Annotated in this window: 53 protein-coding genes and 2 pseudogenes (1 of these 55 only partly in view); 41 read left to right on the top strand and 14 right to left on the bottom strand. The window is 64.5% G+C overall.

Annotated features, from left to right (window positions below):
• Positions 1-103: 103 nt before the first annotated feature.
• Together JQ573_RS19110 and JQ573_RS19105 are read left to right on the top strand one after the other, a co-directional pair.
• Positions 104-583: a hypothetical protein gene (locus JQ573_RS19110; RefSeq protein ID WP_212314143.1), complete on the top strand. Its 480-nt coding sequence runs from the start codon at positions 104-106 to the stop codon at positions 581-583.
• A gap of 12 nt (positions 584-595) precedes the next feature.
• Entirely contained in the window at positions 596-1,498 is a 903-nt protein-coding gene (locus JQ573_RS19105) for a CoA ester lyase (RefSeq protein ID WP_249131926.1), read from the top strand.
• Between the two features lie 14 nt (positions 1,499-1,512).
• Here JQ573_RS19105 and JQ573_RS19100 read toward each other — a convergent pair whose 3' ends face one another.
• Entirely contained in the window at positions 1,513-2,727 is a 1,215-nt protein-coding gene (locus JQ573_RS19100; protein ID WP_212314141.1) for an EAL domain-containing protein, read from the bottom strand.
• 168 nt (positions 2,728-2,895) lie between these two features.
• Between JQ573_RS19100 and JQ573_RS19095 the strand changes: the two genes are divergently transcribed.
• On the top strand, positions 2,896-3,159 hold the full coding sequence (locus tag JQ573_RS19095) for a hypothetical protein (RefSeq protein ID WP_212314379.1): 264 nt from the start codon (positions 2,896-2,898) through the stop codon (positions 3,157-3,159).
• Positions 3,160-3,235: 76 nt separating this feature from the next.
• Here JQ573_RS19095 and JQ573_RS19090 read toward each other — a convergent pair.
• Positions 3,236-3,705 (bottom strand): annotated as a pseudogene (locus JQ573_RS19090) (hypothetical protein); the annotation flags it as partial.
• Between the two features lie 147 nt (positions 3,706-3,852).
• On the opposite strand from JQ573_RS19090, the gene JQ573_RS19085 reads away from it, so the two are divergent.
• The 4 genes from JQ573_RS19085 to JQ573_RS19070 all read left to right on the top strand — a co-directional run bounded on the left by JQ573_RS19085 (position 3,853) and on the right by JQ573_RS19070 (position 8,367).
• Complete coding sequence (locus tag JQ573_RS19085; RefSeq protein WP_212314139.1) at positions 3,853-4,800, top strand: TAXI family TRAP transporter solute-binding subunit; 948 nt, start codon at positions 3,853-3,855, stop codon at positions 4,798-4,800.
• Positions 4,801-4,981: 181 nt separating this feature from the next.
• A complete protein-coding gene (locus JQ573_RS19080) occupies positions 4,982-7,090 on the top strand; it encodes a TRAP transporter permease (protein WP_212314137.1) in 2,109 nt (702 codons plus the stop codon).
• Positions 7,051-7,464 carry a DUF1850 domain-containing protein gene (locus tag JQ573_RS19075; RefSeq protein ID WP_212314135.1) on the top strand — a complete coding sequence of 138 codons (414 nt, stop codon included), beginning with the start codon at positions 7,051-7,053 and terminating at the stop codon, positions 7,462-7,464. Before JQ573_RS19080 ends, JQ573_RS19075 begins: the two co-directional genes overlap by 40 nt.
• Before the next feature lie 96 nt (positions 7,465-7,560).
• Positions 7,561-8,367 (top strand): SDR family NAD(P)-dependent oxidoreductase, encoded by an 807-nt coding sequence (locus JQ573_RS19070; protein ID WP_212314133.1) that lies wholly within the window; start codon positions 7,561-7,563, stop codon positions 8,365-8,367.
• 16 nt (positions 8,368-8,383) lie between these two features.
• Here the strand turns inward: JQ573_RS19070 and JQ573_RS19065 are convergent, their stop codons facing one another.
• A complete protein-coding gene (locus JQ573_RS19065) occupies positions 8,384-9,928 on the bottom strand; it encodes a sodium:proton antiporter (protein WP_212314131.1) in 1,545 nt (514 codons plus the stop codon).
• Positions 9,929-10,075: 147 nt separating this feature from the next.
• Between JQ573_RS19065 and JQ573_RS19060 the strand changes: the two genes are divergently transcribed.
• The 4 genes from JQ573_RS19060 to JQ573_RS19045 all read left to right on the top strand — a co-directional run bounded on the left by JQ573_RS19060 (position 10,076) and on the right by JQ573_RS19045 (position 14,771).
• Positions 10,076-10,858, top strand: coding sequence for a hypothetical protein (locus tag JQ573_RS19060; protein WP_212314128.1), 783 nt, complete (start codon positions 10,076-10,078; stop codon positions 10,856-10,858).
• 123 nt (positions 10,859-10,981) lie between these two features.
• Positions 10,982-12,892 carry a propionyl-CoA synthetase gene (locus JQ573_RS19055; protein WP_212314126.1) on the top strand — a complete coding sequence of 637 codons (1,911 nt, stop codon included), beginning with the start codon at positions 10,982-10,984 and terminating at the stop codon, positions 12,890-12,892.
• A 288-nt stretch (positions 12,893-13,180) separates the two neighbouring features.
• On the top strand, positions 13,181-13,453 hold the full coding sequence (locus JQ573_RS19050) for a hypothetical protein (RefSeq protein WP_194458312.1): 273 nt from the start codon (positions 13,181-13,183) through the stop codon (positions 13,451-13,453).
• 202 nt (positions 13,454-13,655) lie between these two features.
• Positions 13,656-14,771, top strand: a complete 1,116-nt coding sequence (locus JQ573_RS19045) for an acyltransferase (protein WP_212314120.1) — start codon at positions 13,656-13,658, stop codon at positions 14,769-14,771.
• 120 nt (positions 14,772-14,891) lie between these two features.
• Here the strand turns inward: JQ573_RS19045 and JQ573_RS19040 are convergent, their stop codons facing one another.
• A complete protein-coding gene (locus tag JQ573_RS19040; protein WP_050405544.1) occupies positions 14,892-15,587 on the bottom strand; it encodes a DUF1013 domain-containing protein in 696 nt (231 codons plus the stop codon).
• 229 nt (positions 15,588-15,816) lie between these two features.
• Here JQ573_RS19040 and ispH point away from each other — a divergent pair, with 229 nt between their 5' ends.
• Genes ispH through rnhA form a run of 3 tightly spaced genes read left to right on the top strand, consistent with a single transcriptional unit; the run spans position 15,817 to position 18,226 of the window.
• On the top strand, positions 15,817-16,791 hold the full coding sequence (ispH, locus tag JQ573_RS19035) for a 4-hydroxy-3-methylbut-2-enyl diphosphate reductase (RefSeq protein ID WP_092118785.1): 975 nt from the start codon (positions 15,817-15,819) through the stop codon (positions 16,789-16,791).
• Between the two features lie 5 nt (positions 16,792-16,796).
• Positions 16,797-17,777: a homoserine kinase gene (locus tag JQ573_RS19030; RefSeq protein ID WP_212314119.1), complete on the top strand. Its 981-nt coding sequence runs from the start codon at positions 16,797-16,799 to the stop codon at positions 17,775-17,777.
• Positions 17,765-18,226: a ribonuclease HI gene (gene rnhA / locus JQ573_RS19025; RefSeq protein WP_171947839.1), complete on the top strand. Its 462-nt coding sequence runs from the start codon at positions 17,765-17,767 to the stop codon at positions 18,224-18,226. The genes JQ573_RS19030 and rnhA overlap by 13 nt, the downstream gene beginning before the upstream one ends.
• Before the next feature lie 278 nt (positions 18,227-18,504).
• On the opposite strand, the gene JQ573_RS19020 is transcribed toward rnhA, so the two are convergent.
• From JQ573_RS19020 to JQ573_RS18995, 6 genes and pseudogenes are all read right to left on the bottom strand, one after another.
• Complete coding sequence (locus tag JQ573_RS19020; RefSeq protein WP_050419364.1) at positions 18,505-18,990, bottom strand: peroxiredoxin; 486 nt, start codon at positions 18,988-18,990, stop codon at positions 18,505-18,507.
• A gap of 116 nt (positions 18,991-19,106) precedes the next feature.
• Positions 19,107-19,655: pseudogene (locus JQ573_RS19015) on the bottom strand (DUF924 family protein); the annotation flags it as partial.
• Positions 19,656-19,682: 27 nt separating this feature from the next.
• Positions 19,683-21,365: a long-chain fatty acid--CoA ligase gene (locus JQ573_RS19010; RefSeq protein WP_212314118.1), complete on the bottom strand. Its 1,683-nt coding sequence runs from the start codon at positions 21,363-21,365 to the stop codon at positions 19,683-19,685.
• A gap of 175 nt (positions 21,366-21,540) precedes the next feature.
• Entirely contained in the window at positions 21,541-22,917 is a 1,377-nt protein-coding gene (locus JQ573_RS19005) for a D-alanyl-D-alanine carboxypeptidase family protein (RefSeq protein ID WP_249131997.1), read from the bottom strand.
• Positions 22,918-23,168: 251 nt separating this feature from the next.
• The gene (locus JQ573_RS19000) at positions 23,169-24,947 is read right to left on the bottom strand and encodes a glucan ABC transporter ATP-binding protein/ permease (protein WP_212314116.1); all 1,779 of its coding nucleotides are present in this window, start codon (positions 24,945-24,947) and stop codon (positions 23,169-23,171) included.
• A gap of 139 nt (positions 24,948-25,086) precedes the next feature.
• Positions 25,087-26,097, bottom strand: a complete 1,011-nt coding sequence (locus JQ573_RS18995; RefSeq protein ID WP_312011538.1) for an ABC transporter substrate-binding protein — start codon at positions 26,095-26,097, stop codon at positions 25,087-25,089.
• A 322-nt stretch (positions 26,098-26,419) separates the two neighbouring features.
• Here JQ573_RS18995 and JQ573_RS18990 point away from each other — a divergent pair, with 322 nt between their 5' ends.
• The 7 genes from JQ573_RS18990 to JQ573_RS18960 all read left to right on the top strand — a co-directional run bounded on the left by JQ573_RS18990 (position 26,420) and on the right by JQ573_RS18960 (position 32,916).
• Positions 26,420-26,860, top strand: coding sequence for a hypothetical protein (locus JQ573_RS18990; protein WP_212314109.1), 441 nt, complete (start codon positions 26,420-26,422; stop codon positions 26,858-26,860).
• A 123-nt stretch (positions 26,861-26,983) separates the two neighbouring features.
• A complete protein-coding gene (hisE, locus tag JQ573_RS18985) occupies positions 26,984-27,385 on the top strand; it encodes a phosphoribosyl-ATP diphosphatase (protein WP_173643796.1) in 402 nt (133 codons plus the stop codon).
• 63 nt (positions 27,386-27,448) lie between these two features.
• The gene (locus JQ573_RS18980) at positions 27,449-28,030 is read left to right on the top strand and encodes a YqaA family protein (protein WP_212314108.1); all 582 of its coding nucleotides are present in this window, start codon (positions 27,449-27,451) and stop codon (positions 28,028-28,030) included.
• Positions 28,031-28,154: 124 nt separating this feature from the next.
• Complete coding sequence (locus JQ573_RS18975; RefSeq protein ID WP_212314356.1) at positions 28,155-28,655, top strand: hypothetical protein; 501 nt, start codon at positions 28,155-28,157, stop codon at positions 28,653-28,655.
• 171 nt (positions 28,656-28,826) lie between these two features.
• Complete coding sequence (locus JQ573_RS18970; RefSeq protein ID WP_212314107.1) at positions 28,827-29,798, top strand: nitronate monooxygenase family protein; 972 nt, start codon at positions 28,827-28,829, stop codon at positions 29,796-29,798.
• Positions 29,798-30,571, top strand: a complete 774-nt coding sequence (locus tag JQ573_RS18965; protein ID WP_212314106.1) for a thioesterase family protein — start codon at positions 29,798-29,800, stop codon at positions 30,569-30,571. The genes JQ573_RS18970 and JQ573_RS18965 overlap by 1 nt, the downstream gene beginning before the upstream one ends.
• A 236-nt stretch (positions 30,572-30,807) precedes the next feature.
• Positions 30,808-32,916: a hybrid sensor histidine kinase/response regulator gene (locus JQ573_RS18960; protein WP_212314104.1), complete on the top strand. Its 2,109-nt coding sequence runs from the start codon at positions 30,808-30,810 to the stop codon at positions 32,914-32,916.
• Between the two features lie 146 nt (positions 32,917-33,062).
• On the opposite strand, the gene JQ573_RS18955 is transcribed toward JQ573_RS18960, so the two are convergent.
• The gene (locus JQ573_RS18955) at positions 33,063-34,625 is read right to left on the bottom strand and encodes an AMP-binding protein (RefSeq protein WP_212314103.1); all 1,563 of its coding nucleotides are present in this window, start codon (positions 34,623-34,625) and stop codon (positions 33,063-33,065) included.
• Between the two features lie 66 nt (positions 34,626-34,691).
• Between JQ573_RS18955 and JQ573_RS18950 the strand changes: the two genes are divergently transcribed.
• The 3 genes from JQ573_RS18950 to JQ573_RS18940 all read left to right on the top strand — a co-directional run bounded on the left by JQ573_RS18950 (position 34,692) and on the right by JQ573_RS18940 (position 36,908).
• Positions 34,692-35,690 carry an NAD(P)H-dependent flavin oxidoreductase gene (locus JQ573_RS18950; RefSeq protein WP_409334654.1) on the top strand — a complete coding sequence of 333 codons (999 nt, stop codon included), beginning with the start codon at positions 34,692-34,694 and terminating at the stop codon, positions 35,688-35,690.
• A 114-nt stretch (positions 35,691-35,804) separates the two neighbouring features.
• Positions 35,805-36,062, top strand: coding sequence for a hypothetical protein (locus JQ573_RS18945; RefSeq protein WP_212314100.1), 258 nt, complete (start codon positions 35,805-35,807; stop codon positions 36,060-36,062).
• A 108-nt stretch (positions 36,063-36,170) separates the two neighbouring features.
• Complete coding sequence (locus JQ573_RS18940; protein ID WP_212314099.1) at positions 36,171-36,908, top strand: hypothetical protein; 738 nt, start codon at positions 36,171-36,173, stop codon at positions 36,906-36,908.
• Between the two features lie 39 nt (positions 36,909-36,947).
• Here the strand turns inward: JQ573_RS18940 and JQ573_RS18935 are convergent, their stop codons facing one another.
• Positions 36,948-38,372, bottom strand: coding sequence for a toll/interleukin-1 receptor domain-containing protein (locus JQ573_RS18935; RefSeq protein WP_212314098.1), 1,425 nt, complete (start codon positions 38,370-38,372; stop codon positions 36,948-36,950).
• Between the two features lie 398 nt (positions 38,373-38,770).
• Between JQ573_RS18935 and JQ573_RS18930 the strand changes: the two genes are divergently transcribed.
• From JQ573_RS18930 to JQ573_RS18920, 3 genes are read left to right on the top strand one after another with little or no spacing between them, the layout of a single operon-like run.
• Positions 38,771-39,910, top strand: coding sequence for a patatin-like phospholipase family protein (locus JQ573_RS18930; protein ID WP_212314097.1), 1,140 nt, complete (start codon positions 38,771-38,773; stop codon positions 39,908-39,910).
• Positions 39,910-40,608 (top strand): hypothetical protein, encoded by a 699-nt coding sequence (locus tag JQ573_RS18925; protein WP_249131925.1) that lies wholly within the window; start codon positions 39,910-39,912, stop codon positions 40,606-40,608. The genes JQ573_RS18930 and JQ573_RS18925 overlap by 1 nt, the downstream gene beginning before the upstream one ends.
• Positions 40,609-40,620: 12 nt before the next feature.
• Complete coding sequence (locus tag JQ573_RS18920; protein WP_212314096.1) at positions 40,621-41,961, top strand: TRAFs-binding domain-containing protein; 1,341 nt, start codon at positions 40,621-40,623, stop codon at positions 41,959-41,961.
• 23 nt (positions 41,962-41,984) lie between these two features.
• Here the strand turns inward: JQ573_RS18920 and JQ573_RS18915 are convergent, their stop codons facing one another.
• Complete coding sequence (locus JQ573_RS18915) at positions 41,985-42,650, bottom strand: O-methyltransferase (protein ID WP_212314095.1); 666 nt, start codon at positions 42,648-42,650, stop codon at positions 41,985-41,987.
• A gap of 92 nt (positions 42,651-42,742) precedes the next feature.
• On the opposite strand from JQ573_RS18915, the gene JQ573_RS18910 reads away from it, so the two are divergent.
• The gene (locus JQ573_RS18910) at positions 42,743-43,375 is read left to right on the top strand and encodes a TetR family transcriptional regulator (protein ID WP_212314093.1); all 633 of its coding nucleotides are present in this window, start codon (positions 42,743-42,745) and stop codon (positions 43,373-43,375) included.
• Positions 43,376-43,670: 295 nt separating this feature from the next.
• On the opposite strand, the gene JQ573_RS18905 is transcribed toward JQ573_RS18910, so the two are convergent.
• A complete protein-coding gene (locus JQ573_RS18905) occupies positions 43,671-43,922 on the bottom strand; it encodes a hypothetical protein (RefSeq protein WP_097673702.1) in 252 nt (83 codons plus the stop codon).
• 517 nt (positions 43,923-44,439) lie between these two features.
• Here JQ573_RS18905 and JQ573_RS18900 point away from each other — a divergent pair.
• From JQ573_RS18900 to ptsP, 13 genes are all read left to right on the top strand, one after another.
• On the top strand, positions 44,440-44,904 hold the full coding sequence (locus JQ573_RS18900; protein ID WP_212314091.1) for a RidA family protein: 465 nt from the start codon (positions 44,440-44,442) through the stop codon (positions 44,902-44,904).
• A gap of 267 nt (positions 44,905-45,171) precedes the next feature.
• The gene (locus tag JQ573_RS18895) at positions 45,172-47,139 is read left to right on the top strand and encodes a thiamine pyrophosphate-binding protein (RefSeq protein WP_212314090.1); all 1,968 of its coding nucleotides are present in this window, start codon (positions 45,172-45,174) and stop codon (positions 47,137-47,139) included.
• Positions 47,140-47,152: 13 nt separating this feature from the next.
• Complete coding sequence (locus JQ573_RS18890) at positions 47,153-47,539, top strand: c-type cytochrome (protein WP_212314088.1); 387 nt, start codon at positions 47,153-47,155, stop codon at positions 47,537-47,539.
• Between the two features lie 580 nt (positions 47,540-48,119).
• Positions 48,120-49,478, top strand: coding sequence for an ABC transporter substrate-binding protein (locus JQ573_RS18885; protein WP_212314086.1), 1,359 nt, complete (start codon positions 48,120-48,122; stop codon positions 49,476-49,478).
• A gap of 75 nt (positions 49,479-49,553) precedes the next feature.
• Positions 49,554-50,528 carry a carbohydrate ABC transporter permease gene (locus JQ573_RS18880; RefSeq protein ID WP_212314084.1) on the top strand — a complete coding sequence of 325 codons (975 nt, stop codon included), beginning with the start codon at positions 49,554-49,556 and terminating at the stop codon, positions 50,526-50,528.
• On the top strand, positions 50,525-51,487 hold the full coding sequence (locus tag JQ573_RS18875) for a carbohydrate ABC transporter permease (protein ID WP_212314082.1): 963 nt from the start codon (positions 50,525-50,527) through the stop codon (positions 51,485-51,487). The genes JQ573_RS18880 and JQ573_RS18875 overlap by 4 nt, the downstream gene beginning before the upstream one ends.
• The gene (locus JQ573_RS18870) at positions 51,484-51,699 is read left to right on the top strand and encodes a hypothetical protein (RefSeq protein WP_212314080.1); all 216 of its coding nucleotides are present in this window, start codon (positions 51,484-51,486) and stop codon (positions 51,697-51,699) included. The genes JQ573_RS18875 and JQ573_RS18870 overlap by 4 nt, the downstream gene beginning before the upstream one ends.
• A 4-nt stretch (positions 51,700-51,703) precedes the next feature.
• Complete coding sequence (locus JQ573_RS18865) at positions 51,704-52,801, top strand: ABC transporter ATP-binding protein (protein WP_212314078.1); 1,098 nt, start codon at positions 51,704-51,706, stop codon at positions 52,799-52,801.
• Entirely contained in the window at positions 52,794-53,819 is a 1,026-nt protein-coding gene (locus tag JQ573_RS18860) for an ABC transporter ATP-binding protein (RefSeq protein ID WP_212314076.1), read from the top strand. Before JQ573_RS18865 ends, JQ573_RS18860 begins: the two co-directional genes overlap by 8 nt.
• Positions 53,820-53,840: 21 nt before the next feature.
• A complete protein-coding gene (dhaL, locus tag JQ573_RS18855; protein ID WP_092118690.1) occupies positions 53,841-54,464 on the top strand; it encodes a dihydroxyacetone kinase subunit DhaL in 624 nt (207 codons plus the stop codon).
• Entirely contained in the window at positions 54,461-54,853 is a 393-nt protein-coding gene (dhaM, locus tag JQ573_RS18850) for a dihydroxyacetone kinase phosphoryl donor subunit DhaM (protein WP_092118687.1), read from the top strand. The genes dhaL and dhaM overlap by 4 nt, the downstream gene beginning before the upstream one ends.
• A gap of 31 nt (positions 54,854-54,884) precedes the next feature.
• Positions 54,885-55,187 (top strand): HPr family phosphocarrier protein, encoded by a 303-nt coding sequence (locus tag JQ573_RS18845; protein ID WP_371821719.1) that lies wholly within the window; start codon positions 54,885-54,887, stop codon positions 55,185-55,187.
• A 1-nt stretch (position 55,188) separates the two neighbouring features.
• Positions 55,189-55,620: the beginning of a phosphoenolpyruvate--protein phosphotransferase gene (ptsP, locus tag JQ573_RS18840; RefSeq protein WP_212314075.1), read on the top strand. Its footprint extends 1,188 nt past the window's final position; only the first 432 of its 1,620 coding nucleotides appear in the window; its start codon is at positions 55,189-55,191; its stop codon lies beyond the right edge, outside the window.

Here is a 55,620-nt window from a genome sequence, read left to right as displayed (position 1 = left end):
CATCAGCGACTTTGTGATTTCCCGCATCAAGCTTGGCGACTATCTTCGCGTTACCGTTTACAAACGCTTCGATTGCCGGAAACACTACCTGGGGATGATCGGGATGAACCACGTCATGAAGATCGGTATCGGTGTCGCTCTGTCGTTCATGGCGCTGGCGTCAGTCGCGCAGGCGGACCAGTTCAAGCTCTCCAACAACCAGCGGATCTCCTGCAGCCGCGGCCTGTCGGCCGGCAAGCTCAACACGTCGACCTGTAAGTCCTATGCCTATCTGTTCAACGCCAAGACCTCCGAATATTTCCGCTGCCAGGTCTCGCTGGCGCTGACGCGGGACAACAAGGAAGTCATCAACGTGCAGGCCGACGGCGGCTGCACCAAGAAGCCGCGCATCTTCGAGACCGATGGCAATTACACGTTCGACGCCACCGAGACCGAGCCGCCGAACACCAATTCGTTCTTCGGTCCGGGCGGCTATGCGATCTGGGCAAGCGATACCAACACCCAGAAGATCCGCGGCTGCATCACCATCTCGTCCGGTCTCGGCTCCGACATCTCGAAATGCCTCGACATGACGTTTCAGTGACGGCTGTGCGTGATGCGCAAGCTGCGCCCGGCCCCGCTGTGCCGCTCCTGGCTGTTTCTCGAAGGCGCCAACGAGGCGGTCCTGCAAGGCGCGGCCGCCAGCGGCGCCGACGTGCTGATCCACGAGCTCGAGGACTTCACCCCGCCGCCGCTGCGCCCGAAGGCGCGGGCGCTGGCGGCCGAGCTCTACGCGGCCTGGCGCAACCACGGCGTGGTGGTCGCGGTCCGCGTCAATCCGTTGGACCAGGACGGCATGGACGATCTTGCCGCCGTGATGCGCGGCCATCCTGACATCGTCGCGCTGCCGAAGGTCGCCGAGCCGCACCATGTCGCAAGACTCGACGAGGCGGTGACACGGTTCGAGCGCGACTATGGCATCGCCGAGGGATCAACGTCGCTGTTGCCGAACATCGAGTTTGCGCGCGGCCTGGTGCAGACCGGCGCCATCGCCGGCGCGAGCCGGCGCACCATCGGCTGCCTGATGGCCTCCGAGGACCTCGCCGCCGATCTTGGTGCCGAGCGCGGCAGCGATGGCCTGGAGCTCGCTTATGCGCGCCAGCGCTTCATCGTCGAATGTCGCGCCGCCAATGTCGTCGCGGTCGATTGTCCCTACACCTGGAGCGACGCTGCGGGCGTCGAACGCGACACGATCTGGGCCCGACGGCTGGGTTACAGCGCAAAGAGCCTGGTCGATCCAGCACATGCCGCCATCGTCAACGGCGTGCTCACGCCGAGCGAGGATGAGTTGCGCCAGGCGGGCAGGATCGTAGCTGCCTTCGAAGCGGCGCGGGCACAGGGCCTCGGGCGCGTCGAACTTGACGGCTTGTTGCTGGAAGTCCCGACCTATTCCAACGCAAAGCGCCTGATCGCGCGCGGCGAGGCGCTGCGCGCGATCGATCACAACGCTCAAGCCTGACCGGAGGCCATGCCTCAGGACGCCGGCTGTTTCTCCGAGAAGTGCATGCGCGAGCGGGCGAACTTCTTGACGCCCATCGGCTTGCCGAACAGGTAGCCCTGGACCTGATCGAAATCCATCTCGTGCGCGGCAAGAAAGTCCGCGCGCGTCTCGACCCCCTGCGCAATAACCTGCGCGCCGGCGTCGTGTGCGAGCTCGACGATACGCCGGCACACTGTCTGCTTGAGGCGCTGATCCGCGCATCCAGTGACGTATTGATGGTCGACCTTCAGCTGGACGAACGGAAAGTTCGGCAATCCCAGCAAGGATGGCCAGTTCGCGCCGACATTGTCGATCGAGATGCCGATATTGTGCAGGCGAACGCGCCGGGCGACATCGATCGCCAAATCGAGATTGTCGACCACCTCGGCGCTGTCGATCTCGATCAGCAGGCCGGCGAAGGCGGCATGATCCGGAATCCGGTAACAAAGCTCGCGCACCGCAGCATCGTCGGCGAGAAACGAGATCGGCAGGTTGATCGAGAGATCGACCGGTCCGATCTGTTCGAGCAGATAGCGCCAGTCTTCGATGGCGCGCGCGATCACGAACTCGGACAGCGCATGAAAATGCGGATCGCTTTCGTCGGGGATGAAGTAGGCAGGCGGCACGACGCCCCATGCGGGATGGCGCATCCGGATCAGCGCCTCGGCGCCGCTCGGAACCAATGTCCGGAGATGAATTTTCTGCTGATACCACAGCTCAAGCCAGCCGGCCTTCAGCGCTTCGGGCACATCCACTGCCGGGCTCGGTGCGGGCTCGAGCGGCATCAATGACGCAAGACTGTCACGAAGGGTTCCGGCGCTGAACGGGGTGGAGAGGGCCGGCAGCATGGCGATACCGTACTCATCGCCGATCTGCCGGACCGCTTTCACGATGATGGAGTCCGGTTGGCCGATGACAAGGACCTTGCCGCCGTAGTCCTTTCTCACCAAAGTCTCGAGAATTTTACTGACTTCGATGCCGTCCACGGACACGCCGAGCACCAGAAGATCGGGCCGTTCCGCGTCCAGCACGGTGTCGAGTTCCAGGGCCTGGCCGCATTCGCTGGTGATGAAGCCGAGGTCTTCCAGCGCCTCTGCGAGGAAGGTCCGAAGGTGTTTTTTGCTGTCCGCAATGCATGCGCGTGGGGTCAGCTTGCGATGTCCGAACCAGCCGGCTCGCGTTTGTCCGATGTGACTGATGTGGTTCATGCCCCGCCTTATCCGTAATTACCCCGGCCTGACTCGTACATCCATGAGCGGCGGCAATCATGGAAATTTCTGGTTCATACATTGATTGGTTCGCTAACCTTAAAGGATTCAATTCGACTCAAATGATCCCGGAATCGCCACGTCTTGTCGCGGTTACAGGCGCAACAAATGCGTCATCTGGCGTTCATGAGAGCAATTGTGTCTGACTTTGCACCGCACCGGAAACATTGCGCGCGTGTGTCATCGCGAGACGACGTTAATGACTGTGGTGTCGGGTCGATGCCGATGCGGAATTGCACCATTGTCGGACATCAAATCGAGTTGCCGCCGCGCGCCAACCGCGAATCAGGTCATCCGTTCTGCGATGCCAATGCAGTCCTGCGTGATGTCGTCGTTGCCGTTCGCAACGTCTCCGGCATCAACGCGCAGTAGCCGATCAGCCCGGCACAAGCGACGGCCGCAAGGAACAGAAATGCGGCGCTGTAGCCCGCGTGGACGATGACGAAGCCGCCACAACAAAGATCGGCTCGCGGTCCCAGGCGTCGACCTTGCGTCCGACCAGCATCGTGACCGGCACCGTCACCAGCTGCGCCGCAATGATGCAGGTCGACATCAGCAACGTCCCGAGGTTGCGATTGACCGATGCGAGCTTCTGTCCGACCAATGGCAGCATCGCCGCATTGGCAAAATGACAGATCACGGTCGAGACCGAGAAGATCAACAGCGGCTTGCAGGTCAGCCGCACGCGAAAGCCGGATCGCCGGTCATGTAACGTGCCACGATCCCGGCGATCGCCGCGATCGACATCACCGACCCGATCGAGGCCTCGTCCCACCTCCGTTCGGTCAGAAGGTAGATCGCCAGATAAGGGCCGAGCCCGTCCCGCACGTCGGCGAGGAAGAAGTTCAACGCGTCAAGCGCGCGCTCAACGGGCGTCCCGGACGGCTGCAAGTGATACCTCGCGGCGAGATTGCGCATCTCAACCCGGCGGCGCGCGCAGAGTTCCCGTGCAGGTAAAGTGGTGCTGCTATCAGGGATTTCGGCCCTGCATGCGTCATTTGGATGGGTTGACCCGGCAGGGGCGTGCGGCCAATTTCCGGCCCGGCTTAGGGGAGAATAATACTCATGAATTCAAGGTTGACGGCTGCCGCGATCGTGGCCGCCAGTGTTTTGTCCGCGCCTGTCGCACAGGCCCAGCAGTTCATTAACGTGCTCACCGGCGGCACCTCGGGCGTCTACTATCCGCTCGGCGTCGCGATCGGGAAGATCTACGGCGACAAGATCCCCGATGTGAAGACCCAGGTGCAGGCGACCAAGGCCTCGGTGGAGAACCTTGTGCTGCTGCAGCAGGGCAGGGGCGAGATCGCCTTCACGCTCGGCGATTCGCTGAAGGCCGCCTGGGAAGGCGACGCCGAGGCCGGCTTCAAGAACAAGCTCGACAAGCTGCGCACCATCGGTGCGATCTATCCGAACTATATCCAGATCGTCGCCACCGCCGAAAGCGGCATCAAGACGCTCGCCGATCTCAAGGGCAAGAGCCTGTCGGTCGGCGCGCCGAAATCCGGCACCGAGCTCAACTCGCGCGCGATCCTCGCGGCCGCCGGCATGAGCTACAAGGATCTCGGCAAGGTCGAGTATCTGCCGTTCGCCGAATCGGTCGACCTGATGAAGAACCGCCAGCTCAACGCCACGCTGCAGTCCGCCGGCCTCGGCGTCGCCTCGCTGAAGGACCTCTCGACCTCCAGCGACATCACCGTGGTCGCCGTGCCGAAGGAGACCGTCGACAAGATCGGCCCGCCCTTCGTCTCCGTGATCATTCCGGCCAACACCTATACCGGCCAGGACAAGGACGTGCCGACCGCTGCCGTTGTGAACTACCTCGTCACCTCGAGCGCGGTGTCGGACGATCTGGCCTATCAGATGACCAAGCTGATCTACGAATCGCTGCCGGAGCTCGCCAATGCCCACGCCGCGGGCAAGGAGATCAAGCTGGCGGCCGCCGCGACCGGCAGCCCGGTGCCGCTGCATCCCGGCGCGATCCGCTATTACAAGGAAAAGGGCCTGATCAAGTAGGAGAGGGCCGGACTAACCACCGTCATTGCGAGGAGCAAAGCGACGAAGCAATCCATCTCTCAACGCGCCGAGGGATGGATTGCTTCGCTTCGCTCGCAATGACGGCGGCCCGATTTTTCCCGGTTTCGGGACAGAAGCCAGGTGGCTATAAGCGTCGCGGGCACGGCGGGGGACTAATCATATGCAGCAGCAGGTTGCGGGCGAGCAGCCCATCAAGGTTGAGTTCGACAATTTCGAACATGGTTTTCCGGAAGGTTTCGGTCCGGGCGCCTGGGGGCATCTGGCCTATGCCATCGGTCTCGCCTTTGCGGTGTTCCAGCTCTATGTCGCGGCCTTCAATTATTTGCCGAGCCAGGTGGTGCGCGGCGTCCATGTCGGCTTCCTGATCCTCCTGACCTTCGGCCTGATCGGCAATTTCACCGCGAAAACCGATTTCGGCCGTGCGGTGAGCTGGATCGTCGGCGCCGCCGGCTTCCTGTGCGGGCTCTATCAGTGGATCTTCTATGCCGACCTGATCGCCCGTGACGGCGATCCGACCAACATGGACCTTGCAGTCGGCACGCTGCTCGCGATCCTGATCTTCGAGGGCACGCGGCGGCTAATGGGAGCGGCGCTGCCGCTGATGTGCGGCGCCTGTCTGCTCTACTGGTTCTTCGGACAATATCTGCCGTCGCCGTTCAACCATCGCGGCTATGACTTCGACCAGATCGTCACCCATCTCTCATTCGGCACCGAAGGCTTCTATGGTGTGCCGATCTATGTCTCGGCAACCTACATCTTCCTGTTCATCCTGTTCGGCTCATTCCTGGAACGTGCCGGCATGATCCAGCTGTTCACCGACGTCTCGCTCGGCCTGTTCGGCCGCACCCGCGGCGGACCGGCCAAGGTCGCGGTGTTCGCCTCGGGCATGATGGGCACGATCTCAGGCTCCGGCGTCGCCAACGTCGTCACCGTCGGCCAGTTCACGATTCCCTTGATGATCAAGTTCGGCTATCGCCGCGCGTTCGCCGCCGGTGTCGAGGCCACCGCCTCGATGGGCGGCCAGATCATGCCGCCGGTGATGGGCGCGGTCGCCTTCATCATGGCCGAGACGCTTGGCGTTCCCTATTCGGAGATCGTCAAGGCCGCCGTGATTCCGGCGATCCTGTATTTCGCCTCGGCGTTCTGGATGGTGCATCTGGAAGCCGGCAAGCATGGCCTCGTCGGCATGAAGCGCTCCGAGATCCCGAGCGCCTGGAAGGCGCTGGTCGCCCGCTGGTATCTCGTCTTGCCGCTCGCGGCGCTGGTCTACATGCTGTTCGAGGGCTTCACGCCGCTCTATGCCGGCAGTATGGGGCTCGCGTTGACGGTCGCGCTGATCCTCGGCGCCAGCATCACGCTCGGCTTCTCCAACACCGTCGTGCGCTACATCTTCTGGATCGGCCTCGCGCTGGTGGTTGCCGCGGTCTCGCGCCACGGGCTCGAGATCGTTCCGGTCGCCAGCGTCGTCGCAGGATTGATCGTGATCGCGGCGATCACCCGCGGTGGCCGCGCCACGCTCCGAGCCTGCCGTGACTCGCTCGCCGACAGCGCCAAGTCGGCGCTGACCGTCGGCATGGCCTGCGCCATCGTCGGCACCATCATCGGCATGATGACGCAGACCGGCGTCGGCACCATCTTCGGCAGCTGGATCATCGGGCTCGGCGCCAAGAGCCTGTTCCTGGCGCTGATCATGACCATGCTGCTGTCGATCCTGCTCGGCACCGGCATCCCGACGATCCCGACCTACATCATCACCGCGGCGCTCGCCGCACCTGCGCTGGCCAAGCTCGGCGTGCCGCTGATCGCAAGCCACATGTTTGCGTTCTACTACGGCATCATGGCCGACCTCTCGCCGCCGGTCGCGCTGGCGGCACTGGCGGCGGCACCGATCGCCAAGGAGAATCCGGACAAGATCGGCTGGGAGGCGATGCGGATCGCGCTTGCCGGCTACGTCATTCCCTTCATCTTCGTCTATTCGCCGGCGCTGATGCTGCAAGGCAATGATCCGACGGCTGCGCAACTCGGGTTCTATGGGGCGGTGGCGCTGGCGACCTTCAAGGCGCTGGTGGCGATCGGGTTGTTCGGCATCGTCGCGATCGGCTTCCTGTTTACGCGGCTGACCTTGATCGAGATCGTGGTCGCCTTCGGCGCCGCGCTCTGCCTGCTCGGCGATTTCCAGTTCTCGGACACGGCGGGATTCACGCTCGCGGCCGCTGTCGTGCTTTGGCAATGGCGGCAGCGTCCGCGCAACGCGGTGGCGGCGGCTTGAGCCTCTGCCTTGCATCCGCGGGTGTCGTGAAGACGCTGTCGATCGCAGCCTTCACGCTGGCCTGGACGCATTCGATCGAGAAGACCGCCTGGCAGGAAGACTGGCTGGTCACGCCGGCCGGCCTGACGCTGCAGCAGGCGCGCATCAAGGGCACTGGCGCCGGCATGGAGCCGCCGCCGGAAGCGCGCCTCACTGGCGGTTGGTTTGAATGGTCGCCGCCGCCGGTGCCCAGGCCCGAGGTCGTGCTAGGCAATTCCGGCGCCGCAGGTGAATGGCACCTGTGCAATGCGGGAAGCTGCCAGACGCTATCGGAGATTTTCGGACATCCGATCGGTGCTAATGTCACGACGATGAGTGTGTGTCGCGATCCGTAGCCCGGATGGAGCGAAGCGTAATCCGGGGCCAGTGTTCCCGGATTTCGCTTCGCTCCATCCGGGCTACAATGACAACAACAAACGGGAGAACGAACGATGGATCGGCTCAAGGGCAAGGTTGCGATGGTGGTCGGCGCGGGCTCGATCGGGCCCGGCTGGGGCAATGGCAAGGCGACCGCCGTCACCTTCGCGCGCGAGGGCGCCAGCGTGTTCTGCGTCGATCGCAACGGTGCGGCGGCCGAGGAGACGGTCAAGATCATCACCGGCGAAGGCGGCAAGGCGGCCGCATTCACCGCCGATGTCTCGCGCGCCAGCGAGGTCGAGGCGATGATCGCGGCCTGCCTCAAGACCTATGGCCGCATCGACGTGCTCGACAACAATGTCGGCATCGCTGAGGTCGGCAGCGTGGTGGAAGTCGCGGAAGCCGACTGGGACCGCGTCTTCGCGGTCAACCTCAAGAGCGCCTATCTCTCGATGAAGCACGTCATTCCGGTCATGATCAAGCAGGGCGGCGGCTCGATCATCAACATCTCGTCGATCGCCTCGATCCGCCATGTCGGCATTTCCTATGTCAGCTACAATGCGAGCAAGGCGGCGATGAACCAGATGACGCGCTCGACCGCGGTCGAGTTCGCCTCCAAGCATGTGCGCGTCAACGCGATCCTGCCGGGATTGATGAAGACGCCGATGGTCGAACATTCGGCGGGGCTGGCGCAGAGCTACGCCAAGGGCGATGTGGAGGCGATGTGGCGCGCCCGCGACGCGCAGGTGCCGATGGGGCACATGGGCGACGCCTGGGACGTCGCCAATGCCGCGCTGTTCCTGGCGTCGGACGAATCGAAATATGTCACCGGCATCGAGCTCGTGGTCGACGGCGGCATCACCTCGAAGTCGGGTGCTTGAGAGGTCGCTGAAGGAACTACGCCTCGACGCTGAGCTCGGCGCGGTCGAGCTCCTCCTCGACCAGATGGAATGCGTCGTCGCCGATGGTCTCGGTGTGGCGCAGATTGAGCAGCGCCTGACGCGCGGCCGCGATGGCGCGGCGGCGTATCGGATCCGACGGGAGCTCGCGTGAGGTCAGGCCACCGTCGGGGTCGTTCTCGGCATGCATGAGCACGGCGCGATATTCGAGCCGGAGGATCTCGGCTTCTTCCGACGGGTCGGCGTCGATTTCCTCGAGCGCTGCGCGAAAGACCACGCCGCGGGCATGGGCCGCCTCGCGCCCGACTGGATCGTCGTCATCGAAATTCAACGCCAGGATCAGCGGCCGCAGGGTCAGCCCCTGGATCACGAGCGAACCCAGCACCACGGCAAACGCCGTCAGCAGGATCAGATCGCGATATGGAAAATACTCGGGCAGCGCGAACGCGGCCGCCAGCGTAACGATGCCGCGCATGCCGCACCACGACACGATGAAGCCGCGCTTCAGGGTCGGCACTGCCTCCACCACATGGGTGGGCAGCCAATTGCGCGCCTTCAGCGTGCGCAGCAGCGCGCCGTAGGGCATCACCCAGAGGATGCGGGCAAGGATCACGACGGCGAGGATCGCGGCGGCAAAGCTGCAATATTTCCAGCGCACCTCGTCGTCGAGCTCCGACCAGATCGGGCGCAATTGCAGGCCGATCAGCATGAAGGCGAGCACGTTGAGCACGAACACGACGGTCTCCCACACCGCATAGGACGACACGCGCAGCCGCGCCGAGGTGCGGGCCGGCGCGGTGCGGGCGATGGTGATCGCATAGGCGATGATGGTGAGGATACCGGACAGCCCGAGGTGCTCGGCGACGATCCACACCATGAAGGTGCCGCCGAATTGCGTGATGATCGCGCTCGGCGCCTCGGTGATGCGGCGGGTGATCATCATCCATACCCGTGCGAACAGGTATCCGGCGGCGAGGCTGCCGACCAGCGCGACCGTGATCGACGGCACGAATTCGCGGATCTTCATGTGCTCGGCGGCGACCAGGCCGACCGCGACGCGATAGATCAACAGCGAAGTGGCATCGTTGAGCAGGCTTTCGCCTTCGAGGATCTTCTGGATCCGGTAGGGCAGGTTGACCTGGCGCAGGATCGCGGTGGCCGCGGCCGCGTCGGGCGGGGCCACGATGGCACCGAGCGCGATCGCGACCGGCCAGGGCATGTCCGGGCGCAGCCAGTGCGCGACCACGGCGACCGCGGCCGTGGTGACGCCGACCGCGACCACCACCAGCGTCGAGACCGGCAGCCAGTTGTTGCGGAGATCGCGCAGCGAGGTGTCGTAGGCGGCATCGAGCAGCACTGGTGCCACGAACAGCGCCAGCGCCAGTTTCGGTTCCAGGGCCCAGGTCGGCGCCCATGGCAGCAGGGTCAGCAGCACGCCGCCGAGCGCAAGAAAGGTCGGGTAGGGCACCTTGATCCGCCGCGCCAGCGCCGACAGCGCTACCGCTGCGAGCAGCAGGCCAATGATCCATTCGAATGTCAGCACGCGAACCCCCAAGTACGGCCCCAAGTGCAGCCGATCGTCGCAATTGACGTATAATCCAGCGTGTGGTTTTGCGGCAAATGGCGCGCTGCCGGACATCAGAGGTCGGTGGTGCGGGCGCGGGAGAGGGATGTCTTGTCGGCGATCGGGATGCGACGCAACTCTGCGAATCTTGCCTTCAATCTGGCTCTGGCGCTGCTGTGCGCTTGCCTGTCAGGCGCGCTGACATCAGGCGTTGCGCGCGCGGCCAGCAGCGAGCCCGGCAAGGATGTGCAGGCCGATGCCGGACCCTGCATCGCTGCGGCTGCGGCAACGGATGACGACAAGACCGTCGATGCCTGCGGCGCGCTGATCGACAATGAGAAGGCGGCCAAGCCGGATCGAATCAGGGCGCTGATGGCGCGCGCGAGCGCCTATGACCGCAAGCAGATGATCGACCGCGCGATCGCGGATTATGACACCGTGCTCCGGCTCGATCCATCGCTTGCCGACGCCCACAATGCGCGCGGCGAGCTGTGGCGCCGCAAGGGTGACCGGCCGAAGGCGATCATGGATTTCGGCGCCGCCGTCAAGCTCAACCCCGATCACGCCGCCGCCAAGGCCAACTACAAGTCGTTGTCGCTGGAGCTCGAGAGGATCGGCGCCATGATGGCGGTGGCAGGCAAGCCGAGCTTCGATTGCCGAAAGGCGCGCCGGCCGGTGGAGAAGGCGATCTGCGCCAATCCCGCGCTCGCCGATCTCGATCGCGAGATCGGCGCATCGACTTTCCGCACGGTGCGCGAGGCGCAGGACCCGCGCCAGGCGCGCGAGCTGCAGCGCGCGCAGGATCAGTTCGTCGCCCGCCGCAACGCGGAATTCGGCAAGCCGGACTATGACCTGCAAAAGGCGATGCGCGAGCGGTTGCGGCAGATCAACGGGGTCGACGGCTACTAGTGCTAACGTCGGTAAGTTTACGGCTTGAATTATCGGTCGCGCCCATGACAATGACCGCCAAAGAGAGCCAACCATCCATATCCGTCATGCTCGACACGACGATGGAGGCGAGGGAGAAGCGCAATGAACGTCCAGCAGCAGAGCCGGTATCATGAGGTGTATGCCCGCTCGCTTCGAGACCCCGAGGGTTTTTGGGCGGAAGCGGCGCGCGAGATCGACTGGATCGAGCCGGCGAAGAAAGTCTTCGATCCGTCCATGGGCGCCTATGGACGCTGGTTCGCCGGCGCCGTGGTCAACACCTGCTACAATGCGCTGGATCGCCATGTCGCCGGCGGCCGCGCCGGCCAGGTCGCGCTGATCCACGATTCCCCGCTCACCAACTCGATCACCAAATTCACCTATTCCGAGCTTCTGACGGAGGTGCAGACGCTGGCCGCGGTCATGCAGGATTTCGGCGTGGCCAAGGGCGATCGCGTCATCCTCTATATGCCGATGGTGCCGGAGGCTGTCGTCGCGATGCTCGCCTGCGCGCGGATCGGCGCGGTGCACAGCGTGGTGTTCGGCGGCTTCGCGGCCAAGGAGCTCGCGACCCGCATCGACGACGCCAAGCCGAAGCTGATCTTCTCGGCGAGCTGTGGCATCGAGCCCGGGCGTATCGTGCAGTACAAGCCGCTGCTCGACGAAGCGATCCGCCTCGCCGGCGCCAAGCCCGACACCTGCATCATCCTGCAGCGGCCGCAGCAGGCCTGCGAGCTCACCGCGGGCCGCGACCACGACTGGGCGACGCTGCGCCGCGCTGCGTTCGACGCCGGCAAGGCCGCGCCCTGCGTGCCGGTCGCCGCGACCGATCCGCTCTACATCCTCTACACGTCGGGCACGACCGGAATCCCGAAGGGCGTGGTGCGCGACAATGGCGGGCACCTGGTGGCGCTGAAATGGTCGATGCACAATCTCTACGGCGTGAAGCCCGGCGAGATCTGGTGGTGCGGCTCCGACATCGGCTGGGTGGTTGGCCACTCCTACATCGTCTATGGCCCGCTGATCCACGGCGCGACCACGATCATGTATGAGGGCAAGCCGGTCGGTACGCCGGATGCCGGCGCGTTCTGGCGCGTGATCAGCGAGCACAAGGCGGTCGCCTTCTTCACGGCGCCGACCGCATTCCGTGCGATCAAGAAGGAAGACCCCGAGGGCAAGCTGCTGAGGAGCTACGACCTGTCGCGCTTCCGCACGCTGTTCCTCGCCGGTGAGCGCGCCGATCCGCCGACGGTGGAGTGGGCGGAGCAGCAGCTCAAGGTGCCGGTGATCGATCACTGGTGGCAGACCGAGACCGGCTGGTGCATTGCCGGCAATCCGGTGGGGCTCGGCCAGTTGCCGGTCAAGCACGGCTCGCCGACGGTGCCGATGCCGGGCTATCAGGTCGACATCGTCGACGAGGCGGCGAAGCCGGTGCCCGCGGGCACCATGGGCTCGATCGTGATCAAGCTGCCGATGCCGCCGGCCTGCCTGCCGACGCTGTGGCAGCAGGACGATCGCTTCAGGGACGCCTATCTCTCGGAATTCCCCGGCTACTACAAGACCTCGGACGCCGGCTATAAGGATGGGGACGGCTATGTCTGGGTGATGGGCCGCACCGACGACATCATCAATGTCGCCGGCCACCGGCTCTCCACCGGCGGCATGGAGGAGATTCTCGCCTCGCATCCCGATGTCGCCGAATGCGCGGTGCTCGGCGTCAAGGATGCGATCAAGGGCGAGGTGCCGTGCGGCTTCCTGGTGCTGAAGGCCGGCGTCACCAAGACACCGGATCAGGTCGAGAAGGAGGTCGTGGCGCTGGTGCGCGAGAAGCTCGGGCCGGTCGCCGCGTTCAAGCTCGCGATCACCGTGGCGCGGCTGCCGAAGACCCGCTCCGGTAAGATCCTGCGTGGCACCATCAAGAAGATCGCCGACGACGAGCCCTGGACCATGCCCGCGACGATCGAGGATCCCAAGGTGCTCGACGAAATCGGCGAGGCGCTGAAGGGCAAGGCGTAGCTCTTGTCGCCTCGCCCCGCTTGCGGGGAGAGGCCGGATCGCATGGTAATGCGATCCGGGTGAGGGGGAGTCTCCGCACACTCGCTGCATTCATCTTGTGGAGGCGGCCCCTCACCCCAACCCTCTCCCCGCAAGGGCGGGGCGAGGGAGCGCTGGCACTTCCCGCGCCTGAGGGCGCCACGCGCGGAACAAGACCTGCGCATTCGGAAGCAAAATGGCCATGATTTTGATGGATTGCCGGGTCATCCCGGCCTTCCCTGTCATACGCCACGAGATACGGACCACCGGATGCGATCCATTTCCGCACGCGCGCCTCTCGCTTTGCTGCTCGCACTGCCGCTGCTGGCAGGCTGCCTTGAGCGCGGCCGATCACCGATCGCGGAGAGCATGGGCGACGACGATCAGTACTGCCAGGCTGGCGGCAAGGTCGCGGTCGGCTCGCCCGAATATGTCGCATGCCGCAAGGATCGCGACGTCCAGCGCCAGAATGCCGAAGCCCGCACCGATCGGCGGCAGCGCGATCTCGGCGAATACATGATGAACAATCCGGACCGCCACTAGGGCCCCGGTCCGATGAATCGGAACGGGGCCCTAGATTCTTGCTTTGACGCGTTTTCTTCACGCGAACCGGTATCCACTTCGCTCGAAAACGCTCTAGGCGCCATGGTCACCGCCCGTCCGGTGAGGTATGCGTGGTCGGCCGCCGGACCGAATTCCGTCAAGATATCGGCTCGCCGCATGCGATCACGAGCGGCTGTTTTGGATGAGACCTGGTCCTGTGCTTGTGGAAGGCGAGCTCGCGTTGGAGCGTGACAGGATCGGAGAGCTCGACGGGCTGCGCGCGATCGCGCTGCTGATCGTCGTCATCTGGCACTATTTCGGCGCGCCGGACGGTCCGCAGGGCTGGCCGTGGAAACTGCTGCATGTCGGCCGCTTCGGCGTCGACCTGTTCTTCATTCTGTCCGGCTATCTCATCACGGATATTCTGCTGCGCCACCGGGCGGCCGAACGGTATTACTCAGCCTTCTACGGCAGGCGCGCGTTTCGCATCTGGCCGCTCTACTACCTGATGTGCGGTTGCGCGGCGGTCGGGTGGTATTTTTCGCTAAGCCCTGATCTGTTCGACACCAGGGGCGTGCCCGGCTGGCTGTACCTGTTCGGCTTGCAGAACTTCGGCATGGCCAAGGCGCAGACCGACGGCGCTTTCTGGCTGGCCGTAACCTGGTCGCTCGCGATCGAGGAGCAGTTTTATCTGCTGTTTCCGTTGCTGGTGCGGAACATCCCGACCGAGCGGCTGTTCGCGATCCTGCTCGTGCCGATCCTGATCTGCCCGATCGGGCGCCTGATCGATAGCGCGCTGCCGGACGCTTACGGCTGGTACGTGCTGCCGCAATTCAGGATCGATTCGCTTGCGATCGGCGCGCTGATCGCCTGGTGGCGCCTCTATCGCAAGCCGGATGCCGAGGTCTCCAGACGCGTCGCCGCCATCCTCAAATGGTCGAGCATGTCGCTTCCCCTGCTGTGGCTGTTCGGGTGGAAGCGCTGGTCGGTGGCGTTCTCGCATACGCAGGTCGAGATCTTCTTCGGTTCTCTGCTGTTCGTCGTTCTGGAAAATCGCGGCTCGCCAAAACTCGCACTGCTGCGCAATTCGGTCGCGAACTTCTTCGCCAAGACGTCCTACGCGGCGTATCTCACCCACCACGTCATCGTGTACCTGCTGTTCGCCGTACTGCATCAACCGAGAACGGTCGAGAGCCTCGCCGGCCTCTCGCTGACCTTCAGCGCGCTCGCGCTGACGTTCGCCCTGTGCGCCCTGAGTTATCGTTATTTCGAACGTCCGCTGCTCGACTTCGCCCACCGGCGCTTCTCGTTCGGGTAAGCGAAGGCGGGCCGCCGGCGCGTCGCTTGCGGGATCAAGGCTCCGCATGCCCCAAACAAAAACGCGGCGGGTTGCCCTGCCGCGTTTCGTAGTCCGGTCCTCGAGAAACGCAGCCGGCGGCTACTCCTCGTCGTCGGCCTTCTTGCCGCCGATCGTCTTCAGCTTGGCGAACACGGCATCGACATTGAGATCGTCGTGCCGCTCGATCGGCTGATCGTCCAGCTCGTCCTTGCGCGTGGTCTCGGAGGCCGGCAGCAGCGTGGCGCCGCCGTAGACGGTCGTGGTCGGCTTCTCCTTGGCGGCGCGCTGCACCTCGAAATCGAGCTCGATCTGCGAGCACAGGCCGAGCGTCACCGGGTCCATCGGGGTCAGGGTCGAGGCGTTCCAGTGGGTGCGGTCGCGCACGCTGGCGATCGTGGTCTTGGTCGTGCCGACCAGACGCATGATCTGGGCGTCCTTCAGCTCGGGGTGGTTGCGCACCAGCCAGAGGATCGCGCTCGGCCGCTCATGGCGGCGCGACACCGGGGTGTAGCGCGGGCCCTTCTTCTTGGCGGCGGTCGGCAGCACCACCTTGCTCTCCTGGAGCCTGAGGCGGTAATTCTGGTCCCGCTCGCCGCGCTCGATCTCCTCGCGGGTCAGCTGGCCGTTGGAAATCGGGTCCATGCCCTTGATGCCCTGGGCGGCGTCGCCGTCGGCGATGGCACGCACCTCCAGGGGGTGCATTTTGGTGAAATCGGCCACCTGATCGAACGTCAGGGCGGTATTATCGACCAACCACACGGCAGTCGCCTTCGGCATCAGCGGTGCGTTGCTCATGGCAAATCTCCTTTGTGCTTCGCCCACCTCTGTAGAGGCGAAGCTGGTAGTCATCGGCGATGACGGGAATTATAGGGCCTATATAAGCCCTCCGGGGGGAATGGCGCAATGGGCCAGCAAAATCGCCTTGACAGCGCCCGAAAGCAGTCCCAAGTCCTTATCCTAACTGGCCGTTCCCCGCCCGCCGGCGAGGGGTGATTCGGTCCCGAGATTGCCCCGAGACAGCCTGATGTCAGCGAAAAAACCCGATCTTAGAATCGTGCTTTGTTCCCCCCGCGGCTTTTGCGCCGGGGTGGTCCGCGCCATCGATACGGTCGAACGCGCGCTCACTATTTATGGTGCCCCGGTCTATGTCCGGCACGAAATCGTCCATAACAAGTATGTGGTCGACAGCCTGAAGACCAAAGGTGCCATTTTCGTCGAGGAATTGGCCGAAATCCCCGACGATACCAATGCGCCGGTGGTGTTTTCGGCCCATGGCGTTCCCAAGTCGGTTCCGGCCGAGGCCAAATCCCGCAATTTCTTCTCGCTGGACGCGACCTGCCCGCTGGTGACCAAGGTCCACCGCGAAGCGGCGATCCATTTCAAGCGCGGCCGCGAGATCCTCCTGATCGGGCACTCCCATCACCCCGAGGTGGTCGGCACCCTGGGCCAGCTCCCGGTCGGCGCCGTGACCCTGATCGAGACCGCCGAGGATGCAAAGACCTTCGTCCCGAAGGACCCCAACAACCTCGCTTTCGTGACCCAGACCACGCTGTCGATCGACGACACCGCGGAGATCGTGGCGTTGCTCAAGCAGCGCTTCCCGAACGTCAACGGTCCGCACAAGGAAGACATCTGCTACGCCACCACCAACCGCCAGCTGGCGGTCAAGAAGGTGGCGCCGGTTGTCGATGCCCTGATCGTGGTCGGCGCGCCGAACTCGTCGAACTCGCAGCGCCTGCGCGAGGTCGCCGAGCGCGAGGGCTGCCCCATTGCCGTGCTTGCACAACGTGCCAGCGACATCGACTGGAGCAGGTTCGAAGGCATCACGAGCCTCGGCATCACCGCGGGCGCCTCGGCGCCGGAAGTGATCGTCGAGGAGATCATGGGCGCCTTCGCCGAGCGCTTCGAGCTTCACGTGGAGACGGTCTCGGCCGCGGAAGAGAACGAGTTCTTCCCGCTGCCGCGTTCGCTGCGGCCCGACGCTGCCGCCGCGGAATAGACCATATGGCGGTCTACACCGACGTTGCCGCCGAAGACCTCGCGGAATTCCTCAAGAGCTACGACATCGGCGAATTGCTCTCCTACAAGGGCATCGCCGAGGGCGTCGAGAATTCGAACTTCCTGCTGCACACCAGCCAGGGCGCCTACATCCTCACGCTCTATGAGAAGCGCGTGGCGGAGGACGACCTGCCGTATTTCCTGTCGCTGATGGCGCATCTCGCTGCGCGCGGGGTATCGTGCCCGCAGCCGGCGCGCAACCGCAAGGGCGAGGTCTATAGCCGGCTCGCCGGCCGGCCGGCGGCGGTCATCAACTTCCTCGAAGGCGTGTGGCCGCGGCGGCCGAACGTGGCTCATTGCTCCGGCGTCGGCGCGGCGCTGGCCAAGATGCATCTGGCCGGCCGCGACTTTCCGCTGGTCCGCAACAATCCGCTGTCGGTCTCCGGCTGGCGGCCGCTGTTCGATCTTGCCGCGGCGCGGGCCGACAGCGTGCAGCCGGGTCTGCACGACTTCATCGCGCGCGAGCTCGATCATCTCGAAGCCGCGTGGCCGGCGGACCTTCCGGTCGGCGTGATCCATGCCGACCTGTTTCCCGACAACGTCTTCTTCCTCGGCGACAAGCTCTCGGGCCTGATCGACTTCCCGTTCGCCTGCAACGACATCCTGGCCTACGACGTCGCGATCTGCCTCAACGCCTGGTGCTTCGAGCCGGATCATTCCTTCAACGTCACCAAGGCGCGCGCGCTGCTCAATGCCTATAACCGCGAGCGGCAATTGTCGGCGGCGGAGGAGGCCGCGCTGCCGCTGCTCGCGCGTGGCGCCGCGCTCCGTTTCCTGCTGACGCGCCTGGTCGATTTCCTCAACGTGCCCGCGGGTGCGCTGGTGCAGCCGAAGGACCCGCTGGAATACGTCCGCAAGCTGCGCTTCCACCAGAACGTCGCTGCGATCAACGACTACGGCATCACGCCGGCGGGATGCGTGGCGTGAGCGACAAGCCGCATGTAATTGTCTTTACCGATGGTGCCTGCTCCGGAAACCCCGGACCGGGCGGCTGGGGCGCGATCCTCAGATTCGGCGACGTCGAGAAGGAATTGAAGGGCGGCGAGGCGCACACCACCAACAACCGCATGGAGCTGATGGCGGCGATCTCGGCACTGGAAGCCCTGAAGAAGCCCTGCGTGGTCGACCTCACCACCGACAGCCAGTACGTCCGCCAGGGCATCACCGGATGGATTCACGGCTGGAAGCGCAATGGCTGGCGCACGGCCGACAAGAAGCCGGTGAAGAATGTCGAGCTGTGGCAGCGCCTCGACGCCGCGCTGAAGCCGCACGAGGTGCGCTGGCACTGGATCAAGGGCCATGCCGGCCACGCCGAGAACGAACGCGCCGACGAGCTGGCGCGCGAAGGCGTGGCGATGGCAAGGTTGAAGGGGTAGGCGCAACGGTCGCGCCGCGTATCGGCTGCGTAGGATGGGTAGAGCGAAGCGAAACCCATCACTCGCCCCGCGCGGCACGAAGCCGATGCGTTTCGCTGCGCTCTACCCATCCTACGGACCAGCGATCCCGGCTACCCCCATTCCCACAACTGTCATCGCCCGCGAAAGCGGGTGATCCAGTATTCCAGAGACATCGGCAATTGAAACGTGAGGCCGCGGCGTACTGGATCGCCCGGTCGAGCCGGGCGATGATAGCCAGTTGCGGCGAAAGCGTCAGCTCAGAGCTGCCCGAGCAGCGTGTCGCCGCCGGAGACCTCGACCTTGCCCGGAGCCGGCTCCTTGTTGAGCTTCTTCACCACGCCGTCCTCGACCAGCATCGAGTAGCGGTGGGAGCGGATGCCGAGGCCGTTGCCGGAGGCGTCGAGCTCCATGCCGATCGCCTTGGCGAAGTCGGCATTGCCGTCGGCCAGGAAGACGGCTTCGTCGCGCTGGTCGGTGTCGCGCTTCCAGGCGTTCATCACGAAGGCGTCGTTGACCGAGACGATCGCGATGGTGTCGACGCCCTTGTTCTTCATGGCATAGGCGTTGAGGAAGATGCTCGGCAGATGCATCTTGTGGCAGGTGCCGGTGTAGGCGCCGGGCACCGCGAACAGGGCGACCTTCTTGCCCTTGAAAATGTCGTCGGTGGTTTTGACCTGCGGACCCTCGGCGGTCATTACGCGAAACTTGGCTTCCGGCAGCTTATCGCCAACATTGATCGTCATCGTTGTTCTCCCTCGGTGAAGCGGAATTGTCTTAAACCCGGCGGTTGGACCGCACAATACGGCCTGCTGCAGGAACGGCAATGCCGAAGCGCAGTCACCGTTCCGTCATCAGCCGGAAAACCCCCGGCGTCGAGAAAGGCCTGCTCTTCCGCGGTGGTTTCCCGACCCAGCACGCGGTTACGGTGCGGGAAGCGGCCGAACCGGCGGATGATGTCGGCGTGATCCTCGGCATATTTCAGATTGTCGGGATGGCAATCATATTGCCGGAACAGCGTCACGCAGCGCTGCTGGTCGTCGAGGTCCTCCGAATGCTCGAAAGGCAGGTAGAGGAATTCGCGCAGCACCGGGTCGGTCCGCGCATCGACGCCGCGGTCGATGGCGCGCCTTGCCACGTCGCGCGCCAGCGCGTCACTTGAAAAGGTGCTGGCGTCGCCTCGAAACAGGTTTCGCGGAAACTGGTCGAGCACGATGGTCAGCGCCAGCGCGCCCTCGTCGCTCGCCTCCCATGACGACAACTCGCCGGCAGCCGCCTTCTGCCAGGTGGCAAGGAAGCGGCTGCGGATTTCGGCATCGAAGGTGTCGTCGTGCGTGTACCAGTGGTCACGGCCGGCTTCTCGCCAGAACGCGATGACGTCGGCGGGCGTCGCGATGCGAGCGTCAGTCATGTCCGTCCAACGCCCGCTTGCTCGTCCTTACGCCGCGGCCTTCTTCTCGTCGCGCAGCTCGCGGCGCAGGATCTTGCCGACATTGGTCTTCGGCAGGTCGGCCCTGAACTCGATCTGCTTCGGCACTTTGTAGGCGGTGAGCTGGGTGGCGGCGAACTTGATGATGTCCTCGGCGGTGACGCTCGGGTCCTTCTTGACCACGAAGGCCTTCACCGCCTCGCCGGACTTCGCGTCGGGGACGCCGATCACGGCGCATTCGAGCACGCCCGGATGGCTCGCCAGCACTTCCTCGATCTCGTTCGGATAGACGTTGAAGCCCGAGACCAGGATCATGTCCTTCTTGCGGTCGACGATCTTGGTATAGCCCTTCTCGTCCATCACGCCGATGTCGCCGGTGCGGAAATAGCCATCCGCCGTCATCACCTTGGCGGTCTCGTCAGGCCTGTTCCAGTACCCCGACATCACCTGCGGGCCCTTGGCGCAGATTTCGCCGGCTTCGCCGAGCGGCAGTTCATTGCCGTCGTCGTCGCGGATCGAGAGCCAGGTCGAGGGGACCGGAAGGCCGATCGTCCCGGAGAACTCTGTGATCGTCGCGGGATTGCATGTCAGGGTCGGCGAGGTTTCCGACAGCCCATAGCCTTCCGACAACGAGATTCCCGTGACTTTCAGCCATTTCTCCGCGACCGGCTTTTGCGTCGCCATGCCGCCGCCATTGGCGATCTTTAGCTTGGAGAAATCCAGTTTGTCGAAGCCTGGCGTGTTCAACAGGCCATTATAGAGCGTGTTGACTGCCGGAAAAAAGCTGACCTGATATTTCGCCAGCTCCTTGATGAAGCCGGCCATGTCGCGCGGATTGGGGATCAACAGATTGGTGCCGCCGGAGCGCACGCCCAGCAGGTAGCACGCGGTCAGGGCGAAGATGTGATAAAGCGGCAGCGCGCAGACGATCACCATCTGGTCGACGATCGGTGGCTTCTTCAGCGCCGGCTGCAGCCAGGCGTCATTCTGCAGCACGTTGGCGAGCACGTTCTGGTGGATCAGCGTGGCGCCCTTGGAAACGCCCGTGGTGCCGCCGGTGTATTGCAGGAAGGCGACGTCCTGGCGCGTCAGCACCGGCTTGTTGAGCTTCATGCCGCGGCCGGCCGACAGCGCCTCGTTGAAGCTGACCGCACCCGGGATCGACCAGGCCGGCACCATCTTCTTCACCCGGCGCACCACCAGGTTGACGATGACGCCCTTGAAGCCGAGCAGGTCGCCCATGCTGCCGACGATCACCTGCTTCACCGCGGTGTTAGGCAGCACCTTCTGCACGGTGGTGGCGAAGTTCTCCAGCACGATGATCGCTTCCGCGCCGGAATCCTTGAGCTGATGCTCGAGCTCGCGCGGGGTGTAGAGCGGATTGACGTTGACCACGGCATAGCCGGCACGCAGCACGGCGGCGGTCGCTATGGGATATTGCAGCACGTTCGGCATCATCAGCGCGACGCGTGCGCCCTTCTGCAGGCCCTTGCTCTGCAGGTAGGCGCCGAGCGCCGTCGACATCTCGTCGAGCTCGCGATAGGTGATCGCCTTGTCCATGCAGATGAACGCCTTGCGATCGGCGAACTTCTTGAAGCTCTCTTCCAGCAATTCGACCAGCGACGAATATTGCGTGACGTCGATATCGGCGGGCACGCCGGCCGGATAATGCTTGAGCCAGATGCGCTCCATAATGGCTATTCCCTCTCATATAAATTTGGCTGATGTCCCGGATTGCTTCCGGGTTTTCCGACCCTTGACCGTGTCTTGGCCGCGTTATTTCAGGCAGTATTGAGCGATGCCGCGGCCAATGGCAAGCCGCTGCGCGCTATCGACGCATTGGGAGATCGGAGGGGGTGGCGCTCTGCTAGCCTGCCGGCTTGGCGTCGGCCTTCGGCTTCTCGGCCTTGGGCTTCGCAGCAGGCTTTGCCGCCGCCGCCGGCTTGCCGGCAGGCTTTGCAGCGGCAGGCTTGTCCGCGGCGGGCTTCGCAGCTGCGGCATCCGGCTTGGCGTTGGCGTGACGTACCGGCTTGGCCGCCGGCTTGTTGTCCGACTTGGAGGCGCTCTTGCTGTCACCCTTGGCGTCATCAGCCGAATCGGACTTCTTGCCGGCGACACGGGTGTGCTTGCCCTTGGCGCGCTTGGCCGGCTGCAGCTTCTCGGTGTCGGCGTCGACCGCGGCGATCAATGCAGCGCCGGTCTTGGTCGGTCCCGTATAAACCACGACCGGTTCGGACGCCGCCGCCGGCTGCGCCAGCAGGTCGGCCGGTTTTGTCGGCATCGCGGCCTGCAGGCCCGAGGCGAAGAAGCTCACGCCGCTGTCGCCGTTGGTGCTCGCGCCGGCGCTGGCCACGGTGTCTTCTCCGTCCTCGTCGCTGGCGGGTCGCTTGTGCTTGGCACCGCACATCTCCTCGCGCAGGTTCGGCGGGGTGGAATCGATCGGCACCAGATTGTCGACGGTGCCGAGCGAGGGCCGCAGCCACGCCAGCCCGTTATTGGCAAAGCCGCGATCCAAAAGCTGCGCGGCGCGGATCGCGCGCATGCGGCCCGAGGAGGCGCCGAGCACCACGGCGATCAGCCGCTTGCCGTCGCGCGTCGCCGACGCCACGAGATTGTAGCCGGAGGCGCAGATGAAGCCGGTCTTGAAGCCGTCGGCGCCGGGATAGCGGCCGATCAGCTTGTTGAAGTTCTGAGTGATGCGGCGGCCGAAGCGGATCGACGGGATGTGGACGAAATACTCGTATTCCGGCAGGTCGCGGATGATGGCGCGGGCGAGGATCGCCATATCGCGCGCCGAGGTGATCTGGCCGTCGGCGGGTAGGCCGTTCGGGTTGACGTAGCTCGTTTGCGTCATGCCGAGCTTTTGCGCGGTCTGGTTCATTTCGCCGGCAAAGCCGTCGATCGAGCCGCCGATGCCCTCGGCCAGCACCACGGCCATGTCGTTGGCCGACTTCACCAGCATCATCTTGAGCGCGTTGTCGACGGTGACCTGGGTGCCGGGCCGAAGGCCCATCTTCGAGGGCGACTGCGATGACGCGGTCGGCGACACCGTGAGCAGCGTGTCGAGCGACACCCGGCCATCCTTGACCGCCTTCAGCGTTACATAGGCGGTCATCAACTTGCTGAGCGAGGCCGGATACCACGGCATCGTCGCATTGTCGGCCTGCAGCACCTTCCCGGTATCGGCCTCGACGACCAGCAGCGCCTCGGCCTGCGCGATCTGCGGCGTTGCGATGGCGAGCATCGCGACGGCCAAAATCCATTTCAACGACGGGCGCAGCGGGCGAGGAAAATACACGACGGTTCCGGTCCTTTGAGACCCGCCTTCGAGAAGGAGGTCTTGCGATGTGACGTACGGGTTTCAAGCGTGTCCGGCGCCGCATTGCGGCGATGCAAACCTATACCGGCTTGCCAGCTGAGAACAGAGGCCGGCCAATTATATCGTGGACGAAATCGGCTGAATTTCGGCAGCCGCCTCAGTTGGAAAGGGGAGAATTATGGTGCCTCGATGCCGGCGCGCGCCTGGTCCTGGACCATGAACTGGGCCCGCGCGAGTTCGGCAAAACGCCCGCCTTTCGCCACCAGTTCATCGAAAGTTCCGCTTTCGATCACCCGTCCCTGGTCGAACAACAGGATGCGGGTGGCGTAGCGGATGGTCGAGAGACGATGCGCGATCACGAAGGTGGTGCGGCCCTTCATCACTTCGTCGAGAGCAGCATTCACCTTGGCTTCGGTGACGGCGTCGAGCGCGCTGGTTGCCTCGTCGAGGATCAGGATCGGCGGATCCTTGAGCAGCGCACGCGCAATCGATAGCCGCTGCCGCTCGCCGCCGGACAGCATGCGGCCACGCTCGCCGGCATGGGTGTCGAACTTCTTCTCGCTGCGCTCGATGAAATCCAGCGCCTGTGCGCGCGCCGCGGCGATGCGCAGCTCCTCATCGGTCGCATCGGGCTTGCCGACGCGCAGATTGTCGGCGAGCGAGCGGTTGAACAGCAGCGCCTCCTGGAACACCACGCCGATGTTCCGCCGCAGCGCGGTCAGCTTCAGAGCACGTATGTCCATACCGTCGATCTCGATGATGCCGGATTGCGGATCGAACGCCCGATGCAGCAGCGCGATCGCGGTGGATTTGCCGGCGCCGGTCGAGCCGACCAGCGCGATGGTCTGGCCGGGCAATGCGGTGAAGGTGAGGTCCTCGATCGCCGGCCGCTTGCCGTCATAGGAGAACGAGACGTCGTTGAACTCGACCAGCCCGGACAGCCGGCCGGGATCGACCGCGCCCGGACGGTCGCGCACCGCCGGCACCGCATCGAGCACGTCGAAGAATTCCTGCAGGCGCGGCGCTTCCATGAACACATTGTTGATGAAGCTGACCACCTGCTCGAGCTTCTGGATCAGCATGGTGGCGAACGAGACGAACATCACGATCTCGCCGACCGTGGTGAGGCCCTCGTTGTGGAGCGCGATGCCGACCGTGAAGATCGCAAGCACCGTGATGGTGGTCGAGGCGCGCGTGATCACGGTGACCAGCGCCCACCATGACAGCACCGGCATCTGCACCGCGAGCAGCTTGTCGGCGACGTAGCGCAGGCCCTGCACCTCGGAATCGATCCGCACGAAGCTCTGCACCAGCGCGACATTGCCGAGCGCGTCGGAGGCGCGCGCCGAAAGGTCGCTGTAATAGGCCTCGACCTCGCTCTGCATGCCGTAGGTCTTGCGCACCACCAGCGTGGTCAGCACGGTGAACACGACACAGAGCGCGAACAGCAGGATCGCCAGCCGCCAGTTGATGTAGAGCGCGAGCGGCAGCAGCACGATCAGCGATATGATGGCGGCGAAATGCTCGCGGAAGAAGCCGAGCCAGAGCCGCCACAGCGCATCGGTGCCGTTCAGCATCACCTTCATCAGCCGTCCGGAATGGGTGCCGGAGTGGAAGGTCAGCGGCAGCTGCAGGATGTGCTCGAAATAATCCGTCAGCACGGCCTGGCGCTGGCGGTGTGCGAGCCGGTCGGCCTGCAACGCGACGATCGCGCTGCAGCCGATCGTGAACAGGCCGAACGCCGCCCAGGCCGCGAGCAGCGGCCAAGCCGAGGAGGTCGCAAACAGCCCGGTGACCGGCCGGCCCGACAGCACGTCGACGATCTTGCCGAACAGCACCGGCTCGGCGAATTGCGCAGCGGCGAGCAGCATGTTGGCGGCGGCCAGGATCCAGCCGAGCCGCGCCTCCTTGCCGAGCAGTTCGAGGACGCGGGTATAGAGGCGAAGCATGGACATGCCGGCGGGACTCGTCAGCGGTGGGCGCCCGGTCAGGCGGGACGCAATCTAATCAGGGTTCGGGATGCAGGGCTAGCGGGCGATGACGCATCGCGCTCCGCGCTTTGCCGGGCATGACGACTGCGCAGAGGGGCGACTTTCAATTCACCAGCCGGCCATCGATCGGCGGCAGGAATTGGTCGTCGAAGATGTCGGCAGCGTGCGGCCGCTTCTGGAATTTGAAGTCCTCCGCGAGCTGGTCGAGCGATCGCTCGAAGCGCTCCGCCTCGATGCCGCCGAGGCCGTCGCGCTTCACCTCGCCGGTCAGGATGTTGTCGCGGATGATGGCGCCCAGCCGCTCGAGCTCCAGGTCGCGCGAACCGCCATCCATCCGGCTCACCACCTCGCTCGCCGCGCGGGCCGGGTCCTTGACCGCGAGGTTGGTGCCGCCGATCACCGCGCGCACGAAGCCTTTCACCGCGTCCGGCTTCGCCGCCGCAAGCCGCGGGCTGACGATCACGGCAAAGCCATAGGCTTCGCAGCCATAGTCGGCGAAGCGCAGCACCGCGAGATCGTCGGCGGGCACGCCGCGATCGCGCAGATTGATTGCCGAGAGATAGGAGAAGCCGGTTACGGCATCGATTTGGCCTGCGGAAAGCATCGGCTCGCGCACCGCCGCGCTGATCGTGCTCTGCTTCACGCTCGCGAGCTTGATGCCGTTCTGCTTGGCGACCGCGGGCCACAGCCGGATCGAAAGATCGCCCTCGGCGACGCCGAGGTTCTTGCCCTGGATGTCGGTCAGCGCCTTGATGCCCCGGCTCTTGCGGGCAATGATCGCATAAGGCGCCTGGTTGAACAGCACGAACACCGCCTTGACGGGGGCAGCACCTGGCTTGTCGCGAAAGCGGATCAGCGAGTTGATGTCGACGAGGGCGAAATCGCTTGAGCCGTCGGCGACGCGCGCGATGGCGTCCGCCGAACTGGTGGCGACGTTGGTGCCGACCGCAAGGCCCTCGGCGCTGAACAGGCCGCCTGCCGACGCCATCACGAATGGGGCCGCGGCCGCATCAAGCGGACGGTCGAGCGTGAACTGGATGGTGAGCGGCTGCGGCGCATCGCCGGCGCGCAGCGGTGTGACGGCCGGCCACACGCCGCCCGAAAGGCCGATCATGCCGGCCAGTATCCAGCGGAGAACGGTGGTCCGACTTACCTGCATCATGACATCCGGGAGGCGAGACAAAGTGCCGCGCCGGCTGCGCCTGCTTCATGACATCGAATGCGCCAGGGCAGGGTGCAATTCAAGCATCAATTTCAAGCGTTATTTGTTCAAGCGTTATTTGCCAGCATCCTGCCCCAGGCAAGGTGAACGGCCGATGACTGCCTCGATTTCACCTCAGGTTGTTCAGCTTGCATTCGGTTTGGGGAACCTAATCTAGAGGCAGTGGTTAGCTCACCAGGGCCCGTCGGGCCGGCTTCCATAAAGGATGACTACAATGTTTGCGCGAAAGGGTGTTTTTTCGTCCATTGGCCGCGCAGCCACATTGGCAACGGTTGCCGTGGTGGCGTTGACGGCCGTTGAGCCGACGATGGCGTTCGCAGGCTCTGCTCCGGCGGGCAAGGCGGCCGCCGTGACCACATCGCACGGCACGAGCGACGTGACCGACATCAGCGCGCGCCGTCGCTACTATCGTGGCGGAGGCGGTGGTGCGGCCGCTGCGGCTGTGTTCGCCGGGATCGTCGGCACGGGTCTGGCGATCGCCGCAACCCAGAACCGTCGCGACTATTACGACTCCTATGGCTACGACAGCGGCCCGGGCTACTACGGTGGTCCCGCCTATTATGGTGGTGGCCCGGCCTATTACGGCGGCGGACCGTATTATGGTTATCACGGCTATTACGGGCACCGCTCGGCACTGCCCTATACGCCGTACTGACACCGTCGTCGGTTCTCAGAACTGTCACAAAGGATCGGATCCACCGGCTGCGAGGCCGGTGGATTTTTCGTTGTCGGCTCGCCCGTTAACACGCTGGCGACGCGTTTCGACTAGGCTCGTAGGATGAGTGATTCGATCGAGCGGCTTTACCAGGCGGTGATCGTGGCCAAGGATCTTGATCCGGCTACGTCGCGCACGGCACGGCTGTTCCAGCGCGGGCCGGCCAAGATGGCCAAGAAGCTCGCCGAGGAAGCGGTCGAGGTCGTGATCGACGCCGTCAGCGGCAAGCCGGACGCCGTCGTCCGCGAGAGCGCGGACCTGCTCTACAATCTCACCGTTCTGTGGGCATCGGCCGGCGTGAAGCCGGGGGATGTGTGGCGCGAGATGGAGCGGCGCGAGCGGCTGCTCGGGATCGCCGAGAAGCTGCCGAAGTCGCCAGTTAAGCTGCCCAAGACCGCGCCCGTTCCGGTGGTTCGGCGTCGAATTGTCGCGCTGGAGAACCGGCTGCGCAAACGGCAGTCGTAAATCAACCAAATTCGATCCATTCCCGGCATGGACAAATCCGCTCCATGATGGTTCATCGCGCCCATGTTGAAACGGATTTACGACTGGTGCGTCGCGGCGGCCGACAAGCCCTACGCACTCTGGATTCTCGCGGCCGTCGCCTTCGCCGAGAGCTCCTTCTTCCCGATCCCTCCTGACATCATGCTGTTGCCGATGTCGTTGGCGCGGCCGAAGCGGGCCTGGTGGTTCGCGGCCGTCTGCACCGTCGCGTCGGTCGCCGGCGGCGTGCTCGGCTACGCGATCGGCGCGCTGCTCTACGACTCGCTCGGACAATGGCTGATCCATCTCTATGGCCTCTCCGACAAGGTCGACGCGTTCCGCGCCTCCTATGCCGAATGGGGTGCCGTGATCATCCTCGTGAAGGGGCTGACGCCGATCCCCTACAAGCTCGTGACGATCACGTCGGGCTTTGCCGGCTACAACATCTGGCTGTTCATCCTGTGCTCGATCGTCGCACGCGGCGGCCGCTTCTTCTTTGTCGCGGTGCTGCTCAACCGCTATGGCGATGTCATCCGCGCCGAGCTCGAGAAGCGGCTCGGCCTGTGGGTCGCGATCGGCGCGATCGTGCTGGTGCTGGGCTTTGTTGTCGCATTCAAGCTGATCTGACCAAAGTTCTAGCTGTTCGCGTCTTTGCTCGCGGACAGCTTCGGACTACGGTCGCTGCGTTGGCTGATGGAATCGACGACCGGTGAACCTCGCGAGACTCAATCCCGCCAAGGCATGCGTTGCGATGGCGGGCCTTGCGCTGTCGATGGCGCTGGCTGCGACCGACAGCGCACGGGCGCAGACTGCGCCGCCCGCACTCGGCGTGCAGTCGCCGGCGCAGCAGCCTGCTGAGTCTCCGCAGCAACAACAGATCGAGCTGCCGCCGGCGCCGGTCGAGCGCGAGAATCCCGGGCTGATCAACGAAATCGGAAAGCTGTTCGAGAAGTCGAAGTCGGCGCTGCCGTCGTTGAAGAGCCCCGGCGAGACCATTAACGATCTGTCGAACATCGCGCGCCCCTCGACGATGGTGACCGGGCGTGCGGCCTGCGTGGTGGCCTCGAACGGCGCGCCGGACTGCAAGATCGGCGCCGACCGGCTGTGCCAGAGCAAGGGGTTCAAGGAAGGCAAGAGCATCGATACCGACGCCTCCGAGAAATGCTCGCCGCTGGTCTATCTGCCGGGCCACAAGCGCGGGCCGAACGACTGCAAGACGGAGAATTTCGTGACACGGGCGGTCTGCCAATAAAGGTGGTCGAAACCGCGTCTGGGATGCCAGATGTGCCCGAGAACACGGCATTTGGATGAGGTTTTGTCATCCTTTTTGCAGCGCCGTAACGCAATACTTGACACTGGAAAGATTGCCTTGTTGGTATGACGATCAGCATTCGAGACCAACCAACTTGAGGATCCGCCGCCAATGTCCATGCCTGCTCTGTTCAAGGGCCGCCTGTCTCTTCCCGTGATCGGGGCACCGCTGTTCATCATCTCGGTGCCCGACCTCGTCATCGCCCAGTGCAAGGCCGGCGTGGTCGGCTCGTTTCCGTCACTGAACGCGCGGCCGCCGGAACTGCTCGACGAATGGCTGTACCGGATCAAGGAAGAGCTTGCCGCCTACGACAAGGCGCATCCGGAACGGCCCTCAGCGCCGTTCGCGGTGAACCAGATCGTGCACAAGTCGAACAATCGGCTCGATCACGACATGGCGCTTTGCGAGAAGCACAAGGTGCCGATGATCATCTCCTCGCTCGGCGCGCGCGAGGAGCTGAACCAGGCCGTCCACGGCTGGGGCGGCATCGTGTTCCACGACGTGATCAACCAGAAGTTCGCGCACAAGGCGATCGAGAAGGGCGCCGACGGCCTGATCCTGGTCGCGGCCGGCGCCGGCGGTCATGCCGGCACGCTGTCGCCGTTCCCGTTCGTTTCGGAGACGCGGCAGTGGTTCGACGGGCCGATCGCGCTGTCGGGCACCATCGCCAATGGCCGCGCCATTCGCGCAGCGCGCATCATCGGCGCCGACTTCGCCTATATCGGCTCCGCCTTCATCGCGACCAAAGAGGCGAATGCGGTCGAGGGCTACAAGAGCATGATCACCAATTCGTCCGCCGAGGACATCGTCTACTCCAATCTGTTCACCGGCGTGCACGGCAACTACCTGAAGCCGTCGATCGTCGCCGCCGGCATGGATCCGGAAAACCTGCCGACCTCCGATCCCTCGAAGATGAGCTTCGGCACTGACTCGTCGGGCGAGCGCGCCAAGCCGAAGGCCTGGAAGGAGATCTGGGGCTCCGGCCAGGGCGTCGGCAGCATCTCCAAGGTGGTGCCCGCGGCCGAACTGATCGCCCGCTTCAAGAAAGAATATGACGAAGCAGTCGATCCGGCGCTTGGTTGATGGAGCCGATCTTTCGCGTTGACGGCGACCGCGTCGTCACCAGTCCGGATGCCGCGGGTCCATGGGACCCGCGGATGCAGCACGGGTCCGCGCCGGCCGCGCTGGTGGTGTGGGCCGCAGAAGCCATCCCGACGCCGGCGCCGATGCGGATCGCGCGGGTCACGATCGACCTGATGCGTCCGGTGCCGGTGGCGCCGCTGACGGTCTCGAGCGAGATCCTGCGCGACGGCCGCAAGATCCAGCTCTGCGGCGTCAGGCTGCTCGCCGACGGCGTTCTCGTCGTCTCGGCCACCGTGCTCAAGATCAAGCAGCAGGCGGCCGAGCTGCCGCCGGATGTCGCGGCCCTTCCGGTCGATCTGCCGGGCCCCGATGAAAGTATCGTCGAGCCGGGCAACCTCGCGAACAGTCCGTTCGTGAAGAACATCTCGATGCGCGCCGCGCGCGGCCGCTTCGGCGTGCTGGGCCCGGGCGCGATCTGGTTCCGCGTCAACCAGCCGCTGATCGCAGGCGTCGCCGTTTCGCAGGCGATGCGTGCAGTGGTCGCCTCGGATTTCTCCAACGGCGTTTCGCCGACACTCGATTTCAGCCAGTGGACCTTCATCAACGCCGATCTCACCGTGAGTCTGGCGCGCGAGCCGGTCGGCGACTGGGTCCTGCTCGACAGCGAGTCCTGGATCGGGCCTGACGGCGCAGGGCTTGCGATGTCGCGGCTCGCCGACCAGCGCGGCTATTTCGGCCGTACCGTCCAGAGCCTCGTGATCGAGCGGCGCTAGCGCCGGGCCGGTTCAGCCGCCACAATGGAGAGAAGGGCAGCCCGCAGCGGCCGCCCCTGTGCAAAAATACCCCTGCGCGTCCGGAACGGTTGGCGGCACCAACGAGTTTTGGTCTCGTTAGGGGGTGTCATGACGCGCATCGATCTCGCCGCCGGTTTCCTGGCCAAGGCCGTCCGGCGGCCCCGTGCGTTGCGGGTGGCCGGTATCGGCGCTCCGGAGCGGCCCGGAGCCACGCGGTGAAGCCCGGCCCGTCCTCGGAACGCGCGGTCATCCTCGCCGCGAGCGAGCGGGACGCCGTCAAGACTGCCCACCTGATCAAGGAAGCCGGCTACTACGCCAACATCTGCGGCGACCTCGCCGAGTTCGAGCACCAGGTCGCAAGCGGGGCGGGCCTTGCCATTATTGCCGATGAGGCGATCAGGACCGCCGACCTTGTCGGCCTGACGCGCTGGCTGAACGAGCAGCCGTCATGGTCGGATTTTCCCATCGTGCTGATGAGCGAGAAGGGCGGGCCCGAGCGCAATCCCGAAGCGGCGCGGCTCGGCCGCGCGCTCGGCAATGTCACCTTCATCGAGCGGCCGTTCCATCCAACCACGCTGGTGAGCCTGGTCGCCGCGGCGGTGCGCGGCCGCCGCCGCCAGTACCAGACCCGCCAGATACTGGAAGACCTGACTGAGAGCGAAGACCTGTTGCAGACCGCGCTCGATGCCGGCCATCTCGGCGCGCTCGAACTTCATCTGCCGGATTTCGAGCTCGAGGCGTCGCCGACCTGCAAGACATTCTTCGGGCGCAAGCCTCGCGGCCCCTTCACCTATCAGGATCTGCTCGAAGCGGTGCATCCCGATGACCGCGCCCGCCGCAGCGAAATTGTCGAGCAAACGCTGCGCACCGGCGCGGATTACCGGATCGAGTATCGCAACATCTGGCCCGACGGCACCCAGCACTGGGTCGATGTCCGCGCCCGCGCGGTGCGCCGGCCCGACGGCAGCATCCGATCGCTGGTCGGGGTCTGCTCCGACATCACCGCGCGCAAGACCGCGGAGATCGAGCGCGAAGCGCTGCTGACACAGCTCGCCGCGGAGCGCACCGCGCTTGCCGAGCTCACCGCGACGCTGGAGCAGCGGGTCGAACAGCGCACCGCCGACCTGATGAAGGAGGTCGCCGCGCGCGAGAGGGCGCAGGAACAGCTCCGCCATGCGCAGAAGATGGAGGCGATCGGCCAGCTTACCGGCGGCGTCGCGCACGACTTCAACAATCTGCTGATGGCCGTGATGGGCAATCTCGATCTGCTGCGCAAGCGGATGCCGGAGGACCCGCGCCTGCGCCGGCTGGTCGATGGCGCGTTGCAGGGTGCCGAGCGCGGTGCCTCGCTGACGCAGCGGCTATTGGCATTCGCACGGCAGCAGGATCTGCGCGCGGTGCCGGTCGATCTCGGCGCGCTGGTGCGCGATATGAGCGAATTGCTCGAGCGCTCGCTCGGGCCGCGCATCACGCTGCGGCTCGACATCCCGGACGGACTGCCGGCGGCCTGCGTCGATACCAACCAGCTCGAGCTTGCGGTGCTCAACCTTGCGATCAACGCGCGCGATGCGATGCCGGATGGCGGCGTGATCGAAATCCGCCTCGCGGCCTGGCAGGCCAAAAACGATCCCGCGCTGCAGCCGGGCAATTACCTGAAGCTGTCGGTGGTCGACAGCGGCAGCGGCATGTCGCCGGACGTGCTGAAGCGGGCGATCGAGCCGTTCTTCTCGTCAAAGCCGGTGGGCAAGGGGACCGGGCTCGGCCTGTCGATGGTGCATGGGCTCGCGGTGCAGCTCGGCGGCGAGTTGCAACTTTCAAGCGCGGTCGGCAAGGGCACCACGGCGGTGCTGGTACTGCCGGTCGCGACTGCCGTGCCGGCGGTGGAGAGCCCAGCGCCTGCGGCGCAGCAGGTCAAGCGCTCGGCGGTGATCCTGCTGGTCGACGACGATCCGCTGATCGCGATGTCGACCATGGAGATGCTGGAGGACCTCGGCCATCGCGTGATCGGCGCCAGTTCCGGACCGCACGCGCTCGATATCCTCAGGAGCGACCAGGAGATCGACCTGATGATGACCGATCACGTGATGCCGGGCATGACCGGCATCGAACTCGCCGCGGCCTCGCGCGAGTTGCGCCCGCATCTCGTCGTCCTGCTCGCCACCGGCTATGCCGAACTGCCCGACGGCACCCAAGTCGACCTGCCGCGGCTGGCCAAGCCCTACCACCAGGATCAGCTGCGCGAGCGGCTCGATCAGCTGCTGGGGCAGGGGGGCGGTCAGCTCGCTCCTGTCGCAAATCCCAGCGCTCTCTCACCGTCACCCTGAGGAGCCGCGAAGCGGCGTCTCGAAGGGCGTCGGCCCGGCTGCCGCCGCGATGGGCCGAGACGCGCGCTGAGATATCTCGGCCGTTCATCCTTCGAGACGCGCGCTGTGCTCGCTCCTCAGGATGACGGGCTTCAGTTCGGCGAACGTCACCCCACCATGCGGTCGCGGCCGGACCAGAAGCGCGCCTTCAGCACCTTCTTGTCGACCTTGCCGACGCCGGTCATCGGCAGCTCCTTGACGAACTGGATCTGCTTCGGCGCGTGCGCCGAGCCCTTCTTTGCCTTCACGAGGCTGATCAGCTCGTCGGCGTCGGGCACAGCGCCCTCGCGCGCCACCACGACGGCGGTGACGGCCTCGCCCCATTTGTCGTCGGGCACGCCGACCACCGCGACCATCGCGACGTCGGCGTGCTGCGACAGCACATCCTCGACTTCGCGTGGAAAGATGTTGAAGCCGCCGGAGACGATCATGTCCTTCTTGCGGTCGAGGATGAACATGTAGCCGCGCTCGTCCTTGCGGGCGATGTCGCCGGTGTGCAGCCAGCCGCTCTTCAGGGTCTCCGCCGTGATGTCGGGCCGCTTCCAGTATTCGGCCATCACATGCGTGGCGCGCACGCAGATCTCGCCGGCCTCGCCGGTCGCGACCTCCTGGTCGTCCTGATCGAGGATCTTCACCTGGCAGGCGGTGATCGGGAAGCCGCAGGACAGGAACAGCTCCGGCGTCTTCGGGTCATGGTCCGCCTTGCGCAGCACCGAGACCGGATAGCATTCGGTCTGGCCATAGAGCTGCGAGAATACCGGGCCGATCCGCTCGATGCCTTCGACCAGCCGGCTCGGAGACATCGCGGAGGCGCCGTAGAGCAACAGCTCGAGCGAGGAGAGGTCGGTTTTGGGCAGCGCTGGATGATCCAGCATCACATAGATCATGGTCGGCACGAACAGCGTGAAGTTGATCTTCTCGCGCTCGATGGTCTTGAACACGGCTTCCGGATCGAACCCCTTCAGCATGTGCACGGTGCCGCCGCGCATCAGCGTCGGCAGCACCTTGGTGCCGGCGACATGGCTGATCGGCGCCACCGTCAGGTAGCGCGGCGTCTCCGGAATCTCGAAGTCGGCGAGGATGGCGGCGGCGAAGCCGCCATATTCGCGGTGATAGCGCAGCGCGCCCTTGGATTTGCCGGTCGTGCCGCCGGTGTAGTTCAGGGTCGAGATGTCGTCCTCGCGGGCGAAGTTTTTCGCGGTCGCGCTGCCGGCATTCTCGACCACCTGCACCAGGTCGGCGCCGTAATCTGCCGGGCCGAGCGTGAACACGGTCTTCAGGCCGGCGGCCTTCGCGGCGAGCTCGCCGCCACGATCGCGAAACGTGATGCCGTCGACGATCAGCATCTCGGCTTCGGAGTCCTCGATCTGGAACAGCTGGTCGTCGAGCGAGCCGAGCGGGTGCAGCCAGGTGATCGCGAGCCGCGACAATTGCGCGGCGACGCCGGCGCACCAGCTGTCGGCGCGGTTGGCGGTGAGCAGCGCGACGCGGGTGCCCGGCGCAAAGCCGAGCCGCATGAACACGCTCTGCATCCGTCCGATCAGGTCGGTCGCGCCCTGATAGCTGAGCGAACCGCCCGGCCAGGCGAAGGCCGTGCGTGACGGGTAGCGCGCCAGCGCCCGCAAGGTCTGCTCGCACACCGCCGGAAATGCATAGAGCGGATTGCTCATCTCGTTGTCCCTCCTGCCTTTGTCTTTGGCTTCTCTCGTGCCAATGTTGGCGATAACGCTAACACAATGATGCAGGGAAGAAACAACTTGTCCGCTGATCCTCTCGCGCGTTTTCGCAATCGCCTTCGGTTGCCGCTGATCGCAGCGCCGATGTTTCTGGTGTCGGGCGTCGAGCTGGTGGTAGCTGCCTGCCGCAATGGCGTGATCGGCTCGTTTCCGACGGTGAATTGCCGTGAGACGGAACAGCTCGATGCATGGCTCGGCGACATCGAACGCCGCTTGCAGGCACACGCCGATGCAAGCGGCACGACGGCGGCGCCGATCTGCCCGAACCTGATCGTGCATCGCTCCAACACGCGGCTGGCGCAGGATCTCGCGGTGCTGCTGCGGCACAAGCCCGAGCTTGTGATCACCTCGGTCGGCTCCCCGGCGCCGGTGCTCGCACCCCTGCACGATGCCGGCGCGCTGGTGTTCGCCGACGTCGCCTCGATCCGCCATGCCGAGCGCGCGGTCGCGGCTGGCGCCGACGGGCTGGTGCTGCTCACCGCGGGCGCCGGCGGGCAGACCGGCTGGCTCAATCCGTTCGTGTTCGTCCGTGCGGTGCGCGCATTCTTCGACGGCCCGATCGTGCTGGCCGGCGGCATCAGCGACGGCCACGCGCTGCGCGCCGCGGAGGCGCTTGGCTGCGATCTCGCCTACATGGGTACCAAGTTCATCGCGACGCGCGAGAGCATGGCGGACGCGAGGTACAAGCAGATGCTGGTCGACTCTAGCGCTGATGACATCTTGCTCACGACGGCCTTCACGGGCCTGCAGACCAACATGCTGCGGCCCTCGATCGAGGCCGCCGGTCTCGATCCCGACGACCTGCCGGCGCGCGGCGCGATCGATATCGGCAAGGACATCGACATCGGCGCCCGTGAAAGCCGCCCCAAACGCTGGCGCGACATCTGGAGCGGCGGTCATTCCACCTCAGGGGTGACCGGGGTGCTCGCGGTCGATGATCTCTTGGCCCAGACGATCGCGGAGTACGAGGTGGCGAGCGCGCGGGTGCGGCTCGTCTGACCGATCAAGTCCCGCCTGTCCGCTTAACGCGGCATTAACCATGCCAGTCCCAACTATGCACCAGGGATGGTCCGCCAGCCGCGGCTGGCCGCCCGGCAGTTGTGGGAATGCGACATGGCTTTTGAGGCGCTCTTCGCCAGGGATTCGGCCAAGACCCCGGCATCGCTCGACGATCTCCGGACCCGCGTGTTCTACGCCCTGCAGCGGCATCCGCTGTGCCGTCAGGTCGAATTCGACATCGTCAGCACGCCGCGCACCCGCCGCACCAACTGGACGGTTAGCCTGCACTCGGTCCAGCCCGGTGCCCTCTGGACGGCACATGAGATCGTGGCCGACATCCAGGAAGCCTATGAGCTTGACGCCGCGGCCTGATTTTCGGGCCGTTTCGGGACGATTTCACCTATTTGGCGCTGTCACGGCACGGTAACGCCGCATTTCTCGCGCAGTTTGCGGCAACACCGGCCGGGAATGGAGTAGTTTTTGACCAGAGCCATCACCCTCGCCGCGCTGACCTGCTTCCTCCTCGCCGGCGCCGCGATAACAGCCATTTTGGGCCGTGACAGCCTGCCCGCGGCGCAGGCCGACATTGGTCCGGTCGCCAATCGCGCCAGCAAGCAGGACAAGCTTGCGGTCACGACGCTCGCGACGGCCGCCTTCGAGGCGCCGCGGCCGGCCGAGCCTCCCGCCAGTCCGTCACCGCTCCTGCTGCGGGCGCAAGCCGCGATCCCGGGCGCGACCGATATTGTGCGCCAGGCCTATGCCTCCGCCGAGCCTGCCGATATCGGCCTGCCGAAGATCAATGACCCCGTCGATGCGGCCCAGCCGCAGATCGCCGAGCCCGCCGCACCGGCGCCGGCCGCCCCCGCCGCGCTGCCGAAGCCCAAGGCGGCCGCCAAGCCGGCGCCGCAGAAGACCTACGCCCTGCTCAGCGATGCGCAGATCGCCGGCATCAAGGATCGGCTCAAGCTGTCGTCATCGCAGGAGTATTACTGGCCGGCGGTCGAGACTGCGCTGCGCGCCGTCGCGCGCAAGATCCACGCCAAGCGCCAGGGCGATCCCGCATCGGGAACCATGCCGATCGATCCCGACTCCGAGGAAGTCCAGCAGCTGAAGTCGGCGGCGATGCCGCTGCTGTTCCAGCTCCGCGAGGATCAGAAGAACGAGGTCCGCTCGCTGGCGCGCCTGATCGGCCTCGAACGCGTCGCTTCGATGATCTGAGCGCAAGGGTCGGCCGCGCCGACCTGCTGTCGGCGCGTTCTAGTGGGCTTCCAGCGGACGCAGCTTGTCCACCTTGCCCTGGGTTTCGACCAGCAGTTGCTTCATGAAGTCCTTGTTGCGCTTGAGCCATGGCTCCAGCGTCTGCCGTACATCGCCCGGCGACTTCTTCTCGATGGCCTGCGCAAGCCGGGTCTGAAACGTCCCCCAATCCTTGAACATCTCCTTCAAGAGAGAATCGTCGGAGATGTTGATCGTCGACTTGATATCGCCGACGGTCTCGAGCTCGCGCATGTTGCCCTGTCGCAGGATCGAATCGAGGTTTTCCAGGCATTCGTGGTAGCGCTGCAGCAGATCGTCCCATCGCTTGGCGCTGAAGTCATCGTCCAGGTTCTCGACCGCGTTGTACAGCGGCTCGAGAAACGACCATCGGAAGCGCCGCGCCAGTCGCAGCAGGATTGAGAGGAAGACGATGTCCTTCGGCATGTTCTGCGCGACCATCAGTCTTGGATCCTCGCTGAATGGCGGCATCGGCACGAAGATGATGACGACCGAGAACGGCGTGTTGTCGAGATATTCGAGCCGGGCGATGACCGGTTGATACAGCTTCAAATCGCGGAAGATCGGACTGAGGACCTGCTCGCGGTTTCGCCGGCTGGCAATGTCCACGTCGGAGAACGAGTTCGCGACGTAGCTCGTCAACTCGTCGAGCCAGGCGCCACTGTCATACCGGTTTTGTGCGCTGAGCAGGTCGTCCCAGTCGAGATCAGCCGCGTCGGGGCCGGACAGCAGCGTGGTGGTGGCGGGATCCGCCTCCAGCCTGGCATCCGTCAGGAATCCGCGCGCACGGTCTGACGGCGGCAATGCCTTCAGCGCATCGGCCTTCTGCCGGAACGACAATTCGTCGCTGAACACGATGCGAAGCCGCAGACGAAACAGCTCTTCCGGGCGGGTGATCTGCATGAACTGCGCGTGCAGGTCCTTCACCGCCTCGTTGAAGTCGCGGGCGTGATTGGCGTTCAGTTTCGGCCGCAGCGGCACGGCACCGAAGGTCGGCCGCACGAACAGATCTTCGAGAAACCGCCGGACCTCGTCCTCGCCGATCCCGTAAAACTCGTTCTCTGCCAGCATCGGAAACGAGGGTGAGCTATCGACCGAGAACCACAGCACCTTTGACATGAGCTTCAGCGCGCGTTTGTAGCCATCGAACTGGGCGATCTCGGACGCGCACCACGTCCAATTGTGCTCGGCATTGGTGTGAATGAAGATCAGGCAGTCGGCCTTGGCCGTGTTGTCGATCATCCATTGCCGCCATTCCGTGCCTCCGGGAATTTCCTCGCACACGAAGCATTCCACCGAACGCTGACCGTCCAGGCTGCTGAGATATTCGAGCCGCGCCTTCAACAGGCGCGCGAGAAATCTGTCTTCGGCGCGATGGCTGATAAAGACCGAGAAATCATTTGGCATGGCAAAATCCGATCTGCATGAACTTGATGCGACGGCTGGCCGTGTCTCATCGGCCGAATGCCGCGGCTGCACGTCCTGCCGCGGACAGAATGATAGCTCGTCTCTGAAATCTGCGATCGCCGGGCGCGAAAAAGAAAAACCGCCAGCCAGTGATGTATCTCACTATACCTTAGGGTGTGCCATGTGCAAGATACCTAGGGAACCGGCGCGCGATGCTTGTCGTGCTCCGATGCGGACTGGCTAAAATTTTTCGAAACTCAGCTGATGTGTCGATTTGAATGCATCGCTTCATTTCATGGCCTGGCGCCGTTCGCGCCTGGACGCACGACCAATTGAGCCTTCGGCCGTGATCGGTCGGCCGTATCGAGATCAGCAAAAGTCATAGTCGGGGGGCAATTATGCCGAAGACCAAGCAGCAGCATCTTGATCGTGAAGCCGGACCGAAGCGGATACTGGCGCTCGACGGTGGCGGCATTCGCGGCGTTCTGACGCTCGAATATCTGGCCGTGATTGAGACGCAGTTGCGCGAGCGGTACAAGAACAACGACCTGCTGCTGTGCGACTATTTCGATCTGATCGGCGGTACCTCGACGGGATCGATCATCGCGGCCGGGCTCGCCTGCGGCATGACGGTGGACGCCCTGAAGAAGCTCTATCGCTCGATCGGCACGGACATCTTTCAGGAATCGTTCTGGCGGCGGGGGCTGCTGGCGCCGAAATTCAATTCCGACGCCTTGCAGCGCGCGCTCGATGCGCAGCTCGGCGCCGACACCGTGATCGGCGGCGATCGCATCCGCACCGGCTTGATGATCATGACCAAGCGGCTCGATACCGGCAGTCCCTGGCCGCTGCACAATCATCCGGACGCGGTCTTTGCCAAGCAGGACGGCGCGTTGCGGCTGACCCAGGTGGTGCGCGCCAGCACCGCGGCGCCAACCTATTTCAAACCGGAGGAGATCACGATCTCGGCGCGCGACGGTCACACAGTCAACGGCGCCTTCGTCGACGGCGGCGTGAGCCCGTTCAACGATCCGGCTCTGCAACTCCTGATGCTCGCGGCACTCCACGGCCACGGCTTTCGCTGGCATACCGGCAAGGACAAGCTGCTGCTGATCTCGGCGGGTACCGGCGTATTCAGGTCGACCTACCCGACGGAGCAGATCCTCCACATGCCGGCGGCGGAGCAGGGTGTGCGCTCGCTGCAATCGCTCATGGACGATTGCAGCCGGCACAATCACGGCATGCTGCAATGGCTCACCAATTGCCTGACGCCGTGGCCGATCGATCGCGCGGTGACGGATATGATAGCGGACAGCGAGAACGGGCCGCAACTCGCGACCTATGCGCGCTACAACGTGCTGCTGGAAGCGGCTTGGCTGAAGGAGAAGCTCCGCATCGATCAGACGCCGGACGCGCTTGCGAAGGTCGCCGCAATGGACGACCCGAAGAACATGGACGAACTCGCCGGGATCGGACAGCTCGCTGCGAAGGAGCAGGTCAGGCCGGAACATTTCCCACAGGCCTTCGATCTCACGTGATGCCGCGCGCAACGCGCGTCACGACACGCGGATCCCGACTTCGACAAGGAATTTGGCTTCAGTTAAGTTCGTCACCTGGACACAATGATCCAATCATGAGTCGAGGTGCCGCGATGGCCACGGAACAAGACGCCAAGTCACCGAACACGGTGGTTCTCTTCAGCGGTCACATGATCGATGCGCCAGATCGAAAAACGCCACGCTTTCCCCCGGACAAGGAGCCCGCGGCCGCCGCTGCGATTGCCGACGCACTTGCGAAGATCGGTGTCACCAAAGGTGATCTCGCCATTTGCGGCGGCGCCTGCGGCGGCGACCTGTTGTTTGCGGAAGCCGCCCTCGCGCAGGGCATGCGGCTTGAAATCTATATTCCATTCGATGAACCGACGTTCCTTGCCGGCTCGGTCGATTTCGCCGGCGGCAACTGGCGCGCGCGCTATTTCGCGGCGAAATCGAAGGCTACGCTACACGTCATGCCCGACGAACTGGGGCCGCTGCCGGCCGGCGAGAACGCCTACGAGCGCGACAATCAATGGATGCTGGAGCGGGCCGCCCGGTTTGGCGACAAGAAGCTCGCCTTTGTCTGCCTGTGGAACGGCGAAGGCGGCGATGGACCCGGCGGCGCCAAGCACCTGATGGATGAGGCGGGGCGCAAGACGACGTGGGTTTACTGGCTGGATACGAGAAAATTATGGGACTAGGAGATTTCGAAAATGCCGTCGTGTTTCATGATCATGCCTTACGGTCGCAAACCGACCCAGGCCGACCCCAAGTTTGGTCCGGCCGAGATCGATTTCAACGCGCTGTGGGATCGCGCCTACGTACCCGCCATCAAGGCACTCGGTTATCAGCCGGTGCGTGCCGACCAGGACACCAGCGCATTGATCGTCAGTGAAATGCTGGAACGGATCTACTTCGCCGATCTCGTCCTGGCCGACATGACAATTCCGAACGGCAATGTCTATTATGAGGTCGGTATCCGCCACGCGTCACAGAAGACAGGATGCGTGCTGCTTGCGGCCGACTGGTCCAAGCAATTGTTCGATGTGGTGCAGATGCGAACCGTCCGTTATCCGCTGCCCGAAGGCGAGATCACCGAAGCGACCGCCGCCGCCATCCAGGCCGCGATCAAGGAGCCCATCAAGGCGCTTGCTGACGGGATTTCGCCGATGCACCAGTCGATTCCGGGCTATCCGGACAAGGTCGATCCGCGCAAGGCGATGACGATGCGGAGCCAGCTCGCCGAGCAAGCCGCGTTTCAGACCAAGATACGCGCGGTGCGCGCGGCGCCCACGGATCAGCGCATGGCACGGGCCCAAGCGCTGATCGCGACCGAGGGAAATTCGCCCGCCACTTATGCAAAGGCGCTCGCTTTGTTGCTGATGCTGCGCGACTGCGTCAATGATGCCGCCGACTGGAACATCGTGCTGGATTTCATCGGCAAGCTTCCCGACCGCTTCTCCAACGAGCCTGAAGTGCAGGAGAATCGCGCATTTGCCGCGGCCCAGGCCGGCGACGACATCCAGGCCATTGCCGAGATCCAGACATTGATTGATTTCGCGGGACCGACGCCGGAGCGGCTCGGTTTGATGGGTGGCCGCCACAAACGCCTCGCCAGAGCCGCACCAGCCGGCTCTCCCGAACGCAAGCAGGAGCTAGAGAAAGCGATCGACTGCTATCAGCAGGGTATGGAGCTCGACCTTAACGCCTACTATTGCTCCAGCAATCTACCTCGACTCTATCGCAGGCGGGGAAGCGCAGGCGATGAGGAGCGCGCGCAATCGGCACTGCGGCTGGTGATCGCCGCGTGCGAGCGGGCGAGGCGGATGCAGATCGCCGACGAATGGCTGCGCCCGACGCTGCTCGCCGCGGCCTTCGATCTCGGCGAGCCCGACAAGGCAGATGAACTTGCAGACGCCGTCATTGCCGAGGGCCCTGCCAGTTGGAAGGTGAATGCCGTGCTGGGAGATCTCGAAGACACCGTGGCGCATGTTGACGACGCCGCAAAGCGCGCACGGTTGTCCGCCATCATCGACAAGATCAAGACGGCTTAACCGCGCGCTTCTTGCATTCGGCGTCAGCCCAGCCGCATCGACAGCTCGACGTCTTCGCCGAACGGCACCGACAAATAGCCGCTCGCCGGCGAGCGCACCCGTGCCAGATAGTCGGGGCTGTGGTCGGCATTGTCGGCGACGACGAAGGCGCCCGGCTTCAGGCGGCGCTCCACGAGATCGAGGATGTCGGGGTAGAGCGCCTTGGCGCCGTCGAGCAGCACGAGGTCGATCGTATCGGGCAGATCGGCGCGCAATGTCTTGAGCGCATCGCCCTCGCGGATCTCGACCAGGTCGTCGAGGCCGCCGGCGGCGAGATTGTCCCGGGCGCGCGCCACCTTGGACGGCTCGAATTCGGATGTGATCAGCCGGCCGCCGCCATTGTCGCGCAGTGCGGCGGCGAGGTGCAGCGTCGAGATGCCGAACGAGGTACCGAACTCGACGATGTTCCGCGCCCGTGCGCCGCGCGCCAGCATGTAGAGCAGCGCACCGGTCTCGCGCGAGACCGCGAGCGGCACGTTGTTGAAGCGGCTGTAGAGCGTGCGGTAGTCGGTCCTGCTGCGCATCAGGCGCGCCTGCTCCTCGTCGGAAAGGTCGGCCACCGCGCGCCGGGTTTCTTCCCTCGCGGCGGAGGCTTGCGCGAACAGGCGGTCGAGCAGGCCCGCGAGCTCAGGTGAAATGAGGATGGTCATGTCGGTCTCCGGTCAAAAGCGGCGCATCCTTGCGCCCCGCCAGAAATACGAATAATTAGTCGCATTCGCTAATCGCATTCCCCAGGGCGTTCATGACCGGACGACGAAGCTCTTCAATTTCCTCGCGAAAGCAGCCGCAACAGGCCCGCTCGGCCGAGCTCGTCGCGGCGATCCTCGATGCTGCTGTTCAGGTTTTGACGAAGGAGGGCGCGCAGCGTTTCACCACGGCACGGGTGGCCGAGCGGGCCGGTGTCAGCGTCGGCTCGCTGTACCAGTATTTTCCGAACAAGGCGTCGATCCTGTTCCGGCTGCAGAGCGATGAGTGGCGACAGAACTCCAGCCTGCTGCGCAGCATTCTCGCCGATCGCACGCGGCCACCATTGGAGCGGTTGCGCTCGCTGGTGCACGCCTTCATCCGCTCCGAATGCGAGGAAGCGGCGGTGCGCGTCGCGCTGAACGATGCCGCGCCGCTTTATCGTGATGCGCCCGAAGCCCGCGAGGCGCGCGCATCGGGCGAGCGTATCGTCGAGGTCTTCATGCGCGAGACATTGCCGAAGGCGTCGGACGCCGTGCGTGCGATGGCAGGCGATCTCATCTCGACGACGATGAGCACGGTCGGCAAGAATTTTTCGGAGGGCCCGCGAAGCCAGGCCGAGATCGAGAGCTACGCCGATGCTATGGCCGATATGTTCTGCGCGTATCTGAAGAGTCTCGGAAAGCGCTGAACCGGGATGCTCATAAGTAACGCTTGGCAGCCAGCAGGAATCCGAGAACGCCGCCGGTCACAGCGAAAACCGTCACGGCATTGCAGATGCTGACATAAGCGGCCGACCAGCAGGAAACGGCCGTGGAAGCAGCTGCGACTTTCTTCGGTTTCTGAGGCAAGCCAATGCATTCCTGAAAAAAGGCGCCGCCACCAGGTCAACGCAGGTGACGGCGCCCGTCTGAGGGCTTCAGGGCGAAACCCCGCCTCAGCGTAAATCGCGATGATGAACGGTTCGTATATCGCGTCGAGGTTCCCTAAAACGAAGCGTAAGCGTTTCGGAACGCGATGGCGCCTGCCAATGAGCGCGGCCGCGTGCGCACGGCATGTCCATCGTTACCGCTCTGGACGATCCACTGGCCGTTCTCGTGGCCCACGATCTTGCCGACGTGGTGACGCCAGACGACGATCGCGCCGACCGAAGGGCCGCCTGCATTGCTGCCGTATCGCGCCCAGGAGCGCGCGAGATTGTATTGCGGGCCCGGGTCGCTGCCGACTTGGGTGCGCATGAACCACCCGCACCACGCAGCGGGGCGACCGGAATGGGCATGGTGTCGATGATGGTGATGACGGCCGCGAGCTTCAGCAGCAGATGAAGCGAAGGCCAAAAGCACGGCGACAGCCGCGAGAGTTTTACGCATTACAAAGTCCTCTTGTTGTTGGCAGACCATCCTGATTGTGAGAGGGGCGCAGCGATGATCTGCGATTTGGTTGCGAAGCGACCGCATCGGTCAGGCGACGCAAAACAGAGGCGGGGACATGGCCCGCACGGGCCTTTAAGAAACGGGCTATGGCCAAAATATGGCAGCCAAATCCCGTCTGGCGGCACAGACATGGCCGGCATGTTCTGCGCGTATCTGAAGAGCCTCACGAAGCGCTGATACGGGCAGAATTGCTCCGAGAGCATGTTCGTAGGTACCGCGTCGCGCGGAACCGGGTTAACAGAAGCGCCCGGCGGCAGACGGAGCTCCGCTTCGCTCAGAAGCCGCCGTCCGGACAGGAGGGCCAGTTCGCTGGCATGCAATCGTGAATCTTGAGCAGCGGCTGAACGAACTCAACATCGAGCTGCCGATGTCGGCGGCGGCCGGCGGCGCCTATGCGCCGGTCGTGATCCATGGCGACACGATCTATGTCAGCGGTCAGCTTCCGCGCGACGGCGACAAGGTGCATGTCGTCGGCCAGGTTGGCCGCGATGTCACACTGGAGGAAGCCAAGCGGGGTGCACGGCTGGCGCTGATCCGCGGATTGGCCGCGATCAAGGCGCATATGGGGTCGCTCGACAATGTCACGCAGATCCTGAAGCTCACCGTGTTCGTGCACAGCGCCGCGGATTTTAGCGGTCAGACGGCAGTCGCTGACGGCGCGTCGGAGCTGATCATGGAGCTGTTCGGTCCGGAACGGGGACTGCACACCAGGACGAGCGTTGGCGTCGCGCAGCTTCCGCGCAACGCATCGATCGAAGTCGAGTTGATCGCAGCGCTGGCGCGCTAGAGCATGATCCGGAAAAGTGCGAAGCGGTTTTCCGAAAAGATCATGCTCAAACGACAAGCTAAAGCGCGATGACGATTCAACTCAATCTCATCGCGCTTTAGGCCGAAGCGCGTCTTCATCTTCCCATGCCAATTTCGCGGAGCACCTCAGCCAAAAGCTGCACGCTTACGCGTCTGTGTGTTGACGGCTGCCGAGCTTCGGGACGACATTGATGCCAACAAGCAACGAGCTCGTAGGCATCTGGTCTAAGTTCCCGGAGAGGACACCATGTCGAAACGCAGCGAAAAGCGCCGCGCAGGCGCGCTCGACCCCGGCCGCCGAAATTTCCTGAAGGGTGCAACCGTCGCCGGTGCGGCGGCGCTGGCTGCCCCCGCCGCCGCCAATACCGCAATGTCAGGCATTGCCGAACAGCGTCCCAAGGAAGCGCTCAAGGCGGCGCTCCCCGGCCCGAGGCTCGCGGCTGCGGACGCGCTGCCGCCGCCGGCCGATCCGGTCAATCAGACCTCGAGCGGCGGCGACTTCATGGTCGACGTGCTCAAGACGCTCGACATCGATTACCTCGCGATGAACTGCGCCTCGAGCTTCCGCGGACTGCATGAGGCCATCATCAATCATGGCGGCAACAAGAAGCCCGAGATCATCACCTGTCCGCATGAAGAGATCGCGGTGCATATGGGCCAGGGCTACGCCAAGATCGAGGGCAAGCCGCTCGCCATGATCTGCCACGGCGTGGTCGGCCTGCAGCATGCATCGATGGCGATGTACAACGCGTGGTGCGACCGCGTCCCCGTCATCGTGATGGGCGGCAACATCATGGAAGCCGACAAGCGCGCGCCGGGCGCCGAATGGCCGCATTCGGCGATCGACCCCGCGGCGCTGACCCGCGACTTCGTCAAGTGGGACGACCAGCCGGCCTCGCTGCAGCATTTCGCGGAATCGGCGCTGCGCGCCTACAAGATATCAACCACGCCGCCGATGGCGCCGGTCATGCTGTCGCTCGACCAGGAGCTGCAGGAAAACCCGATTCCGAATCGCGACCGCCTGCGCATCCCGAAATTCACCCCGGCGCTGCCGCCGCGAGGCGACGACGCAGCGCTGGCCGAACTCGCCAAGATGCTGGTCGCGGCGGACAATCCGGTGATCCTGTGCGACCGGATGGCGCGCACGTCCGCCGGCATGCCGCGCCTGGTGGAGCTTGCGGAAACCCTGCAATGCGCCGTGATCGACAATTTCGGGCGGATGAATTTCCCCTCGCGCCATCCGCTGAACCAGTCGTTCCGCCGCTCCATCCTGTCGCAGGCCGACCTGATCCTGGCGCTGGAGGTCAACGACATCTGGGGCTCGCTCAGCGATTTCCATGATCGCATCGTGCGGACGTCTGAGCCGCGCTACAAGAAGACCGCCAGGATCGTCACGCTCGGCACCCGCGGTCTTTACATGAAGGCCAACTACCAGGACCTCGGCCGCTATCAGGAGGTCGATCTCGACATCGCCGGTGACGCCGAGGCGAGCCTGCCGGCGCTGACCGAGCAGGTCAAACGCCGGATCGACGAGGGACGCAAGGCCGCGTTCGACGCACGCGGCAAGAAGCTTGCGGCAACCAAGCTCGCCACCGTCGAGCAGGCGAAGCTTGACGCCACGATAGGCTGGGACGCGAGCCCGATCACCACGGCGCGGCTGTGCGCCGAGCTCTACAGCCAGATCAAGGATGAGGACTGGTCGCTTGTCGGCACTTCGATCGGCCTGTCATGGCCGCATCGGCTGTGGAATTTCACCAAGCCGTACCAATGGAACGGCGGCTCCGGCGGCGGCGGTGTCGGTTACACCCTGCCGGCTTCGCTCGGGGCTGCGCTCGCCAACAAGCGGCACGGACGGTTGACGGTTGCGATCGGCGGCGACGGCGACTTCATGTTCGTGCCGTCGACGCTCTGGACCGCCGCGCATCATCAGATCCCGATGCTCTATATCGTGCACAACAACCGCGCCTATCATCAGGAATACATGTTTCTGCAGGCGATGGCCGCGCGCCATGGCCGCGGCATCACCAACGCCGATATCGGGACCACGATCAAGGATCCCCTCGTCGACTATGCGACCGTCGCCAAGGGGTTCGGCGTCTATGGCGAGGGACCGATCAGCGATCCGAATGCGCTGGCGCCGGCGCTGAAGCGCGCCATCGCCATGGTCAAGAGCGGCCAGCCGGCGCTGCTCGACGTCGTGATGGATCAGCGGTGAAGCGGAGATGGCGATGATGAAGATTTCCGTGAGGCGTCTTGCCGCCGTCGCCGCGATCGCGGGGGCTTTCGCGTTCGGCAGCGTCGTTGCATCGCGCGCCGAGGACGCGCCGGCAGGCGATGCCGTCAATGGCAAGCGGCTCTATCTTGCCGACGGCTGCTTCGAATGCCATGGCCGCGCCGGGCAGGGCGGCCGCTTCAACTACCTGACGCCGGCGCTGGCGCAGATTGCGCTGCCCGTGGAATCCTTCATCGCCTTCCTGCGCGAGGCACCGAACGACATGCCGTCATTCTCCGCCGATGTGCTCTCTGACAAGGATGCCGCCGACATCCACGCCTATCTGAGCTCGCTGCCGGGACCGAAGGCGGCCAAGGATATTCCGCCGATCCTGAACCAGTGAGGCAGTTCGCGAAGCGCCGGACTGTTCCGTCGTCGCTCTCGCGCGCTTTCGCTTCGCCGGAGAGCTTTGCGCTTGCAGCCCATGCGTGGCGACGCCACGCGAAGCAATACACGCTTGTTGATCAGGCCTCGCGATTGGCTGTGTGTGGGCGTTGGCCATCGCTCGTTTCGGTTGGCGTAGGGCGACGCGGATAGTGCCTTCGTCGTTGCGCTGAACGTTCAGTAAAATGATCCACTAAACACTAAGCCGAGTTCAGCGCTGGGTGTTATCCGCTATCGGCGTTGGTGCACTGCAGCGATTCTACCGCTGGCTATAGCGTAGCGGCCCATTCCTCACAGCTCGCAAGAAACCCGCTTGACGGGTTCGTGAATTTAGTAATACGTTTAGTATTACAAAAACGATAAACATCGCGCATCGAGCTGATGCGTGGGAGGAGCCCCGCCATCCGGACCCCGCGTTTGGACGCGTTCAGTCTCGCTCTCCATCATCGCTCATCAACTCGGTTTTCGAAGTCTCGGCGTCAATCCGGCAGGGACGCGCCGGGCGAGTTAGGTGCTTCAACGATAGGGAGGAAATGGATATGCGAAGATTGGGATGGTTACGCAGTACGGTGGCGTCCGCGGTCGTTGCTGCCGCAGCACTTGGGGGTCTCGGCGGCGGGCAAGCCGCAGCACAAGGCAAGCAGCTCACGCTGTGCTGGGCGGCATGGGACCCGGCCAACGCGCTGGTCGAGCTGGGCAAGGACTTCACCAAGCAATCCGGCATCGAGATGAAGTACGAGTTCGTCCCCTGGACGAGCTATGCCGATCGCTTCCTCAACGAGCTCAACTCGCACGGCAAGCTCTGCGACCTGATCATCGGCGACAGCCAATGGATCGGCGGCGCCGCCGAGAACAAGTGGTACGTCAAGCTCAACGACTTCTTCGACAAAGAGAAGATCTCGATGGACGATTTCGTCCCGGCGACCGTCGTCGGCTACTCGCAGTGGCCGAAGAACACGCCGAACTACTGGGCGCTGCCGGCCATGGCCGATGCGGTGGGCTGGACCTACCGCAAGGACTGGTTCTCGCGGCCCGAGATTCAATCCGCGTTCAAGGCCAAGTACGGCCGCGATCTGGCACCGCCGAAGACCTACGACGAGCTGAAGCAGATCGGCGAGTTCTTCCAGGGCCGCGAGATCGACGGCAAGAAGGTCTATGGCGCCTACATCTTCACCGAGCGCGGCTCGGAAGGCATCACGATGGGCGTGACCAACGTGCTCTACAATTACGGCTTCGCCTACGATAATCCGAAGAAGGCGTACCAGATGCAGGGCATCGTCAATTCCGCCGACGCCGCCAAGGGGCTCGAGTTCTACAAGGAGCTCTACAAGTGCTGCACGGCGCCGGGCATGACCAACGCCTACATGCAGGAAGGACTCGACGCCTTCAAGTCCGGCCAGGTCGCGATGCAGATGAACTGGTTCGCGTTCTTCCCCGGCCTCTACAAGGATCCGAATGTCGGCGGCGACAAGATCGGCTTCTTCGTCAATCCGGCTGGTCCCAAGGGGCATTTCACGCAACTCGGCGGGCAGGGCATCTCGGTGGTGGCAACCTCCGACCACAAGGACGACGCGCTCGCCTATATCAAATGGTTCGCGCAGCCCGCCGTGCAGCAGAAATGGTGGCAGATCGGCGGTTACTCGGCGCTCAAGGCGGTGGTCGACGCGCCCGACTTCCCGAAGAGCGCGGCGTTCGCGCCGCAATTCCTGGAGTCGATGGGTATCGTGAAGGACTTCTGGGCCGAGCCGTCCTACGCGCAGCTGCTGCTCGACATGCAGAAGCGGGTGCATGACTACGTCGTCGCCGACAAGGGCACGTCACAGCAGGCGCTCGATCTCCTGGTCAAGGACTGGACCAAGGTGTTCAAGGAGCAAGGCAAGGAAGTCGCCTCGCAATAGCACCCGCCTGCACTTCACCTGAACAGGATTCCCCGAGGGCCGCCTCGGGGAATCCGAACCGGCCCAGGCCAGCTGATGGACACGATGACGACGATCCTCCAACCCGATCATGCTACGATCCCAGGCGTGAGCAAGCCTGTAAAATCCCGCGCCGCCCGGCGCGTCCGCGGCCTGTCGGACCGGGCCATCGCCTGGCTGTTCGTCGCGCCGACGATTGCGCTGCTGCTCGCGATCAACATCTTTCCGCTGATCTGGATGATCCGGCTCTCCTTCACCAACCTCAACCTCAGCATGTCCTATCTGCCGCTGCGGTTCGTTGGCCTCGACAATTTCAGGGACATCCTCAGCGACGAGGACGTCTGGTTCCGGCTGCAGACCACGGCGCAGTTCGTAATCTCGTCGGTGGCGTTGCAGGTGGTCATAGGCTTCGGCCTGGCGCTCCTGATCAACCGTCAGTTTCGCGGCCACAGCTTCTGGACCACGATCATCCTGCTGCCGATGATGCTGTCGCCGGCGGTGGTCGGCAATTTCTGGACGCTCCTGCTGCAGCCGCAGATCGGGCCGTTCAATTATCTGATCAGTCTGTTCACCGGCGTGCCGCCGAGCTCGTTCAGCATGACCGGGCAGGTGTCGTTGGCGCCGTGGACCATCGTGCTGGTCGATACCTGGATGTGGGCGCCCTACGTCATGCTGATCTGCCTCGCCGGGCTGCGCTCGATCCCCGATTACATCTATGAGGCCGCCGAAGTCGATCGCGCCTCGGCATGGCGGCAGTTCTGGTCGATCACGCTGCCGATGACGGTACCGTTCCTGATGCTCGCGGTGCTGTTCCGCGCGATCGAGAACTTCAAGATGTTCGACATGGTCAACCTCCTGACCTCGGGCGGGCCGGGCTCGACCACCGAGCTGGTGTCGATCTCGCTGAAGCGCGCAGCGTTCGAGAAGTGGCGCACCGGCTATTCCTCGGCGCTCGCCATCATCCTGTTCGTGACCGTGTTCGGCGCAGCCAACATCTACGTCAAGACGCTCAACAAGGTGAAGCAACGATGACCGCTGCCGCCACCAAATCCACCGCGCATTCCATCGTCGAGGCCTCGCCGCGCACCAAGGCGTTGGCCGGCGGCCTCGTCATCCTCTATGCCGTGATCACGATCCTGCCGCTGCTGTGGATCGTCGCCACCGCCTTCAAGTCGCAGAGCGACGCCATCGCCTATCCGCCCAAGGTGATCTTCGAGCCGACCCTCGAAGGCTATGTGAACCTGTTCACGGTGCGGACGCGGCAGACGCCGGATTTCATCGCCAAGCTGCCGCCGCCGGAGACCTGGTACGACAAGCTGGTACGCAAGCGGGACATGGTGATCGCCGGACCGTCCAAGGTCGTGCCGCGCTTCGTCAACTCGCTGATCATCGGCTTCGGCTCGACCTTCCTCGCGGTTTTCCTCGGCACGCTCGCGGCCTACGCGTTCTCGCGCTTCCGCATTCCGCTGGCGGACGATCTGCTGTTCTTCATCCTCTCCACGCGCATGATGCCGCCGGTCGCGGTGGCGATCCCGATCTATCTGATGTACCGGCAACTCAATCTGACCGACACGCGGCTCGGCATGATCCTGCTCTACACCGCGGTGAACGTCTCGCTCGCGGTCTGGCTGCTCAAGGGTTTCATCGACGAGATCCCGCGCGAGTATGAGGAGGCGGCGCTGGTCGACGGCTATACCCGGCTGCAGGCGCTGCGCAAGGTGGTGCTGCCGCAGGCCGTCACGGGAATTGCGGCGACCGCGATCTTCTGCCTGATCTTCTCCTGGAACGAGTACGCCTTCGCGGTGCTGCTCACCAGCGGCGAGGCGCAGACCATGCCGCCTTTCATCCCCTTCATCATCGGCGAGGGTGGACAGGATTGGCCGGCGGTTGCCGCCGCGACCACGCTGTTCGTCGTACCGATCGTCATGTTCACCGTGCTGTTGCGCAAGCATCTGCTGCGCGGCATCACCTTCGGAGCGGTGCGCAAATGAACGGGTCTGCGGTTGCCAAGAATAGCGCAACTCGGGGTGGCGTAGGTCGCTGGTTCCGTCGCGGGCCGTGGGAAACGGTCGCGATGACCCTGATCGGAGGCGGCATCGTCATGCTGGTGCAGCCCTGGTCGATCGATCTCTACAGCTACTCGTTCGTGACGATCCTGGCCGGCACCGTCGGCTTCGTCATCGTCAGCCACTTTCCGGAATAGCGCCATGGCACAGATCCGCATCGAAAACCTGCGCAAGTCGTTCGATCAGTTCACCGCGGTGGAAGGCTCGACCTTCACGATCGACGATGGCACGTTCTTCGCGATGCTCGGGCCCTCCGGCTGCGGCAAGACCACCACCTTGCGCATGATTGCCGGCCTCGAGCTGCCGACCGAAGGCAAGATCCTGCTCGATGGCGAGGACGTCACGTTCCACCGTGCGGCCGCACGCGATATCGCCTTCGTGTTTCAGCTGTTTGCGCTCTATCCGCACATGAATGTCGGAGAGAACATCGGCTTCCCTCTGAAGTGCCAGGGCATGGGCCGGCGCGAGGTCCGCGAGCGGGTGCAGGAGACCGCACGGATGTTGCGGATCGAGCATCTGCTGTCGAGCAAGACCTCGAAGCTCTCGGGCGGCGACCGGCAGCGCGTCGCGCTCGGGCGTGCCATGGTGCGGCGTCCGAAGGCGTTCCTGATGGACGAGCCGCTGGGTGCGCTCGACGCCGAGTTTCGTCATCTAATGTGCGGCGAGCTGCGCGACCTGCACGATCGCATCAAGGCGACCACAGTCTATGTCACCCACGACCAGCTCGAGGCGATGTCGATGGCCGACCAGATCGCCGTCATGAACAAGGGCCGTGTCGAGCAGATCGGTACGCCGCAGGAGGTCTACGACCGGCCCGCGAGCATGTTCGTCGCCGATTTCATCGGCTCGCCGCCGATGAACTTCCTGCGCTTCGAGGGCGGCTTGCGATCCGGCGATCGCGCGGTCAGCTTCCACGACACCAGGCTTGCGGTGCCAGAAATTCGCGAGGACCGCGCCAGCGCGCCGCTGGCGCTCGGCGTCCGTCCGGAGCATATCCGCTTCGCCGACGCGGGCGCCGTTCGCGGCGAGGTGTTCGGCGCGGAATATCTCGGCACCACCCAGATCGTCACCGTCGACACGGCATATGGCCGGGTCGCGGCGCGGCTGCCTTCAAGTGCATCGGTGCAGATCGGCGAGGCCATCGGTCTCGAATTCAATGCCGAGCGGCTGGCGCTGTTCGACATCGGCAGCGGCCGTGCGATCCGGACCGCGAGCGCGGAGGGTGTGCGCCATGGCTGACGTCACCCTGCGCAACGTCAATAAGCGCTTCGGCGCGATCGAAGCCGTCCGGGATCTTTCGCTGACGGTGAACGACGGCGAATTCCTGGTCCTGCTCGGACCGAGCGGCGCCGGCAAGACCACGACGCTGCGGCTGATCACCGGACTGGAGAGCCCTGATACGGGCTCCGTCATGATCGACGGCCGCGACGTGACGCATGATCCGCCCGGCTCGCGGGACATCGCCTTCGTGTTCCAGCAATATTCGCTGTATCCGCATCTCACGGTCTACGACAATCTGGCGTTTCCGCTGCGCTCTCCCGCGCGGCGGGTCGCGGAGCCGATCATCCGCAAGCGCGTCGAACAGACCGCGGAGCTGCTGCATATCGCAAGCAAGCTGAACAACCGCGCCACCCGCCTCTCCGGTGGCGAGATGCAGCGCGTGGCGATCGGCCGGGCCCTGGTCCGCGATCCCTCGATCTATCTGATGGACGAGCCGCTGTCCTCGCTAGACGCAAAACTCCGTGCTGAGCTTCGCCTCGAACTCAAGCGGATCCAGATCGAGCTCGGCGCGACCATCCTCTACGTCACCCACGATCAGGTCGAGGCGATGACGATGGCCTCGCGGATCGGCGTGATCAGGGACGGCCAGTTGCTTCAGCTCGGCACGCCCCGGGAGATCTACGAGAGCCCGTCCAGCAGCTACGTCGCCTCGCGGCTCGGTACGCCTCAGATCAACTTCCTGCCGGCTCGCCTGCTCTCCGATGTCGCGGTGCCGGCCGGAACCGAGACGGTCGGCATTCGCACCGAGCATCTTCAGCTCGCCGCGCGCAATGGCGGGCAGATGGTCGGCCGGGTGCATCGGGTCGAGCACCTCGGCGAGCAGAATCATGTTCATCTGGACTATAAGGGCGAAACGCTGGTGACGCTGGCGGATCCGCATCAGCCGCTGCAGGCCGGCCAGGAGGTCGACTTGCATCTGGTGCATCCGTTGTGTTTCGACCGCGCGGGGCAGCGCATTGCCGTGGCGGGTCATTAGAGGGGCGAGAGGATCGAGGAGATGTCGGTGCCATCAGAGACATTCAAGTCGTTGGTCAAGGCGGCCGCAGAGCAGGTCATCGCCAGTGCGCCAGAGCTGACGAGCCTGGATCAGGCGATCGGCGACGGCGACCACGGGACAAACATGAAGCGTGGTTGCGAAGCCGTGCTCGGCAAGCTCGATGCGATCTCGGCGCAGCCGCTCGACGAAGCGCTGAAGATGATCGGCAAGACCCTGGTGATGACCGTCGGCGGCGCCTCCGGGCCGCTCTATGGCAGCTTCTTTCTTGCCGCCGGCGAGGCGCTGTCGCACGACAAGCACCTGCCCGAGGATCTCGCCGATGTGTTCGGCAGCGCCGTGAACGCAGTGAGCGCGCGTGGCCGCTCGCAGGTCGGCGAGAAGACGATGCTGGATGTGCTGGTTCCCGTGCTCGAGACGTTGAAGACGGCGGCCGGCCAGCCGGATCTGATCGCGCGAGTGCGCACCACCGCGACCGAGGCGGTCGAACGGACGGCGCCGATGCAGGCCACCAAGGGACGCGCCTCGTTCCTCGGCGCGCGCAGCGTCGGGCATGTCGATCCCGGCGCACGGTCGAGCTGCGTGCTGGTGCAGGCGGTGTGCGCGGGCCTGGAGGCACGGGCATGACCGACACCGTGGGAATCGTGATCGTCTCGCACTCCAGCGACATCGCCAAGGGAACCGCCGACATGGTGCGGCAGATGGTCGGCAGTGAGGTCAAGGTGGCGTTCTGCGGCGGCAATCCCGACGGCGGATTGGGCACCAGCGTGCCGCTGATCATCGACGCTATCAATGACGCCTGGTCTCCGAAGGGTGTCGCGGTGCTGGTCGATCTCGGCGGCGCCGAGACCAACAGCGAAATGGCGGTGGAGATGCTGGAGCCTGCGCGGCGCGATCTCGTTGTCGTCTGCAACGCACCGATCGTCGAAGGCGCCGTGATGGCGGCGACCGAGGCGGCGGGCGGCAGCTCGCTGGCCCAGGTCAAGGCCGTGGCCGAGGAACTCTCTGCCGATTGAGATGTCGGCGAAGCGATGATGGATGATGAGTATGCTTGATAAAGCGGACGGACAGATCTTCACCGGCAATGTGCGGCTGGTGCATGCGGTGGGCATGCACGCGCGCCCGGCAGTCAAGCTGACCAAGCTCGCCAAGAAATTCCAGGCGCAGATCTCGGTGCGGGTCGCGGGTGCACCCGAGTGGATCAATGCCAAGAGCGTGGCCAAGATCATGGCGATGCGCGCCGCGCACGGCAGCACGATCGAGATCAAGGCATCCGGCAGCGACGCCGAGGCCGCCGTCGCGGCCCTGGTCGACCTGGTTGCCAGCGATTTTCCGGATGGAGCGGGCTAGCATGCAGGGCGGCGCTGCAGGATCGGCTTACCGCGGCAGGACCGCCTCGATCGGCTTTGCCCACGGTCCGCTGGTCCGCGTCGATGCGGGCGCGGGCGGCGAGCGGGTGGCCGGCACGCTGGTCGAGGAGGCGTTCGCCTTGCGCAAGGCGATCGATCTCGCAAGCGGGCAGATCGCTGATCTTGCCGCCAGCGCCGGCGGCGAAGCCGCGCAGATCCTCGAATTCCAGGTCGCGTTGCTCGAGGATGAGGATCTGATCGAGGCGATCTTCGCGTCGATCGGCGAGGGGCGTCCGGCCGACGTCGCATGGCGCTCGACGCTCGATGAGCAGATCGCGGAGTACAATTCGGCGGCGGATGAGTATCTGCAGGCCCGTTCGTCGGACCTTGCGGACCTGCGCGACCGCGTGGTCCACATCCTGCGCGGCGACGAA

The organism is Bradyrhizobium sp. AUGA SZCCT0105 (assembly GCF_018129565.1).
Classification (GTDB): Bacteria; Pseudomonadota; Alphaproteobacteria; order Rhizobiales; family Xanthobacteraceae; genus Bradyrhizobium.
The sequence above is the reverse complement of the archived record's forward strand: the minus strand, read 5'-3'. Positions and strand labels throughout refer to the sequence as shown.

What these genes read in the sequence shown, in the direction of transcription:
- JQ573_RS19110 (WP_212314143.1), top strand. Translation starts at nt 104, where the DNA reads ATGAACCACGTCATGAAGATCGGTATCGGTGTCGCTCTGTCGTTCATG.
- JQ573_RS19105 (WP_249131926.1), top strand. Translation starts at nt 596, where the DNA reads ATGCGCAAGCTGCGCCCGGCCCCGCTGTGCCGCTCCTGGCTGTTTCTC.
- JQ573_RS19100 (WP_212314141.1), bottom strand. Translation starts at nt 2,727, where the DNA reads ATGAACCACATCAGTCACATCGGACAAACGCGAGCCGGCTGGTTCGGA.
- JQ573_RS19095 (WP_212314379.1), top strand. Translation starts at nt 2,896, where the DNA reads ATGCGTCATCTGGCGTTCATGAGAGCAATTGTGTCTGACTTTGCACCG.
- JQ573_RS19085 (WP_212314139.1), top strand. Translation starts at nt 3,853, where the DNA reads ATGAATTCAAGGTTGACGGCTGCCGCGATCGTGGCCGCCAGTGTTTTG.
- JQ573_RS19080 (WP_212314137.1), top strand. Translation starts at nt 4,982, where the DNA reads ATGCAGCAGCAGGTTGCGGGCGAGCAGCCCATCAAGGTTGAGTTCGAC.
- JQ573_RS19075 (WP_212314135.1), top strand. Translation starts at nt 7,051, where the DNA reads ATGGCGGCAGCGTCCGCGCAACGCGGTGGCGGCGGCTTGAGCCTCTGC.
- JQ573_RS19070 (WP_212314133.1), top strand. Translation starts at nt 7,561, where the DNA reads ATGGATCGGCTCAAGGGCAAGGTTGCGATGGTGGTCGGCGCGGGCTCG.
- JQ573_RS19060 (WP_212314128.1), top strand. Translation starts at nt 10,076, where the DNA reads ATGCGACGCAACTCTGCGAATCTTGCCTTCAATCTGGCTCTGGCGCTG.
- JQ573_RS19055 (WP_212314126.1), top strand. Translation starts at nt 10,982, where the DNA reads ATGAACGTCCAGCAGCAGAGCCGGTATCATGAGGTGTATGCCCGCTCG.
- JQ573_RS19050 (WP_194458312.1), top strand. Translation starts at nt 13,181, where the DNA reads ATGCGATCCATTTCCGCACGCGCGCCTCTCGCTTTGCTGCTCGCACTG.
- JQ573_RS19045 (WP_212314120.1), top strand. Translation starts at nt 13,656, where the DNA reads ATGAGACCTGGTCCTGTGCTTGTGGAAGGCGAGCTCGCGTTGGAGCGT.
- JQ573_RS19040 (WP_050405544.1), bottom strand. Translation starts at nt 15,587, where the DNA reads ATGAGCAACGCACCGCTGATGCCGAAGGCGACTGCCGTGTGGTTGGTC.
- ispH (WP_092118785.1), top strand. Translation starts at nt 15,817, where the DNA reads ATGTCAGCGAAAAAACCCGATCTTAGAATCGTGCTTTGTTCCCCCCGC.
- JQ573_RS19030 (WP_212314119.1), top strand. Translation starts at nt 16,797, where the DNA reads ATGGCGGTCTACACCGACGTTGCCGCCGAAGACCTCGCGGAATTCCTC.
- rnhA (WP_171947839.1), top strand. Translation starts at nt 17,765, where the DNA reads ATGCGTGGCGTGAGCGACAAGCCGCATGTAATTGTCTTTACCGATGGT.
- JQ573_RS19020 (WP_050419364.1), bottom strand. Translation starts at nt 18,990, where the DNA reads ATGACGATCAATGTTGGCGATAAGCTGCCGGAAGCCAAGTTTCGCGTA.
- JQ573_RS19010 (WP_212314118.1), bottom strand. Translation starts at nt 21,365, where the DNA reads ATGGAGCGCATCTGGCTCAAGCATTATCCGGCCGGCGTGCCCGCCGAT.
- JQ573_RS19005 (WP_249131997.1), bottom strand. Translation starts at nt 22,917, where the DNA reads ATGCTCGCCATCGCAACGCCGCAGATCGCGCAGGCCGAGGCGCTGCTG.
- JQ573_RS19000 (WP_212314116.1), bottom strand. Translation starts at nt 24,947, where the DNA reads ATGTCCATGCTTCGCCTCTATACCCGCGTCCTCGAACTGCTCGGCAAG.
- JQ573_RS18995 (WP_312011538.1), bottom strand. Translation starts at nt 26,097, where the DNA reads ATGATCGGCCTTTCGGGCGGCGTGTGGCCGGCCGTCACACCGCTGCGC.
- JQ573_RS18990 (WP_212314109.1), top strand. Translation starts at nt 26,420, where the DNA reads ATGTTTGCGCGAAAGGGTGTTTTTTCGTCCATTGGCCGCGCAGCCACA.
- hisE (WP_173643796.1), top strand. Translation starts at nt 26,984, where the DNA reads ATGAGTGATTCGATCGAGCGGCTTTACCAGGCGGTGATCGTGGCCAAG.
- JQ573_RS18980 (WP_212314108.1), top strand. Translation starts at nt 27,449, where the DNA reads ATGTTGAAACGGATTTACGACTGGTGCGTCGCGGCGGCCGACAAGCCC.
- JQ573_RS18975 (WP_212314356.1), top strand. Translation starts at nt 28,155, where the DNA reads ATGGCGGGCCTTGCGCTGTCGATGGCGCTGGCTGCGACCGACAGCGCA.
- JQ573_RS18970 (WP_212314107.1), top strand. Translation starts at nt 28,827, where the DNA reads ATGTCCATGCCTGCTCTGTTCAAGGGCCGCCTGTCTCTTCCCGTGATC.
- JQ573_RS18965 (WP_212314106.1), top strand. Translation starts at nt 29,798, where the DNA reads ATGGAGCCGATCTTTCGCGTTGACGGCGACCGCGTCGTCACCAGTCCG.
- JQ573_RS18955 (WP_212314103.1), bottom strand. Translation starts at nt 34,625, where the DNA reads ATGAGCAATCCGCTCTATGCATTTCCGGCGGTGTGCGAGCAGACCTTG.
- JQ573_RS18950 (WP_409334654.1), top strand. Translation starts at nt 34,692, where the DNA reads ATGATGCAGGGAAGAAACAACTTGTCCGCTGATCCTCTCGCGCGTTTT.
- JQ573_RS18945 (WP_212314100.1), top strand. Translation starts at nt 35,805, where the DNA reads ATGGCTTTTGAGGCGCTCTTCGCCAGGGATTCGGCCAAGACCCCGGCA.
- JQ573_RS18935 (WP_212314098.1), bottom strand. Translation starts at nt 38,372, where the DNA reads ATGCCAAATGATTTCTCGGTCTTTATCAGCCATCGCGCCGAAGACAGA.
- JQ573_RS18930 (WP_212314097.1), top strand. Translation starts at nt 38,771, where the DNA reads ATGCCGAAGACCAAGCAGCAGCATCTTGATCGTGAAGCCGGACCGAAG.
- JQ573_RS18925 (WP_249131925.1), top strand. Translation starts at nt 39,910, where the DNA reads ATGCCGCGCGCAACGCGCGTCACGACACGCGGATCCCGACTTCGACAA.
- JQ573_RS18920 (WP_212314096.1), top strand. Translation starts at nt 40,621, where the DNA reads ATGCCGTCGTGTTTCATGATCATGCCTTACGGTCGCAAACCGACCCAG.
- JQ573_RS18915 (WP_212314095.1), bottom strand. Translation starts at nt 42,650, where the DNA reads ATGACCATCCTCATTTCACCTGAGCTCGCGGGCCTGCTCGACCGCCTG.
- JQ573_RS18910 (WP_212314093.1), top strand. Translation starts at nt 42,743, where the DNA reads ATGACCGGACGACGAAGCTCTTCAATTTCCTCGCGAAAGCAGCCGCAA.
- JQ573_RS18905 (WP_097673702.1), bottom strand. Translation starts at nt 43,922, where the DNA reads ATGCGCACCCAAGTCGGCAGCGACCCGGGCCCGCAATACAATCTCGCG.
- JQ573_RS18895 (WP_212314090.1), top strand. Translation starts at nt 45,172, where the DNA reads ATGTCGAAACGCAGCGAAAAGCGCCGCGCAGGCGCGCTCGACCCCGGC.
- JQ573_RS18890 (WP_212314088.1), top strand. Translation starts at nt 47,153, where the DNA reads ATGATGAAGATTTCCGTGAGGCGTCTTGCCGCCGTCGCCGCGATCGCG.
- JQ573_RS18885 (WP_212314086.1), top strand. Translation starts at nt 48,120, where the DNA reads ATGCGAAGATTGGGATGGTTACGCAGTACGGTGGCGTCCGCGGTCGTT.
- JQ573_RS18880 (WP_212314084.1), top strand. Translation starts at nt 49,554, where the DNA reads ATGGACACGATGACGACGATCCTCCAACCCGATCATGCTACGATCCCA.
- JQ573_RS18875 (WP_212314082.1), top strand. Translation starts at nt 50,525, where the DNA reads ATGACCGCTGCCGCCACCAAATCCACCGCGCATTCCATCGTCGAGGCC.
- JQ573_RS18870 (WP_212314080.1), top strand. Translation starts at nt 51,484, where the DNA reads ATGAACGGGTCTGCGGTTGCCAAGAATAGCGCAACTCGGGGTGGCGTA.
- JQ573_RS18865 (WP_212314078.1), top strand. Translation starts at nt 51,704, where the DNA reads ATGGCACAGATCCGCATCGAAAACCTGCGCAAGTCGTTCGATCAGTTC.
- JQ573_RS18860 (WP_212314076.1), top strand. Translation starts at nt 52,794, where the DNA reads ATGGCTGACGTCACCCTGCGCAACGTCAATAAGCGCTTCGGCGCGATC.
- dhaL (WP_092118690.1), top strand. Translation starts at nt 53,841, where the DNA reads ATGTCGGTGCCATCAGAGACATTCAAGTCGTTGGTCAAGGCGGCCGCA.
- dhaM (WP_092118687.1), top strand. Translation starts at nt 54,461, where the DNA reads ATGACCGACACCGTGGGAATCGTGATCGTCTCGCACTCCAGCGACATC.
- JQ573_RS18845 (WP_371821719.1), top strand. Translation starts at nt 54,885, where the DNA reads ATGCTTGATAAAGCGGACGGACAGATCTTCACCGGCAATGTGCGGCTG.